Raw genomic sequence first — 57,671 nt, forward strand, 5'->3', positions numbered from 1 at the left:
TGAAAAAATTATCGTGGCAGCAAAAGAAGGAATTGTTTCTTTTGCAGAAGGTGACGAGCAGAGAATGATGCTTTCAGGATTAAGAAGATTCACGAAGTATACCAACCACCCTAATGTGGTTGCATTAACAGAAAAAGTGGCAGCTCATTTTATTGAAAAAGGAAACTATTAAAAATAGTTTGATGCAATAGAAAATCCCGAAAATAATTTCGGGATTTTTTTATTAAAATATTATGGAAGTAATAAAAAATAATATTCAATTGTCTTTTCAATATTATTTTTAACCATTTTAAAATTCAATTATTTTTTATACTTTTAACGAAAATACAAAAAAATGAAAATAACATTATTAGCAATTCTATTGTTTTCAGCATCACTTACGGCTCAGCAAAAGATCAGAAAACAATTAATTCCAAGAACAGATTCTGCCGGAATTTATAAAATTGATTCTAAAGAGATCCAGCCCCCACAAAAAGCAGATAAAAAAAATCTGTATAAAATGCCCTCTGCAAAACCCAAAGAAGGTACAGAATATTCCAGCCTAAAAGATCAAAGACAGGATAAAAATGATTACAGAATGCTGAATTCCATCTCTCCGGAAATTCCGGAAAAAGAAGAGATTGCGAAACAGGCTCCGTCATCATCAAAATAAACAAATCTTAAAATTATACACATGGGAAAATTTATTATTTCTACAAGAAAAAACGGTGAGTTTCAATTTAATTTAAAAGCCGCAAACGGACAGGTTATCCTTTCCAGCGAAGGCTACAGTTCTAAAGCCGGTTGCCAGAATGGCATTGAATCGGTAAGAAAAAACGCTCAGGACGATTCTAAATTTGAAAGGCTTACCGCAAAAGACGGACGTTCTTATTTTAATCTTAAAGCAACAAACGGGCAGATTATCGGAAGCAGCCAGATGTATGAATCTGATAACGGCATGGAAAAAGGCATCGAATCCGTAAAAAACAATGCGCCAAACGCATCTGTGGAAGAAGAGCTTGATTAAAAAAGATATCATAAAATAATTTTTGTAAAATGTCTCAGAATGTTGAGGCATTTTTTATTTTTGTACTCTACTTTACATAAGATGACAAAAGAAGAAATGCTCCACAGAGCAATAAAAATAGCCGATAAGGCACATAAAGGACAAACCGATAAATATCATGCACCTTATATTGCACACGTAATGCGGGTAATGGAATACGGAAAAACACTGGACGAAAAAATTGTAGGGGTTTTGCACGACGTTGTGGAGGATCATCCTCAGGAATTCAGCCTTGATTATCTGAGAGATCAGGGATTTCCCGAGTATATTATTTTTGCGATAAGCTGTCTCACAAAATTCGATCCCAACGAAGAATATGATGATTTTGTACGAAGAACAGAACGTTCTCCTCTTGCGGTTGCCGTAAAACTGAATGATCTGCGTGATAATATGGATCTTAGAAGGGTAAACAGAGAACTTACTTCCAAAGACATTAAGAGATTTAATAAATACCTGAAAGCCTATCATTATCTGATCGAGAAATACTAGAAAATTATAAAAAAACACATAATGACTAATAACCTGCCTCCTATTTCATCGGCTTACCGTTCTAAGCTGATTTCTGCTGTTATATCAATATCCGTATTCTTTATTGTTTATTTTATCCTGATTCTCATATCGTTGCTGCTGATTTTCCTGCTGGGTTATGGAGCAATAAATCTTGTAACATTTCACCCCAGCTATTTTACTGCTATTATTGCTTTGGGGATGATAAGTATCGGGCTTATTGTTTTTTATTTTTTAATAAAATTTATCTTCATCAGGAAAAATTACAGCACAAAACATTTAATTGAAGTAGATAGAAAAGCTCAGCCGGAACTGTTTGCCATTATTGATGAAATTATTCTGGAAACAAAAGTAAGCAGACCGGGAAAAGTTTTTTTGTCGCCGGAAGTAAACGCAAGTGTAAGCTACAATTCTCTTTTCTGGAGTATGTTTTTGCCTGTTAAAAAGAATCTTACCATCGGGATCGGGCTGGTAAATTCTTTAACTGTAGGCGAACTTAAAAGCGTTTTAGCGCATGAATTCGGACATTTCTCACAGCGAAGCATGAAAATCGGAGGATATGTAAATCAGGCAGAAAAAATTATTTTTGATACGGTTTACAACAATAAAGATTTTGAAAATTCGATCAGACACGGATCAGGACAATGGGCATTTCAGCTTGCCGGATTAATTTCTGTAGCTTTCATTAATGTCTTTCAGTTTATTTTAAAGATCTTTTCAGATTTTCTTTTTAAAAACAATGCTTCATTGCGAAGAGAAATGGAGTTTCATGCGGATGCAGTGGCGACTTACGTTACTAATCCGAAAGAGCAGACTTCATCTTTATTAAGGCTGGATTTAAGCAATGCGGCGTTCAACAGTTCTTTTATGTTTTATGCAGAGAGCGGGAATAAATATCTGCCTGAAAATTTATTTGAAAACCAAAGCTTACTGATGAAGATTTTTGGTGAAAGAAACAATCATTTATTTGAGCATGATCTTCCGAAAATTGATCTTGAAGATATTACCCGATATAATAAGACAAAAGTAAAAATTGAAGATCAATGGTCTTTTCATCCCGAAACGGACAAAAGAGTTGAAATGATCCGGAAAAATCAGACAAAAAACAATCCTGAAAATAACGATCTTGCAAAAAATATAATCCGCGGATATACGGAAATATGCAGGATTCTGACAAGCAAATATTTAACGCTGTACAATATTAAAAATGCGGGTGAAGTTATTGGTAATAATGATCAGTTCCTTCAGCTTTACAATGAAAAATATCCTTACAAACTGATAAATTCTGCATTCAACGGATATTATGAAAGTCACAATCCTGTTTTGGAAAACATTGATGAACTTATAAAAGATACTGAATTGGTAGAAAAAGAGGACTTCTTCAGCGATCAGTATGTTTCTCTGGTTTATGAAAAGGCGGGAACAGAAAGTGATTTGTATACTTTGAATTATCTTGCTGAAAATCCTAAAGCTGTTAAAACCTTTACCTACACGGGAAAGCTATACAAATCCAGAGAAGCAAGACTTCTGGTTCCTAAAATTAAAGAAGAATCCGAAGATCTGAATAAGCAGTTGTTAGAAAATGACATTCGTATTTTCAGATACTTTTACAGCATTGCTGATAATCATGAAAAGGAAATTTTAGCAGCTAAATACAGAAAATTTGCTTTGCTGGATAAAGAGTTTGATATTTTCCAGAATTCCATTAACAATTTTACGCCTCATCTGGAATTTATGATGGTTACTTTGCCGTTGGAGGAAATCCGTAAGCACAGAGCTGTTTTACTAAAGAACGAAAAACCGTTTAAAGATATTTTGAAACATTTCATGGAAGAATCTGCCTACAAAGACTTTTTAACGACTGAAAATAAGCAGCTTCTTAAAGATTTCATCAGTTCCGAATATATTTATTTCAATCATGACAAATACATTCAGAAAGAAGTGGATGTTTTATTTTCTTTAATTAACGAATATCAGGCAATAATCAATAAAATTTACATTGATTTTAAAGAAGAGCTTATTGAATATCAGAAAAGACTGGAAAAAGTACATTAATCCGCTCCGGGATAATCAAATGTTTTAACTGGATGTTTGGTTCCGTCGATATTAATGTTTAAAGCAACATACAGGAAATGAAAATTCTGGTTTGAAGAAGCATTGAATTCTCTCTGCCAAAGATACCCTGCAGCAACTCCCACACTATTATCGATCTGATAACCACCGCCAACATACACTCTATTTCTTGCGAAAGTCGGTTTTGCAGGACTCACAAAGAAAACCTCATCGTATGCATTGGCAAAAACAGTTCCTTTTTTTACTTCTTTTGCATTAAGGGGAACACTTACATTCAGACGGTAACGATAACGCATTCTTTCGGAATTTTTATCCGCCTGAGGTTCGTGAAACCATGATTTTTCTGCACGGAATCTGTTTTCGAACTTTACAACCCCTTTTTTAACATCGATTACATCCTGTAACCACACACGGAACTCTTCTTTGTTGATAGAATGGTCTTTATAGGTTGCATATCTTCCCATTCCGATGAAAGGCTTATGATTTTTGGTAAGATTATACCCCAATCCTCCTTTTATTTCGTAGTAATCGGAGTATGTAAATTCTTGAATTCCTCTTGACTGACCTTCCAGATAAAGAAAAAATTTAGGATGAAATTTGTAAGTGATGGTGACTGCATTGAAGCTGGAAATATGTTCCTGTGCTTTAAGAAATGTAACACCTAAAAGTAAACTCAAACTCACAAACAGTTTCATCTAGTAAAATTTTTGCAAATGTAAATGAATTAACAATTTCGTAATATTAACTTTCATTCATCATTAATTAACATTTACTTAATATTAATATTGTAAGAAAAACCAATATGGAACCATCTTTGCGGCATTTGTACACCGAAAGTTTCTGTATATGAAGTATTTGTTAAATTATTAATTAAAACATACACGGAAAAATCTTTTTTGGCAAAACTCAGTTTTTCATCAAGAAGATTATAGCTTCCATTGTTCAGTCTTTCATTATAACGGTAAACCAATTCATTGGTAAAGTTTTTCAGGAATTTTGTTTCCAGCTTTGCAATAAACTGATGTTTTAAATTATCCAGAACATATCTTGCCACAAAATTACCAGACTGATTCGCTTTGTTATCCAGATACGTGTAACCGACTGTATATTTCAGCCATTCATTTAATCTGTGATTCAATTCCGCTTCAATTCCTTTTAAGGTGGTATCTCCTATGTTCTGTGCATACCAGACTGCATCATTCGGCTTAATTTTAGTCCAGTCGATTGCATTTCCGGAATCCCGAAGGAATCCGCTCACTTTTGCCAGAATATTTTTTGTCTGATACTGATATCCCAATTCTGCGTAAACCGCACTTTCAGGTTTCAGATTCGGATTTCCAACCTCTGTTTTGCTTACATAATACAAATCTGTGAAAGTAGGAACCCTGTGAACTTTTGCAATATTCCCGTAAATTTTATTGTTGGGGTTAAAGCTAAATCCTACATCCAGACCGGGATAAAAAAAGTTTCCTTCTTTGGAATAATTTGCCCAGGAAATTCCGGGACTGATGTTTAATTTTTTGTCGAGTAAAGAAAAATGGTGTTCAAAGAAAACCTGCGATACAAAACGATTTCTTTCTCCCAGATTGTTGCTTACCAGAAATTCTTTCCTTAATTCTACTCCTATTCCTGTTGTTCCCAATCCCCATTCGTAAGTAGAATTTACTTCTCCTCCTACATTATTTCCGATGTGCATATTACGGTAAATTTCAGGTTTCTGCCTGTTGAAAAGATACATATCCTGCCCTCTTCTCCAGTACACATTTGAGCTGAGTTTTAACTTTCCGAATCTTTGCTGATGGGCTAAACTTACAATTGAAGCCTGCGTTTCTTCATACTGTTCGGTAGCCGCTTTTGAAGCATAAAAACCATTTGCTCCGAATTTCTTCTCAGAAAAACCAGCCTGAAGTCTGATATCACCTTCTTTTATATTCAGTTTACTCTGATAAAATACATTTCTGATCTCATAATCTGTATTATACATATAGCCTTCTGAACCTGCAGAATTAGCCTGTAAAGAATTGGAAAATTTTTCATTTCCAAGCTGTGCGTTCAGACCAAAACCGTAAGTTTTATAATCTCCTCCTTCTGCGCTTATCTTTACTCTTTTTCCCGGATTTGTTTTTGTAATCACATTAATTACTCCGGCATAGGCATTCTGCCCGAATCGTCTTGCTGCAGGACCTTTGATTACTTCAATTCTTTCGACATCATCAAGATCAACAGGAAGATTCATGGAGTTATGTCCGGTCTGCGAATCATTCATCCTGATTCCGTTAAGAAGCAGCAGAACCTGTTCAAAAGAGCTTCCTCTAAAGCCGATATCACTCTGCACACCATTCGCTCCTCTCCTTCTGATATCCATTCCCGGAACCTGCTGAAGAATTTCATCGATGCTTTTTGCAGGAGAATTAATGATGTCTTCTCTTGTAATGATCGTGATATTCTGATTGGCTGTTTTGTAAGGTGTTGAAATAAGTTTTCCCTGAACCTCAATGGTCTCAATATCGGTTGATTTTTCCTGTGCGTGCGTAAAGCAGAATGTTCCTACAAGAAAAACAGGAAGTATTTTTTTAATCATAATCAGTTTTATTCTCAGTTAGTTTCGTCAGCGCAAAAGTACTGGAGATCATGAAGAATGACAAATGATAGTTGTCATAAAAAAAGATGCGACAGTAATATCGCATCCCGGGAAGTAATTTCGTTATCTTTTTCTCATTAAATGTGTAATAAGATGTCTGAATAATTTTCTCATTTCTATATTACATATTTATGACTGCAATTTTAACAAATTTTAAAATAAAAAGCAATACCACAAACTTAAAAAAACTTATCTTTCAGAAATTTAATCTCTTATTTTTTATTTTTAAAAATATTTTTTATCGTATTATCAAAGTCTGATACTAAAGATACATCTTCAGCTTTTATAAACTGTAACTTTTTAACAAGGATAATACGGCTGACATCAATTTTCAAATCGGGATGATTCTTTTTAATATCCGCTACATCAAAGTATTCTTCCTCCTTAAAAAAAATACTTTTTATTTTTTTTTGTTTTAATAGTTCAGGTAACATATTTCAAGTGTTAAAATAGTCATTATTTATGTTTTTCTGAAAGAAAACTTATTTTTATCAGCATTTTTTTGCATCTAAAAAAAGAAACCAATCCCCATCAGAACATATATAAATCACAAATTTATGATTTAAATATAAGACTTAATATGGCATTCCGTAAAATTACCCGAAAACAATGATTCGTATACAAAATAATTAATAATAATTGTTTTTTTATTTAATAAGATCCTCGTATTTGGTTCTAACCGTGCATTTTTTGAGCAGATATGTAAATCTTTCGTTGCTGGATATATATCTCAAGTTGAACTTATAAATAAATTCATTTACATATTTTTGAAGATGCTTCTTAGATACAAAATTATAAATTCCAGAGACAGAATTTTTAAGAATTTTCCAGCACCCTTCAATCGTATTGGTATGTATAGATTTATCTTCAGAATTAACATATTCTTTTTTGGAATGATCAACGACCAAATGAAAATAAGATGTACCCAATCCTTTATATCCGCACCATTCATCACTTATTAAGCGGGTATTTTCGGAAATTACATATTGATAGATAAACGGCTGAATACTGGCTTTTTTGGTATCGTTTACAACGTATGCATTCATTTTACCACCTCTTTGCAGCATTCCTACAACAGGAACTTTATCCGGAAAATTACGGTTTTTAGAATATTCTACTTTTTTATGACGGTGCCTGTTTCTGTTCTTGCCGCCAATAAATGTTTCGTCACATTCCACATCTCCTGCAAGTTCATTATTATTTTCAATGCCGAAACATTCACGTATACGGTGCGACAGAAACCAAGCTGTTTTCTGCGTTACTCCGATATCCTTTGCAAGCTGAACAGAACTGATTCCTTTTTTTCCGGATGTGAGGAGCCATATCGCCAGAAACCATTTCTGCAGGCTGATTTTAGTATTCTCAAACATGGAACCGGTTTTAACGTTAAAATATTTTCCGGTGTTCCTGCATTTGTAGCGATTTTTACTGCATTTATACACTTTAGAAGCAGAGTCGAACGGACTTTCAACAATTCCGCCCCATCTCATTTGTTCAAGATACTCAATGCAGACCTGCTCGGAAGAGAAAGTCTGTATTAACTCCAGTATAGAATTAAAATTTGTGTTAATCATGGTATTGCAATATTAGCAATTATTTAAACGAACAGTTTTCAAGCATATTATTAAATTTTAGTTAAAGTTTCTATATTTTTCTAAAAACAGGCAGCATACTCCTGAAAATAGCTGAGCATACATTCAAATACAAAAGGCTGTGGTGTAGGATTGTACATACTTACCTTTCTTCATCCGTTTTTCAAAGAAGTGAGAATTAAAATTAATTAAGAATTATAATACTCTTCAGAATATACAATATTAAAATTCACACTGTGTAGAATTGTAAATAGTCGCCATATAGTACATTCAATCCGATTAAAAATTCGTAATTTTGTTAGTCTTAATTTTACTATGGCTTATACAACAGATATAGATATTAAAAAACAGATTTTCGTTAAGAATGCACACCTTAACAATCTGAAACACATAGATGTTCTTATCCCGAAAAATAAACTGATCGTTATTACAGGAGTTTCCGGAAGCGGAAAATCTTCACTGGCTTTTGATACGATTTATGCGGAAGGACAGAGAAGGTATGTAGAGAGTTTAAGCTCTTATGCACGTCAGTTTTTAGGAAAACTCGAGAAACCTAAAGTTGACGATATTAAAGGGTTGGCTCCTTCCATTGCCATCCAGCAAAAAGTAATTTCTTCCAATCCCCGATCTACAGTAGGAACTTCTACCGAGATTTATGATTATATGAAACTTCTTTTCGCGAGAATCGGGAAAACGTATTCGCCGGTTTCGGGTGAAGAAGTGAAAAAGGATTCAGTTTCTGATGTGGTGGATTTCATTAAATCTTCAAAAAAAGAAACTTCGTTTCTATTAACGGCTCCTTACGATTACGATGCCGAGAATTTTAGCGAAAATTTAAATGTTCTGAAATTAGCAGGTTTTACAAGACTTGAAATTAATGGGAATGTTGCAGGAATCGAAGATCTGGAAAGTTTTGGTTTTACCCCAGAAAAGGGAATGGAAATTAATCTGGTCATCGATCGTTTTACTTATGAAGAAGATGAAAGCTTTTTACAGCGTTTGGCAGACTCTATTCAGATGGCTTTTTATGAAGGTAGGGGATATTGTTCGTTAAAAAATGTAGATACCGGAAAAGTAAAAGAATTTTCAAACAAATTTGAACTGGACGGAATCGAGTTTTTAGAACCGAATGTCCATTTTTTCAGCTTTAATAATCCTTACGGAGCCTGTCCCACTTGTGAAGGATACGGAAAAGTGATCGGAATTGATGAAGATTTAGTTATTCCCAACAAAACACTATCCGTTTTTGAAGATGCGGTTGCTTCATGGAAAGGCGAAAGCATGAGCGAATGGAAAAAGGATTTCATTAAAAAAGCAAAAGATTTCCCGATTCATAAGCCATATCATCAATTAACCAAAGACCAGAAAAAATACCTTTGGAAAGGAGACGGAAAAAGCATGTTCCCATCGATTGACAATTTCTTCAAAATGCTTGAGGAAAATCTGTATAAAATTCAGTACCGTGTCATGCTTTCACGTTATCGCGGAAAGACTCTTTGTCCGGCTTGCGAAGGCTTGAGATTGCGTGAAGAAACGAGCTGGGTGAAAATCGACGGACATAATATCCAATCAATGATCGAACTTCCTTTGGATGAACTTTTTCCTTTAATTAAAAGCTTAAAATTATCTGATCACGATCAGGAAGTTGCCAAAAGATTATTATACGAAATTACAACCCGACTGGAGTTTTTACTGAAAGTCGGTTTAGGATATTTAACCTTAAACAGAACCTCCAACACGCTTTCCGGCGGAGAAAGTCAGAGAATAAATCTAGCAACAAGTCTGGGAAGTTCTTTGGTGGGTTCCATTTATATTCTGGATGAACCTTCAATCGGACTGCATTCAAGAGATACAGAAAACCTGATTGAAGTTTTGCAGAATCTCCGTGATCTTGGCAACACCGTAATTGTTGTGGAACATGATGAAGACGTAATGAAAGCGGCAGATTATATTATTGATATTGGTCCTGAAGCCGGTTATCTTGGCGGAGAATTGGTTTTTGCCGGGGATTACAAAGAATTGAAAGATGCAGATACATTAACTTCAAAATATCTTACCGGAAGACTGGAAATTGAAGTTCCCAAAAAGCGGAGAAAAGGTAAAGAATGGATTCATATAAAGGGAGCAAGACAAAATAATTTAAAAAATATTGATGTAGATGTTCCTTTGGAAAATCTTGTTGTAATTTCGGGAGTTTCAGGAAGCGGGAAATCGACTTTAATGAAGGAAATTCTTACCAATGATATCCAGATTCAGCTTGGAATGGGCGGTAAAAAAGGAGATTATGACGCTGTGGATTTTCCGAAAAAACTGATCCAGCATATTGAACTGATTGACCAGAATCCTATCGGAAAGTCTTCAAGATCCAATCCTGTAACGTATCTTAAAGCCTATGACGACATCAGAGATCTTTTCGCTAAGCAGAAAGTTGCCAAAATGATGGGTTATAAACCTAAACATTTTTCCTTTAACGTAGATGGCGGAAGATGCGATGAATGTAAAGGAGAAGGCGTTATCAACGTTTCCATGCAGTTTATGGCAGATATTGAACTGGAGTGTGAAGTTTGCAAAGGAACCCGTTTCAAAAGTGAAATTCTGGAAGTAAAGTACGACGAGAAAAATATTTCAGACATTCTTCACATGACTGTGGATGAAGCACTTGAATTTTTCAAAGATAATAAAGAAGAAAAAATCGCTACCAAATTAAAACCATTACAGGACGTAGGTTTAGGATACCTGCAGCTTGGACAGAGCTCTTCTACCCTTTCCGGTGGTGAAGCACAGCGTGTAAAACTGGCATCATTCCTTGTAAAAGGTGTAACCACAGATAAGACGTTATTTATTTTTGATGAACCTTCAACAGGGCTGCATTTCCATGATATTCAGAAATTGCTGAAGTCTTTACAGGCTTTAATTGATCTGGGGCATTCTGTGATTGTAATTGAACATCAACCTGATATCATTAAATCTGCAGATTACATTATTGATATCGGTCCGGAAGCAGGAAAACATGGCGGTGAAGTTGTTTTTACAGGAACACCGGAAGAACTGGCAAAAAATAAAAAATCTCATACAGCAAAGTATATTAAAGAAAAGCTGGAGAATTAAAATAAAACAGAGAGCTTTTTACTCTCTGTTTTTTTATTTGAAGATATTTAAGCTCTCACATTCAATTAAGAAAATTATCAGATCATAAACTGTGTTAAACCTTATACTCCTTAATTAAAATCTTATTGATCAGATTTATATATTATACAAAAACGGACTCTGCTTACAAAAAGTCTGATCATCCATCTGAGAAATTAAAAATTTTGCCAGATCTGTTGCGGAAATTGTTTCACCTTTACAATCCTGAAGATTGGTTTCTGTAACAAAACTTTCATCAGTCAGATTAATTAAAGGAAGCCTTACCAATGTCCAGTTCAGATTGCTTTCATTCAAAAGCTCATATTCTTTTTGCTTATCGGTAGTTGTTTCAGGATAATTTTGATACATCCAGTCGGTCGCCATTTTTACCTTTTCATTTTTGTGATCAAATGGTGTATTTACATTAAGTCCTGTTGTAACGATATAACGCTTGATTCCGTAGGAATTCATTGCTTTAATTATATTACCTGTTGCGTCGCTGAAAATTGATTTTTCGCCGACTGATTGTCCTAATGTACTTATCACTACATCACAATCTTTAATTAAATGATGAACAGCTTCAGAATTTCTGACGTCACCTTTCACAATATTAATCAAAGGATTTTTAAGAGTAAAATTCTCAGGATTCCTTAATAACATTCTGATGGGATATTGTTTATTTAAAAGACTTTGAACAAGAAATTTTCCCGATTTTCCTGTTCCGCCGATAACGGCTATTGTATTTGTATTCATGATATTCTCTTTATAATGCAAAAGCAAAATTGTTAATGTACAATTGCTTTTTAGGTTTAAAAAAACGATTTATGGGTTCAAGGATTTTGAACCATAGGATTTTCAGGCTTTAATATTATCCTGAAATATTGGGCGTTATTTATAAAGAGATTTTGATGAGATAAAGATAGGAATTTTCAATGATGAGAAGATATTTAATGCAAAAAAGTAACAAAGATCTGATCTTCTGTATCAAAAAAATAAAATGCACGGTGAAGGATATATCAACAAAAAGAAGACCATAAATCCGCTTTTGGAGATTATTTAACAAAAAAATAATATCACAAATTTATCCATCAAAAAATATAAATTTTAACATTTAGTGTATTGTCTGGCAAACATTTTATTCCTACATTTACTATGAAATACAACTGAAGTGGAAACATATTTTGCTTTTTTCAATTCTGAAATCGCAATTAAATTTATAAAAATTTAAGCACAGCATCGTCGGCTGTGCTTTTTTATTGTTGTCTAATTAAAAAAATGAGATGTATTTATCTACTGGATCTGCTCCTAAAGAGCAGATTCTTTTACATTATAATCGCAATAAAAATCCGGAAATTCAATGAACTTCCGGATGTTAAAAAAAACTTGCTAAATATTAATGAAATTAATTATGATTTAAGGGTCCACATAGAACCGTTTTTGGTGGTCAGTTTTTCTAGTATTCCTTTCTCTGAAAGCTCGTTTAACAGTCTTTCGCTTTCCTTTCTGGGAGTTCCCGATAATTCTGAAAATTCCCTTGCAGAAAGCGAATTATACTTTTCAAAAAGATTCTCCCAGTTTTTAGAGTACTCAGATTTTTTGGTGTCCGAATTCACTCGCAGAACAGCCGTTTCATAGAATGCGTAAGGTTTAGAACCGTACACAATTTCTCTTTTTCCTGCATCATTGGTAAAAAACATCGTAGGAAAACCGCGAACTCCCATCTCTCTTGCCAGCTTCAGATCTTCCTGAAAAAGCTCTTTTGCTCTTCCTTCAAAGTCTTTTTTCAGCTGATCTGTATTTAATCCTGCTTTTTTTGCTGCGGTTACCATATGCTCCCATTTTGCAATATTTTTTTTCTTCAAAAATACCATTTCACGAAGCTCTCTCAGGAAATCAAGTGCTTTTTCTCTGTCCTGCATCTGCGCAGCTTTAAAAGCGATAGAAGGAGGATAAGAAGAGTCAAGCGGATCCTGCAGCCAGATATCGCCGTCGATAGGCATATCATAATAAAGACTTACTTCATCCCAGTGATGCGCAACATCAGAAGGTTTGCTGATTCCTCCGCTGTTATAGCTCCAGTCCGGAAGAAGCCCTCCCATTCTGTATTCTATATCTATGTTATCTCCGTATTCCAGTTTTAATTTTCTCAGCTGAGGCTCAATTCCCCAGCATGAAGAGCAGATTGGGTCTGTAAAATAAATAACTTTTACAGGTTTTTCGTCAGTCATTACATCAATATTCCCAATTTCAAACTTTTCTCCGGGAACTTCACAAACTCCTGTCGCAGGATCGCATAATAGAGGATTTGTAGATCTGTTTTCCATTTTTTTACTTTTATCATTCTGTCCGTTACAACTGCTTAAAGCTGCGGTGAGGAACATAAATGTTAGTATTTTATTGTTTATCATTTTTGCGATGATAAATATTTTATAATTTTTTAATATTACCACAAATCTAATATATAATCATCATACTCTGGTAATGGATTTCCTTTTAGAAACTGGTTTCCTCGAGGAAACTACCTTTCTGTTTTTTTATTATCTTTACAGCACTATAATTTATTTTGAAATCATGAAAAAAGAAGCTAACCTGAACATCACTCCTATCTGTAAAAACCGTATGAACGCAATCAAAGATTCAATGGAAATTTTATCTGGAAAATGGAAATTTCATATTCTCGGAACTTTAATGCAGAGCGAAAAAATGCGTTTTATGGATCTTTTAAGAGAAATTGACGGTATTGCAGCCAAAATGCTTTCAAAAGAACTTCAGGACATGGAAATCAACCATCTCATCAAACGTACTGTTCTGGACACAAAACCTGTAACTGTAGAATATGAAATAACCGAATATGGGAAAACCATTGAGCCGATTATTGATGAAATTGCCAAATGGGGAATTGAGTACAGGAAATCTTTATATCAAAAAACCGACAAATAGTTTCTGCCGGTTGAAAAAACAAAAATTGATATGGATATGATTGATATGTGTTTTAATGCTTTGATTTTTTATTAAAACAAATTTATATTTATTTAGACTTAATAAAAATAATATTTGAATGACATTTGTCACTTTAAAGAAAATCTTGCAAATTAAAGTTAAATAGGAACTTGTTAAACTAATTTTAAATTTAACCGCAAAAGATATAAAAGACTTTATTGGGTTTATTTAAAGTATTTCAAAAGTCTGCAAAGTGAAAAATCTTTGATTTTTTTTAACTTATGTACTCTTTTTTCATTTAAGTATTAAACTTAGAAACTAAAGTGTTTAAATCTTTGCTTATTTTGTGGTAAAAAGTTTAAACAAATTTTAGGTGTTTTAGTCGTTGAAAATTAAAATATTTTAACTTCGGGAAAGCTGATCTAATTTTTTAAGCAATGTCGGAATTCTGAAATTTCCGTGCATCTGTTCGACTTTTCGTTTAATTTCATCTACATCTGCTCCTTTTGCAGTCAGAAATAAGGGAGTCTTACTTTCTCCGCGATAAACTGCTCTTCTTCGTGAATCCGGACTGTTAAAACCGTTCTTTGCAATTCCGACCACCGTAAATTTTTGGTCTAAAGCTTCGTAAAGATGTCCTCCAAGCCCTATTTTCCCTTCTTCATCTAAAGTTACATAACCATCAATAATGATAATATCATCTTCTTTAAGGTCTATTTGATGTAAAAGACTGAGAATACAGGGTAATTCTCTTTTATAAAAGGCTCCGCTTTCGTATTCTGAGGTAATTGCTGTTTTCTCAGTGAAAACTGCTGTTTCATGTTCAGCATCCCAATCCTGAAAAGCTAAACAAACTGTATGGGCGTAGTCATCGTAATAATACGTATCGAAAGCGTAAATCATTCTTCGTCTTGTCGTTGATTATTGTTTTTAAATAATGGTAAAATTTTCTCTTTACTCCAATTGATTAGAAAAATTCTCCGAAATGCCACAAAACTCCGCAAGGATCATAAACAAAACATTCTTTGCCCCAATCCATCGTTCTCACAGGAACTATTTTTACTTTTTCGTATTTCTCCGGAAGATTTAAACTGATAAGTTCCTGATAAAATTCGTCTGTATTTTCAACTTCCACAAAAAGCATGGTATTATCAATCCAGTCTTTTACATAGGCATCCTGAAGATAAAAAGCAGTCTCATTCCATTTAAACAGAGACATTTTAGCATTCAGAATCACTTCTTCAAAACCCAGATCACGGTAAAAACGCCTGCTGGTTTCAAAGTTTTCAGAGCCTATAAAAGGACGCATTGATTTTATATTCTGTTTCATATTATCTGTTTTTCCAGTAATTATAAGTCATTTCAAATTTTATTTCATTCTTTCTGTGAACTCCGTTTTCTGTCCATCCGGATTTTCTGTAGAATATCTCAGCTCTTGTATTTGGAGAAGTGCTCAGCCAGATTTTCTCATTCGTCTGAACAAAATACCAATTCAGCAAGGTGTCGTGAAGTTTTCTGCCGATTCCTTGATTCTCAAATTCCGGATGAACAAAAAGCGCCCAGATACTTTTTTCTTTCATATCTACAATTCCGAATCCCACAATTCTGTCATTATCTTCACAAACCCAGCCCTTCCCCCTGTTAAAGAGAAAATCCTCACAATCCTGATCTGTCACAAGATTGGGATCAGATAACATGTTTTCTTTAACCGAATTTCTTACGATCTGGATCTGTGGAATATCTTTCCACTCAGCTTCACGGATTTTCATGCAAATTTTAATTTAACTAAAAAGGCAAACCGCTGATCTGCTAATTTGCCTTTTATATTGTATTTTTTAATTCAATTATTTCTTATCAACAACGATTCTGTCTGGTCTGTTGGCGATTTCCCAAGCGGTTGTGAAAACTAACTGGGTTCTTTTAGCCAGCAGATTGTAGTCGATTTTCTCTACATCATCCGTTGGTTTGTGGTAATCTTCGTGGATGCCGTCAAAGAAAAATGCTACCGGAACATTATTTTTAGCAAAATTATAGTGATCTGATCTGTAATACAGTCTTTCCGTATCATTCGGATCATCATACTTATAATTCAGCTCAAGATTGTTGGTCTTTTTGTTTGCCGCTTCATTAATTACTTTTAACTGAGAACTCAGCATTTCAGATCCAATGACATATACATACTGTTTTCCTCTGTTTTCAGGATCATCACGACCGATCATATCGATATTTAAATCTACAACCGTATTGACCAGAGGAAAAACAGGATTATCCGTATAAAATTCAGAACCAAATAAACCATGCTCCTCTCCCGTTACGTGAAGGAATAAAATGGATCTTTTCGGACCGTTTCCTGCTTTTTTAGCTGCCTGAAAAGCTTTTGCAATCTCCATTACCGCAACCGTTCCGCTTCCGTCGTCGTCTGCTCCGTTGTAAACCACTCCGTTTCTCGTTCCCACGTGATCGTAATGACCGGAGATCACCACAATTTCTTCTGGTTTTTCAGATCCTTCGATAAAGGCTAAAATATTTTCGGAATCAGGAAGATTTCCGCCACCTCTTTTCTTCATAAAATCTGCCGGAACCTTTTGATAGTAAGATCCTAAAGCTTTGGGATAAGAAATTCCCAAGCCTTTATAGTAATTCACCATGTATTCTCCTGCTCTTTTCTGTCCCGGACTTCCCGTATCTCTTCCCTCCATTTCATCGGAAGCAATAACGTATAAGTTTTTCTTTAGATCTTCTGCCTTAATTTCCTTATACGCAGCCAAAAAAGCTTTATCACCTTTTGCGACAGACGAAGATTGGGTTCCTCCTGCATCGGCTGCATTTTTTGCCGTTCCGCAGCTTACCAGTACAGCAAGTGAAAATAGTGGAATGAATAATTTTCTCATTATGGAATAATTTGCCTAAAAATAACAAAAAATATTTAATCTTTTACGGATTGCTATTTTTCTTATATTTGAAATAAATGCAAAAAGTATGGAGAATATCTACGGATTCAATCAATACTCTTTTTTTACCGAAATGTCTGAACTGGCTGTTAAAAACAACAGCTTTGATCTTTCTTTGGGCTTACCGGATTTTGATATCGACCACCGTTTGAGGGAGTACCTGAAAGAAGCTGCTGATCTCAATATTCATCATTATGAACCACTTGCAGGAAATCCTCTGTTGATAGAAAATGTAATTCGTTTTAATTTCAACAGAAAAAACAGCATAAGATTGCAACAAAATGAAGTAACAATCGTTCCCTGTGCAACCTTTGCTTTATATACTTCCCTTAAATCTATTCTGAATCAGGGAGATGAAGTTATTGTCATTCAGCCATCCTATTATACGTATGGCCCATCCATTTTCCTGAATGGAGGAACTCCTGTTTATTATGATATTGACAATGATTTTTTGATAAATTGGGAAAAACTGCAAAATTGTATTTCTGAAAAAACAAAAGCCATCATTGTAAATTCTCCACAAAATCCAACCGGAAAAATATGGTCTGAAAGCGACTGGAATCAATTATACAGCATTATTAAACATCAGGAAATTTATCTGATTTCGGAAGAGATTTACGATACGTATTGTTTTGACGGAAAGGAACATTACAGTTCGTTTCTTCATCCTGAACTCAAAAAAAGAACCTTCTGCATTTTTTCTTTTGGAAAAATGTTTCATTCTACCGGATGGAAAGTCGGCTATCTTTTGGCACCTGAAGAATTAACGGCGAAATTCCGTTGTCATCAACAGTATATTTCCTACAGTGCAAACGCGCCCTGTCAGTACGCAATAGCCAAATATCTGGAAGTATTTGATTCTTCACAGAACCAGATTTTAATGCAAAAAAAACGCGATCTTTTTAATGAACTGATTCAAGAAACACGTTTCATTGTGGAACAAAAAGCAGAAGGTGCCGTTTTTCAAATCGTGAATTTCAGAAGCGTTTCGAAAACAATGACGGATGTAGAATTCTCAAAATGGCTGACCATCGAAAAGAAAGTATCATGTCTGCCTTTATCTGCTTTCTACAATTCCAGAAAGAATTCAGATTATGTACGATTCAGTTTTGCTAAGAATGATGATCTGATTATTGATGCGCTTGAGTATTTAAAAAAGCATCTTTAAAATTACTGTAAGCGTAAAGATCTTCACCTTTTTTAGATTTCTCCTTTGTCGAAATGACAGCATGAAATATTTTGTTTCGTTGATTGAGCAGATTTCTTGGCAAGAAAATTTAAATGATATTTAAAACAAAAGCACCGCATGATGCAGTGCTTTCAATATTCAAAGTTGATTTTTACAGAGACAAAACTCTTACATCAATTCTTCTGTTTTTTGCCATACATTCGTCCGTATCGTTGGCTGCGCAAACAGGATGCTGAGAACCGTATCCTTCTGCTTCCACCCTGTCTCCTGAAATTCCCAGTTCAAGCAGTTTCAGTTTTGCGGTCTGAGCTCTCAGATTGGAAAGTTTCTGATTGCTTTCTTCATTTCCTGAATTATCGGTGTAGCCTCCCAATTTGATCTTTAAAGTTGGATAAGCATTCATAATTTCAACTAAATTTAATAACTGAACTTCCGAACCTGCTTTTAAATCACTGGAACCTGTCTCAAAGTAAAGATTTTCTATCGTAAACCATTTATTCGGATCCAAAACTCCCTGATCTTTATTCTTAACTGAATTAACCATTTGGTACAACTGGCTTCCTTCTCCTATTTTTATTTTCTTTCCGCCTTTTAGTTCTATTTCCTGAATATTTCCTGTGTCATAAACAAAATCTCCGCTTTCATTAACATAGCCTTTTATTTCCTGCGGAACAACGGCTGTTGATCCTGTCTGATTAGTTAATGAAACTGCTGAAACTCCTGTTAAAGCTTCAATTTTAGCTTTTCTGTTAGCCTCAATTTTATCTTTATGCATTACTGCCAATGTAGGAGCAATTACGAGAGAAACAATAGACATCAGTTTGATCAGAATATTCATTGAAGGTCCTGAAGTATCTTTGAACGGATCTCCTACCGTATCTCCCGTTACAGAAGCTTTATGAGGTTCAGAACCTTTATAATACGTCTGTCCATTGATATCCACTCCTTTTTCGAAAGATTTCTTTGCATTGTCCCAAGCTCCGCCTGCATTATTCTGGAACATTCCCATTAAAACACCGCTTACTGTAGCTCCGGCAAGAAAACCTCCCAGAACTTCAGGTCCGAAAATAAATCCGATGAGCAAAGGGGAAACGATGGCAATAGCTCCCGGAAGCATCATTTTTCTGATGGAGGCATCGGTGGATATGGCCACACATTTTTCATATTCAGGCTGTGCTTTTCCTTCTAAAATTCCCGGAATTTCGCGGAACTGTCTTCTTACTTCTTCTACCATTGCCATTGCAGCCTGTCCCACTGCGGTAATTGCCAATGATGAAAAGATAAACGGAATCATTCCGCCGACAAATAATCCGGCAAGAACATCGGCTCTGTAAATATCAATTCCGTCAATTCCTGCAATTCCAACAAAAGCCGCGAATAAAGCTAAAGCCGTTAAAGCAGCAGAAGCGATTGCAAAACCTTTTCCTGTGGCTGCCGTTGTATTGCCTACTGCATCAAGGATATCCGTTCTCTCACGAACTTCTTTGGGAAGTTCACTCATTTCGGCAATTCCTCCTGCGTTATCTGCAATAGGTCCGAAAGCGTCAATAGCCAGCTGCATGGCCGTTGTTGCCATCATTCCGGCTGCTGCGATGGCTACACCATATAATCCTGCGCAAAGATATGATCCGTAAATTCCGCCTGCCAAAACAATAATCGGAAGCAGTGTAGATTCCATTCCTACAGAAAGACCTCCGATAATATTGGTGGCATGACCTGTCGAAGATTGTCTGACGATGCTCGAAACCGGTCTCTTTCCCATTGCCGTGTAATATTCTGTAATGATACTCATTAAAGTACCTACAACCAATCCTACCATAATTGCCCCAAAAACGCCCATTTTAGAGAATTCATGTCCTCGGAGAACCATTTTGTCGGGCAAGATATAATTTACCAAAAAATAAGCAGCTACCGCCGTAATCACAATACTTCCCCAGTTTCCCAGGTTTAAAGCATTCTGCACACTTGAGGTGGAAGATCCTTCACTATCATTAATACGGACAAACAGGGTTCCTATTATTGAAAAAATAATTCCTGTTCCCGCTATAAGCATGGGAAGAAGTATCGGGGCAAAACCGCCGAAAGAATCCTGAGAAATGGTTTCTCTTCCCAAAACCATAGTTGCCAGTACCGTTGCCACGTAAGAGCCAAACAAATCAGCTCCCATTCCTGCAACGTCACCTACGTTATCTCCTACGTTATCTGCAATGGTTGCGGGATTTCGGGGATCATCCTCCGGAATTCCGGCTTCAACTTTTCCCACTAAATCGGCTCCCACATCCGCTGCTTTTGTGTAGATTCCTCCTCCTACTCTTGCAAAAAGCGCTATAGACTCAGCTCCCAGAGAAAATCCTGTAAGAATTTCAATCGTTCTTTCCATTTCGTGGGAATCTACGGTCGCATCCGGTGCAAAAATCTGTTTAATAATTAAGAACAATGCTCCCAATCCTAAAACCGCTAATCCAGCGACTCCCATTCCCATTACGGAACCTCCAGTAAAAGAAACTTTTAAAGCCTTTGAAAGAGATGTTTTCGCAGCCTGTGCTGTTCTTACATTGGATTTTGTGGCGATTTTCATTCCGATAAAACCTGCCGATGCGGAAAATATAGCTCCAACTATAAAGGCAATCCCGATACTCCAGTGGGAGTTGGCATTACTCATCCCCATCACCGCTAAAAGAATCGCTACCACAACTACGAAATAGGTTAAAATCCTGTACTCGGCTTTTAGAAAAGCCATCGCACCGTCAGCAATATGTCCGCTGATAATTTTCATTTTTTCATTTCCGGCATCCTGCTTACTTACCCAGTTACTTTGGATGAAAGTATACAGTAAGGCAATGACACCAAAAATTGGTACTAACACAAATAGATCCATAGTTTAATATTTTTTTGGTAATAGATTATTAAATATAACGAATAATTTCTATGGATTATGTTAAAATATTTATAAGTATTTCAAAATTAGCAGTTAAACGATTAAACGGATTGAATTTATTATGTTTAAATTTTGAATAACTGTTATGTAAATTGAGTTATTAATTTTTTAATGCAATCTGCGGAAAATCAATGGCATTTCATTCAGTCAATGATGACAAATATATTTGATAGACAAAATTAAAAGGACTTTTGAGGGATTTTTATCATTCATAAATGTTACAGCTGAAAACCTCATAGGTTTTTAAAACCTATGAGGTTTGGTTTGTATGATATTAAAAGTAATAATGATTAGCCCTGATTGAAACGACATCCTTTTTTGTTGCGGGCGGAGAGAAGCGGAGCTCGTAACAAAAAAGATACAGTGAAAAGCAGGAAACAGCTCCTAAAAAATTAAAATTTATTACTGATAATATTTCTGTTCATTAAAAACTGATAATATTTCTGTTCTTTATTGTTGTCGAAAGGTGTGATTTCTGAATTTCCAATAAAAATAGAAAACGATCAAAAAGAAAAAGGATAAACGAAACCGTCTATCCTTTACTTTTATCTGAAATTTGAGAATTTTATCCTCCGTATTTGTTTGAATAATCGTCCTGAGAAGCTTTGATTACCTTTTTAGCATGTTCTGCTCCGTAAACTTCCTGAATTCTGCATTTTGCAGGCTCATCCGGTAAGTTCTTGTAAGTAAGGAAGTAGTGCATTAATCGTTTCACTTCTGCTTCCGGCAATTCTGAAATATCTCTGAAATGTCCGAATGCGTGATCGCCGATCATTACGGCAACAATTTTATCATCTGCTTCTCCTCCGTCGATCATTTTGAAACCTCCGATTGGAATAGCTTCCATTAACAAACCTCCTGCGTGAATGTTGTGAGAGCTTAAAACACAGATGTCAAGCGGATCGTGATCTCCCATCGTAACATCTGTAGCACCTCTTTCAACCGCTAAGTTCATTACTGCAGTGTCACAATATGTTCTTGGAACAAAACCGTATAATGCCGGGATAATATTTGAGAATTTCTGAGGCCGGTCTACCTTTAAAAATCCTGTTTCTTTATCTACTTCGTATTTAATAGTGTCTGAAGGAACGATCTCCACGAAAACATTGACAACATTTGGCGCATCTTCTCCTGCAGAAATTCCGTGCCATGGATGTGCTTTAAAATTTGGAATCATTATTTAAAATTTATTTTTTTAGTTAAGCTATTATTAAAATTTCTTTTCTTAAATCTTCAATGGTCATAGAAATATAATCTTCTCCTTCCATATAATTCATCAGAAAAATGGTTTTGAACTCATCAAGGCTTGCATTACCGTTGATTCCTTCGTAAGTTCTGTGAAGAAGTTCTATAACTGCGTTTTTTGACTCGACAATATTTTTCCACGAATTTTTAGTGATGTACAATTGCTGGGAAGCGTTGTAATCGAATTCTTCATTGATCGCTTTTTCGGTAAGAAAAATAAATTCATGGACTGCAAGACCTTTATCGAACCTCTGGATAAGATTGGACGGTTTTAATCTTTCCATAAATAGCGTCATTCTTTCGTAAGACTGGGTTTTATTTTCGGAATTGGACTTTACGGAAAGTAATCTGATTTCCTGCTCTTTAAGTTTAATATAAGTAAATACAAACTGTCTCAGCAAAACCAGAAAAGGTATTGCAATAATCAATGCGAAAGCATAGGGTAAATATCCTGAAAAACTTGTCATAATTTGAGGTAGCAAAATTAGTAATTATTTGGCTATTTTTCTATAGTATCAGCTAATATTTGTTTTTTCGAATTCTGATACGCAATTAACGACAAAATTATAATTAAGTAAAACCCAACCATCATTCTGTTTACTAATGTCGGAAACATTATGAAACGTAATGAAACAGTAAGATAAACAGCAACATACAGACCTAAAAAAATTAAACTTTTTCTGTTTTTACTAATGATTAATCTATAATCTAAAATAATAATGATAAAAATTAGCAGTAACGGGAAGTAAGATGTATTCCATTCAAACAGTATTTTTCCTTTCACACAGTTTAAATATTCACGAAAATTAAATACATCGGGATTTGAGATCGGATACAACTGAACTTTTGTAAACTGGTTCATAAACAAAACAGACCACGGGATCTGGTTAAAATATTGTATGATTGCGAAAGTTAATGTAAAATAGCCAACTGAAAATAAAATTTCTTTTGATTGAAATTTAAAATCCTTTCTGAAAAAGTATAATAGTACAGATAGAAATGTATAAAAAATAAAATATTCAGGCCTTGTAAGAATACATAAAATTCCAAATATTGAAGAAACAAAAAGATTTCTTTTCATTAATACAAAATAAAAACTAAGTAATAAAAGTAATGTAGAAAAGCCATCCGGAGTAGCATGTCTTGAGGTATCTAAGAGAGGTTTGAATAATGAAATCAAAATGGTTAAAATAAAAGCCTGATAATTATTTTTAAGTATTTTTATTAAAAAAATAAAAATCAGGATTACGATTAAGACATAGGAAATAATAGTGATAAGAAAAGTAGATGTTGAAGCCGAAAATCCAAATTTAAAAAAGACTGAGTTTATTAAATTGTAAAACGGTTTTACTGTAAATAACTGAAGTTCTTCCTCATACATTTTTGGATTTTCAGATAAATTCTTATAATAACTGTTATCTCCGATCGCTTCCTCTTTCCTTTCCATATTTACCTTACCTACATCCGGATCTTTTTCTTTAAGTTCACTATAAACTTTTTTATGGATCTCTTCAATTTTCATATCAGGGAAATTAGCTTTATATACTAATCCCATGTAAGCTTCAATATCTGAATTGTAATATTGATGTGTATAGAGATAATATGTCATTAAACATAAATAAAGTGATAGTAGAAATTTAATGATTTTATTATTTTTAATTAACATTTTAAGTATTGTTTGGTAATTTAATTTTTATAGATTTACAAAGCTATAACAAAATAAAAAATAATCTTTTAATCATGAAAAAAACAATTATCTTAATTGCCCTTGCAATTAATGCAATCTCTACAGCTCAATCTTGGAATTTAAATGGCAACTCTGGAACAGTACCCGGAACAAACTACATTGGAACTTCTGATAATCAAGACCTTGTACTAAAAACCAATAATCAAGAAAGATTAAGAGTGAACTCTAGCGGAAATATTGGACTAGCCGGAGCTCCCGCAAACGATATTGCTCTAAAAGTATCGGGACGAACCCAAGTTCTAACTAATATTCTAAGCGACACCTTTTATGTAGGAAACGAAGGAGCTAATCATGACAATGGAAATTCTCTTGTTTTTCTTCGATACACACAATATCAGCCAAATAATCCAGGAATCATTGACGTAGCAGGATGGGGAACTTCTGCAGCATATGGATGGATTATGTCATTAAGAGCAAACGGTAAACTTTTTTTGGGCACTAATCCAAATAACTCTTGTACAGATTGTAATGATTACCGTCTTTTTGTAAAAGATGGAATTAGAACCGAAAAAGTAAAAGTAGATATAGCTTCATCAAATGGATGGGCAGATTATGTTTTTGATGACAGTTATAAATTAATGGATTTAAACAGTTTGGAAAATTATATTAAAACCAATAAACATCTTCCAGAAGTTCCATCAACTGATGAAGCAATAAAAAATGGTATTGAATTAAAAGAAATGAACATTCTTTTGTTAAAAAAAGTAGAAGAATTAACGCTTTATGTAATACAACAGCAAAAGGAGATTCAAAAACTTAAAAATACTGTTAAAAATGATGAAAAATAAAGTACTTCCAATATTATTATTTGCAACATCGTTTTTATTTGGACAGAATAAACTTTATTATGTTGAAATTCCTGATGAAAACAATGTTCCAAAAATAACAACAATTGATGGAAAAACCGTTATATCACATAATGATATACAAGTAAGAGATATCTTTTCCAAACATGGAGTCATCAATTTAGAGAAGGCTTTCCCTACATCAAAAATGCCTTACCTAAGGACCATCTATTTATTAGAAACTAAAAGTGCAGGTTTAATTAGTGACTTAAATAAGTATAAACAATATTTTCCTTACACTGAAGAAACTTATAAAGGAGAAACCTTACTTTATACACCCAATGACTATGATTTGATAGATCCTGTTTATCATCATAGAAATTTTGATTTGATTAATCTTAGAACAGCATGGGATTATAGTACTGGTGATCCAAATTTTAATATTGGGATTTCTGATAGCGGAATTAATACTACTCATGAAGACTTACAAGGAAAAGTAACAATGCTTACAAATGTAAGCGATTGGCATGGAACTTCGGTTGCAGGAATTGCCGCGGCAGCTACAGATAACAATATTGGTATGGCTGGAATTGGCTTTAATTCAAAAGTATTATTTAAATATATGTATGATGGGGCAATGATGAATACTTTGCTTGTTTTATCACAAAATGGCGCAAGAGTAGTAAATGCTAGTTGGTATAATTCATGCAGTTATAGTTCAATAGATCAGCTTGTTATTGACGAAGTTCATCAGAACGGAACAGTTATCGTTGTTGCTGCTGGAAATGGTGGAACTTGTGGAGGTCCGGATAATTATGTTTATCCTGCAAGTTATAATCATGTAATAAGTGTTTCATCAGTGGGTTTTGCAAAAGTTGGAAATGTTGCCTGCTGTGGATCTGGTGCAGGACTTCCTTTCAATTGGGAAGATCGTGTTGGAATTGGTCCAGGTGTAAATAATGATAGACATCAGACAAATGATATGGTAGATTTGAGAGCTCCAGGTTATGATGTGGTTTCGCTATTCGATCCAAATTACAATAATCAAGGAACAAAATATACCCATATTTACGGAACATCAATTGCAGCACCACAAGTTTCGGGAGTTGTTAGTTTAATGTTAACTGCAAATAGTTGTTTAAATACTGAAGAGGTTGAAACAATCTTAAAACTTACTTCAGCCCGACTAGATAACATTCAGGAGAATCAACCCTATCTAGGAAAACTTGGTGCAGGAAGAATTGATGCCGGTGAAGCTACAAAAATTGCATGGCAAATGAATCCTGCAAATGGAGGTGAAGTATTAATAAAGAATAGAAACTTTGAAAAATGGGACTTTGAACTTACAAATTCTCCCGAATCTATAAGAATTCAAAATGAAAGTTTTACACAAAATGCCAATGTTAAATTTAAAGCCAAGAAAAGCATTATTTTAGATACAAATACAGTTCTAGAGCCAGGAAATGGAAAAAGTCATTATTTTTACATAGAAAATCAAAATACTTGTTTTAATTTTAATCCTAACCAAAATAAATCTTTAGATACCGGAAAAATAGCTAAAAACAGCTCTTCAAAAATAGTTGAAATTAAGAATGAAGATATTACGCTCTATCCAATTCCTGCTAAAGACAATCTATTTATTAAAACAACTATAGAATTAAAAAATAGTACAATTAAAATATTTGATATAAGTAACAGATTAGTGCTTGAAAACAAAATCTCTATCATAAACACTGCATTAGTAGATATTTCAAACTTATTAAAAGGTACTTATTTTATTGAGATTACTAATGAGAATTCTAAGTTAAAATATTTCAAAAAATTCGTTAAGGAATAAAAATATAATTTTATAAACAGAAAGATCGCTTCTTGAATTTGAAGCGATTTTTTTACTGCCTGAAAAAACTCTTTATAACTTGCTTTTTTGAGTTAAAGATAACAGGATAGCTCTTCAATTCCGGACGAAAACCTCTGAAAAACTCTTCAATAGCGGGAATATCACTTCCTTCAAAATCAAAGATTTTAGTCTGTATATTCTTACGAATTACATTGTCTATAATAAATGAAGACCCTGATAATTTAATATGATCTTTATCATTAAAAGTACCCAGCAAAGCAATCGTTTTATCGTCACTATAGACGGCTATAAGATTGATAATCGCAGTACCATAAAAAAAAGCTTTTAATTTTAAATAACCTGCTTTTTCCAGGTCTGTAAAAATCTGCAGAAAGCTATTTTTATCCTTTTCATTTTTCGCACCAATCAGATTTCTTGAAATAAATTCCCAAGCATTAAATATAGAAACATCTCTCACTTCAGATTTTTGTAAAACATCATCATCAAGCCTTAATTTTCTCTTTCTCTTAGGAGAGTATTTCTGTCTTACAATTTCATAATTATCCGGATAAATAAGGAAATTTTTTCTCCTTTTTAATAATTTACTAAAGGTATTTTTATCATTAAAACCATAATACCAGATATTATATTTTCTTTCTAAAAAACTTAAAAAAAGATCGTTAATTTTAACATCATCGATATTCGAAAAAACACCTAATTGCTGACAAAGTTTAGGATTAATTACAATTTTAAATCCTAATTTTTTTACAAAAGGAACAGGCATTACTGCTTCATAGTCATTATAAACAAGCAATTCCCACTGCTTTCCAGAAGTAATATCCAAAAAATCCTTGGTAGCGGAATATTTCCGTTGTACAGCATTCTCAAGACACTTAGAATATTTCTCAAAATCTATTTCATTATATTTCAATCTTCTAATCATAATAATCCTTCATCTGAGAAACTGAAATACGAATTTTGGGTAATAATCAAATGATCCAGGAGCTGAATATTCAATGTTTTTCCCGCTTCTGTTATTTTTTTGGTAATATCGATATCTTCCCTGCTTGGCTTTAAGTTTCCCGAAGGATGATTGTGCGCAATGATAATTCCTGTTGAAAAATGGTCTAATGCCGTTTTAAACAAGACGCGTATATCCACAATCGATTGATTAATTCCTCCTTGTGTAAGCTGGGCAAGATGAATGACTCTGTTGCTCTGATTCAGAAAAATTGCCCAAAATGCCTCTGTCCGAAGATCCGACAAATGATTTCTGAAAATCTGATATGCTCCATCACTTCCTGAAATCACGGGTTTTTCAGGGATTTCCTGACTTGCTCTTCTTCTTCCGATCTCCAAAGCAGTAATAATGGAAATAGCTTTTACCTCTCCCACTCCCTTAAATTTCATTAAATCTTTTAAAGACAGAAGACTTAACTGATGCCAGTTGTTATTAACAGAGGCTAAAATTTTTCTTGCCAGTTCAATTGCCGTTTCATCCCTGCTTCCGCTTCCCATGATGATGGCAAGCAGTTCAGAATCAGAAAGCGAACTTTTACCTTTCCGTAAAAATTTTTCTCTCGGTCTGTCGTCTTCAGCAAGGAGTTTAATGCGCATTTTGTTAGTTTAAATAAAATTAGTAAAAAGCATATAAAATAATCGCTTCCTTTGAGCCGTCAATAAACTTAGAAGTTTCGTTGAATGCATTTTTAGAAAGCATGGGACATCCAAAACTTAAACAGGCAGGATTTGCAGATTCTTTGTCGGGAATACAATAATAAGAATGCAATACAATTGCTCTGGCTCTTGCATTGCTGTTCGTTTCGTCCAGACCATTTAATCGATAGGCTTTTCCAAATTTTCCGGAATAACTTTCCTTGATTTCGTATTTTCCTAAAGAAGATTGGTGAGAACCATCAACATTGCTAAATTTCAACGCAGAAGAATTTTTAACAACAGATCCGTCGCCGTGAGCAACAATTGCTTTCTGCAGGATTTTATTGTTCTTCAGGTCGTAAACGAAATAACGGTACTTTCCTGAATGAATTTTAAAATTGATAAAAACAGCAAGGTTCTGATTGTAATTTTTTCCTTTAATAAAATTCTTTAGTTCTAAAATTCTGGATTTTGGCAATATTTCGGTATTACTTGAAGCCTGAGAATCAAATTTGGTACATGAAATAAAGAAAAGAAATAAAAAAATAAAGGGTTTCATCATTTGCGGAAGTTTTATTCGATAATCATTCCGTCTTTCATTACCAGTTTCCGGTCTGTAATTTCCGCTAAATTCGGGTTATGCGTAACGATCACAAAAGTCTGGTTGTATTTATCTCTAAGATCAAAAAACAACCTGTGAAGATCATCTGCATTTTTCGAATCTAAATTTCCGGTAGGTTCATCTGCAAAAATGATTTTCGGCGAGTTGATTAAAGCTCTTGCCACCGCTACTCTTTGCGCTTCACCACCTGAAAGCTGGTTGGGTTTGTGGTGCAGTCGCTGTTCAATCTTTAAATCTTCAAACAGAGCATATGCCTTTTCTATAGCTTCTTTTTCATTGGCTCCTGCTATTTTTGTCGGTAATAAAACGTTTTCTAAAGCTGTAAACTCCGGCAACAACTGATGGAACTGAAATACAAAACCAATATTCTGGTTTCTGAATTTAGAAAGCTGCTTATCATTCATATTGATAAAAGATTCTCCGGCAATTTCAATTTCCGTATCAAACTTATTGGAAGTCGTTGGCTGATCCAGTGTTCCCAGAATCTGCAAAAGTGTAGATTTTCCGGCTCCGGATTCTCCCACAATTGAAACCACCTCTCCTGTTTTGATGTGAATATCAACTCCTTTCAGTACTTCTAAATTCCCATAAAATTTATGGATATTCCTTGCTTTAATCATGATTCAAAAATAGTGAATTGATTTAAATCTGAAAAGCAATAAAAATATAATTTACAGCGACTATCCATTTTCCAGTCGATATTTTTTCTCAATTTTATTGGCAAGCCAGCTCACGTAAAATAACTGAAAACTATGATAAATCATTACAGGAAGCAGAAACAGCACTTTCTGATCTTCCGGAATCCCCAAAACCATGACAAAAAGGCTTCCATGAACAAGGGATTTCTTTGATCCGCAGAAGGTAGCTGTGATGGTATCTTCTCTTTTAAAATGAAGCCTTCCGGAAATTAATTTTAAAATTCCGTATACCGAGAAAAATAAAGTGATAACACTGACAGCAATAATCAGGAATACTGAAGAAGGAACTGAGACAAATACATTTTGTGAAAACGCTTCCGAGAAACTTTCGTAGACAATGAGTAAAATGATCATTTTATCAAATTCCGCAATAATTTTCGCATACTTTGTCACCCAGTTTTTCAATAACGGATTTAAAATTAACCCTAAAATGATCGGCAGTAAAACTTTAAGCAACAATTGCTGAATAATTTCTGCGTTATTAATATTTTCCTGATCCGGTTGTATAAAAAAGCTCATCAGTAAAGGAGTCATGACAATTCCGATGATTCCTGAAATAGAGGCATTGAAAATAGCCGAAGTTACATTTCCTTTTGCAATAGAAACCATTACAACGGACGAAGATACGGTAGAAGGCAGACTTGCCAGGAAAAATATGGAAAGCCACGTCACAAAAAATTCGGTATCTTTTACAAAGCCATAAAACAAAAATGCAAGCAGCGGAAAAATAATAAATGTTCCCGCCTGAACCAAAAGGTGAAGTTTCCAGTTGGAAATATCTTTAATAATTTCTTTAATATTCAGTTTTAATCCATAAAGAAGAAAGATCGCTGCAATTCCCCAATCGATAAACATAGATAAGTTAAAATACTGACTGTATTCGCTTCTGAAAGGAATGAGTTTACCTGCTGCAACCATTACGATCAGCAATAAAAGAAAAATATTTTGTTTGTCTAATTTTAGTGTAATTAACTTCATTTTTAAAAACCTGCAAGGATCATTCTAAAATTTATTTATACAAATTAAAATCACCTTAAAATTAAAAAAGGTTTACCGAATTTGTTCCGGTAAACCTTTTTAAGTTGTATATCTAAACAGAAAATTACAGTAACAATGTTAAAGGACTTTCCAGATATGTTTTTAAAGTCTGTAAGAACTGTGCTCCTGTAGCACCGTCTACGACTCTGTGATCGCAAGCCAATGAAAGCTTCATGATGTTTCCAACTACGATTTGTCCGTTTTTCACAACAGGTTTCTCGATGATGGCTCCTACAGAAAGGATTGCCGAGTTTGGCTGATTGATGATGCTTGTAAATGTTTCGATTCCGAACATTCCCAGGTTTGAAATAGAGAAGGTAGAACCTTCCATTTCGTTCGCTTTAAGACCTTTGTTTTTCGCTCTTGAAGCCATATCTTTTACCGCAGCAGAAATCTGCGTGTAGTTCATCTGGTCTGTATTCTTAAGAACAGGAACTACCAATCCGTCCGGAATTGCAACCGCTACCCCAATATTGATGTTTCCTCTGTGAATGATCTTATCTCCTGCCCAGCTTGAATTTACCTGCGGATGTTTTCTTAAAGCAACAGCAGTCGCCTTAATAATCATATCATTGAAAGAAATTTTGGTATCCGGTAAAGAATTGATCTCTTTTCTTGCCTCGATCGCTTTATCCATGTTGATTTCCACCATCAGGTAATAGTGAGGCGCAGAGAATTTACTTTCGGAAAGACGTTTTGCAATTACGTTTCTTACCTGTGAGTTTGGAGTTTCTGTATCTTCACCCTGTACGAAGCTTAATGCAACCTGAGCCGCCGCAGGACTTGCAGAAGAAGCTGAAGCCGCTGGTTTAGCCGCAGAAGGCTGATAATTTTCAATATCTTTTTTAACGATTCTTCCGTTTTCTCCGGAACCCTGAATACTGTTGATATCAACTCCTTTATCCTGAGCCATTTTCTTCGCTAAAGGAGAAATGGCAACTCTGTCTGTAGAGGAATGATCCACAGCCGGAGCCGATTTTTCTTCTGCTTTAGCCTCAGTTTTTTGTTCAGCCGGTTTTTCTGATGATGAAGCAGCCGCTTTTGGAGCTCCAACTCCTGAAACATCTGTTCCTTCAGGTCCGATAATTGCCAAAACGGAATCTACCGGAGCAGCACCTCCTTCTTCAACACCCTGCTTCAACAATACTCCGTTGAACTCAGATTCGAAATCCTGAACGGCTTTATCTGTCTCGATTTCAGCAAGAAGATCACCTTCTTTTACGGTATCGCCAACATTTTTGTGCCATTTCGCAACTTTACCTTCCGTCATTGTGTCCGAAAGTCTTGGCATGGTAATTACTTCCACACCTGCAGGAATTTCCGCAGAAGTTTGTTCCACACTGGTAGAACTGTTTTCAGTTTTAGATTCTTCTTCTGTTTTTTTCTCTTCAGAACCGCCCTGAGCCGGAGCAGCTGCACCGCCTGTAAGTCCTGAAATATCTTCTCCTTCATTACCGATAATTGCCAGAACAGAATCTACCGCTGCTGCATTACCTTCTTCCACTCCGATATATAAAAGAGTTCCTTCCATTTCAGATTCAAAATCCTGAACCGCTTTATCTGTTTCAATTTCAGCTAAGATATCGCCTTCCTTTACTTTATCACCTACTTTTTTATGCCATTTTGCCACTTTTCCTTCCGTCATTGTATCGGAAAGACGTGGCATTGTAATTACTTCTGCCATAATTTTTTATAATTTGAAAATTTGGGATTTTATGAATTTGAAAATTAAAAAAGAAATGGTAATAAATCATTTTCAAATTTTCAAACTTTCAAACCGATTTATTATCTTTTAGTTTTCTAATTTGTCTAAGAACGGATAGTCTTCCTGAGCATATACATACTCGTAGATCTTCTCTGCATCAGGATAAGGAGAATTTTCCATAAATTCTATGCACTCTTCCACGAAATCTCTGGATTTGTTATCCATCGCTTCCAATTCCTCTTCTGTTGCCCAGCTGTTAGCCAAAATTCTCTGCTTAATCAACTCGATAGGATCATCATTTTTGTGAAGCGCAACTTCATCTTTAGATCTGTATGGTTCTGCATCAGACATAGAGTGTCCTCTGTAACGGTATGTTCTTGCTTCAATAAAAGTAGGTCCGTCTCCTCTTCTTGCTCTTTCAATTGCTTCATAAGCCGCTTCAGCCACTTTTTCAGGGTCCATTGCATCTACTGCAAGGCAAGGCATTTCGTAACCTAATCCTAATTTATAAATATCTTCGTGGTTTGCTGTTCTTTTAACAGAAGTTCCCATCGCATACTGATTATTTTCTACAACGAAAATTACCGGAAGCTTCCAGTTCATCGCCATGTTAAACGTTTCATGTAATGAACCCTGTCTAGCCGCTCCATCTCCGAAGAAACAGATATTCACCGCTTTTCTGTCGAAGTATTTGTCTGCAAAAGCAATACCTGCTCCCAAAGGAATCTGACCACCTACAATACCGTGACCACCGTAAAATCTGTGCTCTTTGCTGAAAATGTGCATAGATCCGCCCATTCCTCCGGAAGTACCTGTAGCTTTACCACAAAGTTCCGCCATGATTCTTTTAGGATCCACTCCCATAGCCATTGGATGGATATGGCATCTGTAAGCAGTGATCATACTATCTTTAGTTAAATCCATTGCATGCGTAAAACCTGCAGGGATTGCTTCCTGACCGTTATACAAATGTAAAAAACCTCTGATTTTTTGTTTTAGATAAAGAGAACGGCATTTGTCTTCAAACCTTCTCCACATTGTCATATCTTCATACCACTTCAGGTATACCTCTTTAGAAAATTCTTTCATGTGTTGAGCTCTTGCTTATTTATTATGAAATAGTTGAGCAAAATTATAAAAAAAACTTCATTTTTATTGTATACATACCAATTGTTTTTTTGCTTATAGTATTATATTTACATCATCAAACGTTAACATGGAAGAAAAACAGCCTTCATTATTACATAAAATATCAAGAGTTATTTCAGATTTTTTTAATCCTCTGTTGTCTTTATTTATATTTTTCGTCTACATGAGTTTTCTGAAATACACTCTTAAAGAATCCATTCTATCATTCCTTCCTATATTAATAATAGTTATTGCTCCCGTCATTATCTGGCTGATCTGGAATGTAAAAACGGGCAGATATACCAATATGGATGTTTCCAACAGAGTTCAGAGGAAAACCTTATACATTTTTATTGGAATTTGTGTGGTTTCCTATATAGCTTATCATTATTTCAGAAACGGGCAGATCGATTTTGTTATGCTTTTTATTCTGATATTGCTTTTCGCACTGCAGATCAGCAACTATTTCATAAAAAGCTCGATGCATACAGCATTTAATATATTTGTAGCCGCTTTATTTTTTGCACTGAATACCACAATGGGAATCATTTGGTTAGGCATTGCAACACTCGTAGGAATTACACGAATTATCCTGAAAAGACACACTCCAAAAGAGGTGTTTATGGGAGCCGGAATTGCTTTTATAGTATCTTTTCTTTACCTTTATTGCCATATTCAGTTTCAACAATAAGAATTTATATGAAAATCAATCATCTTACATCTGCGGAAGAAAATTTAATGAAGCTGTTCTGGAAGCTGGAATCATTTTATTTAAAGGATATTATGGAACAGCATCCTGAACCTAAACCCCATCAGAACACCGTTTCCACTTACCTTAAAATATTAGTTGAAAAAGGATACCTTTCTACAGAGAAAGAAGGAAGAATCTTTAAATATACCGCAATTGTACCATTGGAAGAATACCGCAAATTTTTATTGAGAGAACTTTCGCATAATTTTTTTGATAATTCGGGCAGGGAGATTTTAAATCTTTTGCTTCACGAAAATTTAATTTCTCAGGAAACTTTAAAAGAGTTCAATCCTTCGGCTGAGACCAAACCTTTAAAAGTAAAAGAAGAGTTTGAATATGCCAATGAAATTTTAAATCCTAAAAAGGACAAAAAGAAAGGCAAGGAAAAAGACAAAGAGAAGAAAAAGAAAAAAAAGAAGGAAAAAGAATAATTCCTTTAAAAAAGATCATAAAAAAAGCGGTTCCCTAAAGAACCGCTATATTTTTTACCAACGTTTTCCACCGCCGTTTCCGCCACGATCTCCTCCGCCGTAGCCACCGCCACCGCTTCTGTTACCGCCGCCGTAGCCACCGCCACCTCTGTTGTTACCTCCGTAACCTCCGCCTCTGTTACCTCCACCGTTGTTGCTGAAAGTTCTTCTTGGCTTCTCTTCTCTTGGCTTAGCTTCTGAAACATTAAGAGTTTTTCCGTTGAAATCCTTCTGATTAAGAGCGTCAATAGCTTGTTGTCCTTCTGCGTCCTCCATTTCGATAAATCCGAAACCTCTGGAACGACCAGTTTCTTTATCTGTAATAATTTTTACAGAAGAAACTTCTCCAAATTCTGAAAATAAATCCTGCAACTCATAATCTTTAGTTGCGTAGTTGATGTTTGAAACAAAAATGTTCATCTTGATTAATAAAATTAAAATAAGTTAAAAATGATTTGGTTTATAAAAGAAAAACAACATAAAGAATGAACAAATATTGATTCCAGATATAATACGGGTGCAAGATACGATTATTAATTTCATATCAAAGCTTTTTTTGAAATTATTTTAATAAAATTTTCAATCAAAATATTATTTCGTTAAAAAGTATTAATTCATCATGAAATATTTATGAATAATCATTAAAGAGAACAACATTAATAAAATTATTGTAAATTGTGATGTATCCATTATGGATAAAGTAAAATTCCTGTTGCCTGAAAACAGCCATTTTTAACCGACAAAATGAATATGAAACAGCATACAACCAATTACAAGAACACCTTCATTGAAGTTGCAGAAGACAGCCTGATTTCTGAAGCAAAAATCCCTCCTGAGAAAAAAGAAAAAACAATGGCTAATCTTCAGTACGAAATAATACTGAAGAATCCTTATAAATACAAGTCGGATGATATTATTTTTGAATGCTATTCCATTAAAAATGACATTACAGAGCGTGAAAAACCCGCAGAAAGACAAAACTTTTTCACCAAAGGTCGGCCTTGTCTCAGATGTTCCCCGTTAGCCAAAACCTATGGTTTCGGTATCCATCACAATAACGAAGGAAAAGTCGCAGTCTATCCTTTAGAAAGTGAATATTATCAAAAATTTTTAAAAGATGATACTGTTACAAAAGTGAAAGCGATGCGTTCCAAAAGAAAATAATTGAGAATATAAATATCTTTCTTCGGAATCCTGAATGCAAATCTTTTGAAAAAGCCGGTTTTAAAAGCTAAATTTGTGCAGTAAAATTTCAGATATGAACTACCACACAAGAAAATGGGTAAAACCCGAAGACCTTAATCCCAATCAGTCTCTTTTCGGAGGAAGATTGTTGCAGTGGATCGATGAAGAAGCTGCATTATATGCTGTTATTCAGCTCGAAAACAAAAAAGTAGTTACCAAATTCATCTCAGAAATCAACTTTGTAAGTTCTGCCAAACAAGGCGACATTATCGAAATCGGCATCGAAGTTTCTGCGTTTGGTTCCACATCTCTTACTTTAAGATGCGATGTCCGAAATAAAATGACGCATCAGACGATTATCACGGTAGATAAAATCGTTATGGTAAATCTCGACGAAAACGGAAATCCTGCCCCGCACGGAAAAACAAAAGTGGAATTTGTGAAAGACAGATTGAACAACCAGAACTCCTTATGAAGATTTTCATAAAAAATATGGTCTGCGGAAGATGTATTTCTGCTGTAGAATCGATTTTTACAGAGATGAATATCTCTTTGAAATCCATTGCACTCGGAGAAGCGGAAACACAAAAGGATATTTCCGGCGATGATCTGGAGAAACTTGAGGAACTTCTTCAGAAAACAGGTTTTGAAAGAATTAAAGACTCTGCCCATCAGTTAATTGAGAAAATTAAAAATTTAATTATCGTAAAAATCAGCGAACTGGATATTGATGAAAATTTCCTTTTGTCTGAATTTTTGATCTCCAAACTGCATAAAGATTACAGCGTCCTTTCCAAAACTTTTTCTCACAACGAAAACATCACGCTAGAACAGTTTTTCATTCTTCAAAAAATCGAAAAAGTGAAGGAACTTCTTCTCTATAACGAATTTACGCTGACCGAAATTTCCGGAAAACTGGGGTATAAAAGTGTTCAGCATTTATCTTCCCAGTTCCGGAACAGTACAGGCTTCACTCCTACTGAGTTCAAAAAATTAAAAGTCCATAATAGAAAACCGTTAGACCAGATTTAAGTTGGAGGCTTTGAGAATTAGAGAGTTTTTTGGGGTTTAAAATCATGTGGATTCTCACTTCTACACTAGAACTCTAATACACTCTAACCCAAGCAACAGAATTCTGTAAACATTATCCTTAAATTTATAACAGGCTTCCGATTGCTTTTTGGAAATTTGTATCATAAATCAGAAGGATCATGCAAAAACAATATACAATTCTCGGAATGACCTGTTCCGGATGCCAGAAAAAAATTTCTGACAAGCTGAACAGTTTAGAAAAAATAAAAGCTGATATTAATCTCGAAAATAATACAGCAACCATTACTTCCGACAAAGAATTTGAAATCAATACTTTAAATAAAGCACTCGAAGAAATCGGCAACTACAAACTGGAAGATCCGGACAATCCTGAAAAAGCGTTCATTAAACCACAAGAAAGAGTTTCTCCGTCTTCGGTTTACTATTGCCCAATGGAATGTGAAGGTGATAAAGTTTATTTTCAGCAGGGTAAAAGATGTCCTGTCTGCAATATGTATCTGGTTCCTATTGAGGAAAAGCACGCAAAAGATCCGAATTTTAAACCTGCTTATTCCCAAACAAATCTACCTGAAAATTTCAAAGACAATATCGGAAAATACTACTGTCCGATGTTCTGCGAAAGCGATAAAATTTATCCTGAAAAGGGAGACTGCCCTGTCTGCAACATGCATCTCGAAGAAATTACAGAAGACTTGGTAAAGAATTCAGCCGCTCATTCGCACCATCATGTCCACGATCATTCCCATCATCACGAAGCACCGGAAGTAACCGATGCAATGGCAGGAAAATACTATTGTCCGATGTATTGTGAAGGCGATAAAGTCTACGACAGCAATGTTGGATGTCCCGTTTGCGGAATGGATCTCGTAAAATATCCTGAGAAAAAAGCGGCAAAATACACCTGTCCGATGCATCCTGAAATCATTCGTAACGAACCGGGAGACTGCCCGATCTGCGGAATGGATCTCGTAAGAATGCCCGACAAAAATGAGGAAGAAGATGAAACCTACAATATATTAAAAAAGAAATTCATCATTTCACTGGCTTTTACCATTCCTGTTTTCATTCTTTCGATGGGCGGAATGTTTTTTGATTTTCCTTTTTCTCATGAAGCTCAAGGGATTTTTGAGTTGATTTTAACGCTTCCCGTTTTGTTCTATTCAGGATGGTTTTTGATGAAACGAGGCTGGATTTCGTTTAAAACATGGAACTTAAATATGTTTAGTTTAATTGTTTTAGGCGTCTTTGCAGCATTTATTTTCAGCATTGTCGCCTTGGTTTTCCCTGATATCATTCCGCATGAAATTCGTGGCAGCCATCACGAAACTCCATTATATTTCGAAGCGGTCTGTGTTATTTTAACGCTGGTTATTTTAGGACAGTTGATGGAAGCTGCAGCGCACAAAAAAACAGGAAATGCCATCCGGGAACTGATGAACTTGTCTCCCGATGAAGCCAATCTTATCGTTAACGGAGAAGAGAAAAAAGTACTGCTTTCACAGGTTAAAATCGGAGATTTATTAAAAGTAAAACCCGGTGAGAAAATTCCGGTAGACGGAAAAATAACGGAAGGAAGTTCTGTAGTTGATGAAAGTATGATTACCGGAGAGCCGATTCCTGTTGAGAAAAATGTCCATGATAAAGTTTCTTCCGGAACCATCAACGGAAATCATGTTTTTATTATGAAGGCGGAAAAAGTCGGCGACGAAACCCTGCTTTCCCAAATTATCAAGATGGTTAACGAAGCGAGCCGAAGTAAAGCCCCGATTCAGAAACTCACGGATAAAGTTTCTAAGATATTTGTTCCGACGGTCATTTTCATTGCGGTTTTAACGTTTGTTTTATGGCAGTTTTTCGGTCCGGAAGGTCAGAAAACTCTGTTTGCTTTTGTGAATGCGGTTGCTGTTTTAATTGTAGCCTGTCCGTGCGCATTAGGCTTGGCAACACCAATGTCTCTGATGGTAGGAATTGGAAAAGGCGCAAAAAACGGTATTTTAATTAAAAATGCAGAGGCTCTTGAACAGATGAATAAGGTAAATGTGCTGATTACCGATAAAACAGGAACTTTAACTGAAGGAAAACCATCCGTAGAACATATTGAAACAATCAACAATGATCAAAATTCAATTCTGAAATTAGCCTATTCATTAAATCAGAATTCGGAACACCCGCTTTCAAATGCCGTGATTAAAAAGGCAAAAGCTGAAAGTATAACTCCTGAAAAAGTAGATAATTTCGAAAATATTTCAGGAAAAGGAATCAAAGGAAACATCAACGGAAAAACGGTTTTCCTTGGAAACGAAAGTCTTTTAATCTCACATCAGGTTTCTCTTCCTCAAAATATAAAACAAAAGGCGGAAGAAATTCAGTCAAAAGCGCACACCATTTCTTATGTTGCTCAGGAAAACGAAGTTTTAGGATTCATCAGTTTTACCGATAAAATTAAAGAAAGCTCTAAAAAAGCAGTTCAGCAGTTATTAAATGAAGGAATTGACATTATTATGATGACCGGAGACAATGAAAATACCGCAAAAGCCGTTGCGGAAGAATTGGGTATCCGACATTTTAAAGCAAACTGTCTTCCTGGAGATAAATTAAATGAAGTAAAAAAACTTCAGAAACAAGGAAAAATTGTCGCGATGACCGGCGACGGAATCAACGACTCTCCCGCTTTAGCTCAGGCAAACATCGGAATTGCGATGGGAACAGGAACTGATGTTGCCATAGAAAGTGCAGAAATTACTTTGCTTAAAGGTGATATTTTAGGCGTTGCAAAAGCAAAACTGTTAAGTGAAAAATTACTGAAAAATATTAAAGAGAATCTGTTTTTCGCTTTTATATACAATGTTTTGGGCGTTCCCGTTGCGGCAGGATTATTGTATCCGTTTTTTGGAATCCTGTTATCTCCGATGATTGCAGCCGCGGCGATGAGTTTTAGTTCTCTTTCAGTTATTCTGAACTCTCTGCGACTGAATTCGGTGGATTTGGATATTGAATAAATTTTTCCCGCAGATTTGGAGACTAAAATCACTGATTATCAACAAAAAAGATCACAATAACTTTTAAAAATCCTTGATTTTTATTCTTTTGAGAGTTTTAAAAATTTTGATAATCGCTGTATGAATGTCTTTTGCACCTTTTGCGGTTAATTCTGAATTTGTTTAAAACAGGCTTATTAATAAACGTAAATAATAACAGTAAAATTATCTCCCAAATCTGCGAAAGCAAAAAGTAACAATATGAAAAAAGAAAATTTATATATCGGCTGTTCCGGATTTTACAATAACGACTGGAAAGGATCATTGTATCCGGAAGATTCGAAAAGCAAAGACTTTCTAATCCTTTATTCAAAGGAGTTTAACTGTGTGGAAATTAATTCTACTTTTTACAGAAAACCTACTGCAAAAACGTTGTTGAAATGGTATGACGAAACGCCCGGTGATTTTAAGTTTTTTATTAAAATTCCGAAAACCATTTCCCATGAAAAGCGACTGAAAGACTGTAAAGAAGAAATTGCGGAATTCTGTCATCATATTGAATCTCATCTGAAGGAAAAACTGTCCGGATTTCTGTATCAGTTTCCTCCATCTTTTAAAAATACTCAGGAAAATATTGATTTAATTCTTAACAATCTTCATTTCAATTATCTGAATGTCATCGAATTTCGTCACGAATCTTGGTGGAATGAAGAAGTTTTTAAAATTTTGAAGCAAAACAAGGTCATTTTTTCAGGTGTCAGTTTCCCCGGAAATTTGCCGGAAGATGTTATCATCAATAATCCTGAAATTTTATATTATCGGCTTCACGGAAAACCTGTGCTTTACAAATCCGAATACAGCAATGAATTTATTGAAAATTTAGCTGAAAAAATTAGAAATTCACAACATAAACCTTTTATCTTTTTCAATAATACATGGGGAAATGCTGCTATTAAAAATTCACTGTATTTAAAGAAAATTCTGGACTAAAAGTATTTTATTAAAATAAACTTAAAAAGTCAAAAATAAGTGAAATTTGGCGTAATTTTTGTTAAGAATTATTTGGAAAAATTAACAATTTTTAACAACAAAATTCCATTAAATTTTATGACAAAAACTTTTGCGGAAAAGTCTAGAAACAAGACTTTTCTCGGGATGTTTGCATTGGTGAGTGCAACTTCAATCTTATTCAACAGCTGTAATCAAAAAAAAGACAAGAAAGAATCTGAAAAACTGATTCCGAAAAACCATCCCGTCGCAAAAATTGTCCCCAAACTTGATGATGAAAATGTTCCCACAGATAAAAGAGTAATTTATCTGACCTTTGATGACGGTCCCAATCACGGAACCGAAAATCTCCTTAAAATTTTACACAAAAGAAATATCTGCGCCACTGCATTTCTTGTAGGCAAACACGCTTACGGAAGCAAAAAGCAACAGGAAGATCTGGAACTGCTAAGAAAAGATCATTTAATAGAACTTGCGAATCACAGTTTCACGCACGCGCACAACAAATACACCGATTTTTATAAAAATCCGGCGGGTGTTGTTGAAGATTTTAATGCGGCAAAAGACAGTCTGAAACTGTATGATAAAATTGCGAGAACTCCGGGAAGAAACATCTGGAGACTGAATAACATTACCGTGACCGATCTGAAAAGTTCAACGAAAGCCGCAGATAAGCTAAAACAGGCAGGTTACAAAGTAATCGGTTGGGATCTTGAGTGGAAGCCGACCAATAAAATGGCATTAAAGGGAAAACATGAAGAAATGCTGAAAAAAGTAGACAGTATTTTCTTTAATGACCTTGAAAAAACTTCAAGACATCTGGTTTTTCTTACGCATGACCAATATTTAACCGATGCAGATTCCATAAATGAGCTCGATCTTTTTATTGAAAAGCTCCAGAAAAGCAACCGTTTTGTTTTCAGAAAAATCTCAGAATATCCGAAGATTAATGAGGTTTTGAATTAAATTTAATCATCCTGGTCCGATAAACATTGAAACACAATTATAAGGTCGCTCCTCCGGAGCTTCCATTCTAAGAATAACTATTTTCTATGAACAGGTTGCTCCTAATGGAGCTGCATTTAATCCCATCGGGATTTACTGTTAGTAGAAAAAAGACACCATCAAAAAAAAGCTCCAGAGGAGCGAACTGTCGATTTGTGCGATAAACATTGAGATCATAAATTTGTTTATACGTTTTATCGGACAATATTGAAATTTAATATATTGTATGTCTGTCATTCTGATCGAAACGAAGTGGAGTGAAGAATCTTTAACAATAAAACTTAGATTCTTCCTTCGTCAGAATGACAGACATTCTATTTTAGACTCAAAAAAATCTCAAGTCTAAAAATTTCAATATTCATTAGCTTTTCCTCTTTAAAATTCGGAAATTTGCCATTATGAGTATTCAGGAAAATTACAATCATATTAAAAGCCAGCTTCCTTCTGATGTACAGTTGGTTGCGGTTTCAAAAACACATCCTGTTTCGGCGATTCAGGAAGTTTATGATTTGGGACAGAGAGTTTTTGGTGAAAATAAAGTGCAGGAAGTCACAGAAAAGTACCCTCTCCTTCCCAAAGATATTCAGTGGCATCTGATCGGGCATCTTCAGACAAATAAAGTAAAATATATTGCTGAATTTGTAGATACGATTCAAAGTGTAGATTCTGAAAAGCTGATCCGTGAGATCAATAAAGAAGCGGTAAAACACAACCGGATTATTAAAGTATTGCTTCAGGTGAAAATTGCAGAGGAAGAAAGTAAATTTGGACTCGATATCAATGAGTCCAAAGATTTGTTTGAACAATACCTAAAAGGAGAATTTCAGAATGTTGAAATTACCGGATTGATGGGAATGGCAACTTTCACGGACGATAAAGATCAGGTAAAAAAGGAATTTTTAAACCTGAAAAGTCTTTTTGATGAATTAAATCAATTAAAAAAGCTCGAAACATTATCAATGGGAATGAGTGACGATTTTCCGATCGCCATTGAATGTGGTGCCAATTCCGTAAGAGTGGGATCTGCGATTTTCGGGAGAAGAGATTATTCTCAATAAATATTTTAAAGCCATATACTCTAGAGGAACTATTTTAAAATAATCCTAATTAAATAATAAACTAAACCATGACAGACAAACAAAAAGAAAAACTCGAGAGAATTTTTGAAATTATAAAAGACGAACTCGAACCAGAAACAGAATATTATAGTTATCAGACTTACAGATCCAGACAATCATTCTATAAAATTACAGACGGAAGAACAGATAATCAGGTTCCAAAGGTTATTCACTGGAAAAATGAAGAAGAAAATTTAGAGGGAACCGACCTGAATATTTTAGATGTACTTTATGACAGTGACGAAGATCCGCAATACAGCGAAATCAATTTCTTCACACTTTCCAAAGATAAGGGTTTTACAAAACAGCCTGTTGATGCCCAACTGATCGTTGAAATTATGCGACTTGAACTTTTCAGTCACATTAAGCCCGGTTCAGGAAGGCTTGAGGAAAGTTTTATCAAGATTATTCCTGACCCCCAATCTGATAGACTGAACTTGGACATTTTCACTAAAATATATGATTCAGATGGCGAAATCAGGGAATATGAATATGCTCAAGTTGATAAATTTGTTGACTGTCTGTATCACGAGGCTGATAAAAAGCTAAAAATGATCTATACCTCCGCTTCCGAAACGGCTGTCGATATACAAACAATTCCTGAAATTCAGGGATTGACAAAATTATATGCGCCAGTTGAAGATTTATCTCTAAATTCTTCAGATATTCAAAGAATTTACGAGTTTTTAGAATCTTGGAGTGATTCCAAAATAGCTAAAGCTCTTGAGGTAATCAATGAAAATCCTGATGTAAAAGCAGATATTGAAAAACGTTATCTCAATCTTATCAAATTACGTGCAGGAGATAATGCAGGTCTGGAATCTTTTGCAAAAGCAGGTCTTACGCGAAAAGAATTTAATCTGCTAAATGGAAAACAAATTGATAAAAATTTCATTTCGTTATCTTATTTCAGTAAAGAGGAATGTAAGCTTATCGTTGATTTTATTGGTAGTCTTGTGCTGAATTACCTTAACATTAATCAATTTAAAAATAAGGCAGAATCTGCCGAAACAGAATCAGATCTAGTAGAAATATATTCGACAGCAGCTGACATGGTGAAAAAAGGCATTCTTGAAGAAGCTAAAAAAAATCCAGACGGATGGTTCAGTAAGCTTAGTGTAAAATTCGCCAATCTTAAAGTGGAAGATGTAATGTTTGAAAAAACGGATTTTAGCATTCCTGATTCGGATCAGCTAAAAGCATTTATATTTTACCTTGGAATTAATAACCGAAGAGAAGTTTACTTTGACGTTTTTCAGTCTTACTGTAAAGAACTTAGCGAGTTTTTTTGGTTCCTTCCTTCTGTACCCAAATCTTCCTGGGGAGATACGGAACTTGCACTGCCCAAATACACCTTAAAATTTCAGCGCACTGTAATTTATAAACTTGGAGACGGTAAACGCTGGAGAAACAAAAGTTTTCCTGAAAAATCATCAAAATAAACTTTTATACAATAAAGATATGAGCAAAGCACAAAAATGGGCAGAATCTTATTTCCAACGTTTAGAAAAAATTATTGAAGAATTAAAAGAGCATTCATTAATCAATCACCTTAATTATTTTCAATTTACAGGTGTATCCGATGAGGAGCTTATAAAAATAGAATCGCAAATCACAGAACTTCTAAGATTAAATGCGGAAGATTATGGAAAAACCGCACCTTCATCCTTTGAATTTGATGAATATATGAAAGCCTTTTACAGAATCAGTAACGGACTACACATTTCCTGGGACTCTCATATTCTGGAATCATCATTAACCACTAATGAAATACTTGTATCTGCACCAAAAGAGAAATTGGCTGTTGCTAAAGATGAATTATTACAGGCAGAAGGCTTCTTATCTTTACTTTCTTTAAATTCTTTAGTCTCTTATAATGACGTAAATATTTATGGTGATCCGACAGATTCACGTTTCGGACAGGAAATAAGAAACAAAGGTGGTCATTTTACTTATCTGGACTTTTATTATTTTTATAATGATACTTGTATCATTCTTAATGATAAGGATGATTCGGGTTTATTATATCATGGAGATGATTACAGTGCCCATTATAATCCCAATAACGTATCCGATTTTGTGATTTATATGGAGTATCTTTTGGTAGCGCGCTTTTCAGTCTTTTTGCGTCATACGGCTTTTCTCGACATTAATATCATTAAAGAAATGCGTACTAATCATTATGAAAATCTTATTAACAAGATTCATTCTGAAAATAAATACACAAGCATTGATAACATTTTGAAATATCATATGCTTAATGAACAAATGCTTGAGAGCTATGGAGATCTAAATTATTTACAATCAAAACCAAATGAAATTTATGAGAAAATTGAAGATCTTTTGGGAATAGTATTGGAAGACGAATTGTAATTGCAAAATAATAAGTAACAAAAAATCAAAAATAAAATGTCTTTTAAATGATGGGTTTAAATAATTTTCTATCTTTCAAAGTCAAAAACATATTCTAGACGATTAGGTATAGTTTTTGCTAATAATTCAATCAAAAAAATCTAAATTTGCAACTATGCAAAAAATCCTTATTGTAGAAGACGAAAAAGCAATCTCAGGAGTACTCCACAGTATTCTTTCTGACGAACTAACCGACTATGAATTTGTAATCGCCGAAGACGGACTTGAAGGCTATAAACAGGTAGAAAAAGAAGATTTCGCACTGGTGATTTCCGATATCAAAATGCCTAAACTTTCAGGTACTGAACTTTTAAAGCAAAGTTTAGCGCTGAAACCGGAATCCACTTTTATTATGATTTCCGGACATGCGGATATCGATTCTGCGGTTTCATGCCTTAGAGACGGTGCTTACGATTTCATTTCTAAGCCAATCGACATCAACAGACTGATTACGAGCGTAAAAAATGCTTTAGTTAAAGAAACACTGAAAAAAGAAAATAAAAATCTTCAGACAGAAAATAAAACGCTAAAGAAAAAGGTAAATAAAAAATACCAGATGATCGGCGAATCGGCAGGCTTGAAGAAAATCCAGGATATGATCGAAAAGGTTGCTGTTTCTGATGCAAGGGTTTTAATTACAGGACCAAACGGAGCCGGAAAAGAGCTGGTTGCACATGCAATTCATAATCAAAGTGACAGAGCAAGAGGTCCGATGGTAGAAGTTAACTGTGCGGCGATTCCTTCTGAACTGATTGAATCTGAATTATTTGGTCACGTAAAAGGATCTTTTACAGGGGCTATTAAGGATAAGCAGGGGAAATTTGAGCAGGCAAACGGAGGAACAATATTCTTAGATGAGATCGGAGATATGAGCTTAATTGCTCAGGCAAAAGTGTTGAGAGCATTACAGGAAAGCAAAGTTTCGCCTGTAGGAAGCGATAAGGAGATTAAGGTGGATGTAAGAGTTCTTGCTGCAACCAATAAAAATATGCAGAAGGAAATCGAGGCGGGAAGATTTAGGGAAGATCTTTACCACAGACTTTCTGTGATTGAAATCTACGTTCCGCCATTGGATGAAAGAAAAGAAGACATCAGATTACTGGTTGAGCATTTCTCCGGAATGATTGCTGATGAACATGGTACTGCTGTAAAAAAATTCGATGATAAGGCGATTGAAGCTTTAAAAGCGCTTTCATGGACCGGAAATATCAGAGAATTGAGAAACGTTGTGGAAAGATTGATTATTTTAGGAGGAAACACGGTTTCTGCCGAAGACGTTGCAAGTTTTGTAAGGAAATAATGTAATGATTATTTTAAATAAATTATGAAAATTGCAGTATCATTTGTTACTGCAATTTTTTTTGAATAAAAACTATATGAATTATAAACAATTATGAACTTTTTGAATAAAAACTATACGAAAGAATGCCTCACGCTGGCTCTTCCTGTGATGTTGACGCAGGTTGGACAGGTTTCGGTGAATCTTTTTGATAATATTATTGTAGGAAATCTTCTGGGAGCCGATGCTCTGGCTTCAGTTTCATTGGGAAATGCTGTGTTTTTCTCAATGTTTGTATTGGCTTTGGGATTTTCTTTTGCGATTCCGCCTTTGGTTTCGGAAGCGCATTCGAAGCATGACCACAAAACGATCAATTCCGTTTTCAGTCATGGTTTTGTCATCAATATGACGGTGGGAATTTTGCTAATGGGGATTTTACTTTTGGGAATGCCCTTGCTTTACAAATCCGGACAGCCTGAGAAGATCATTCCGGATACGGTTGATTTTTTAACGATTATGGCAATCAGCATTGTTCCTTTTATGGCTTTTCAGACGTTAAGAGAAGTTTCGGAAGGGCTTTCTTACACGATTGGAGTTACTAAAGCGACTATTATTGCCAATGTCATTAATATTGTTTTAAACTATGTCTTCATTAAAGGGCTTTGGATTTTTCCTGAAATGGGGGTAAAAGGTTCTGCCCTCGCAAGTTTAATTGCAAGAATTTTCATGGTGGTTTTCCTGTATTTTGTGCTCTCCAATGAGAATAAAACGAAACAGTACATCAAAGATTTTTCGTTAAAAGTTGAAGTTTTTTCAAAGAAAATGTTTGAAAAGATGATAAGACTCGGTTTTCCGACGGCTTTACAAATGTTTTTTGAAGTGACTGCTTTTGCGGGAGCCGCTTTTATCTGCGGTCTGATTTCGGCGCACGATATTGCTTCTCATCAGATTGCTTTAAGTATGGCTTCTTTTACTTTTAATTTATGTATTGGATTCAGTGTGGCTTCAACGGTTATGATCGGGAGAAAACTAGGAGAACAGAATTTCGTTGAATTAAGAAAGGTAGGAATCAACAATCTGAAAATTGCCTTTATCTTCATGTGCATCTGCGGAATTGTTTTTGTTCTCGGACGCAACATTCTTCCGACATTTTTCACCAAAAAAGAGGAAGTTGAAGTGATTGCTTTAGCATCTAAATTAATGATAATTGCCGCATTATTCCAGCTTTCGGATGGAATTCAGGTGACAGCTTTGGGAATGCTGAGAGGATTGCAGGATGTTAAAATTCCTTCTATCTATACATTTATTGCGTATTGGGTTATCACAATTCCTTTAGGATATTTCCTTTGTGTAACAATGAAAATGGGTGCTTTCGGAATGTGGATCGCTTTAGGTTTGGGATTAACGGTTTCCGCTGTAATGCTGGTCAAACGGTTTTTGAATATGTCTGCAAAAAGAATTAAGCAGAATTTGTAACAGGAAAGCGATCTTTTGGGATCGCTTTTTTATTTTTTTCTACGCCTTAATTTATCGCATAATTGGGGTCAAGATGTAAAGATTGCAAATCAAAATCGGCTTCAACGAAAGTTTAGTATAAGTTTTGGCTAAAGCCAATTTTCTTTCTTACGGATTAAAATGGTCTAAAGCCCATTCCTATTGATATTTTTGCGGTTCTTATATTAAAATCATTTTATTTTAAATCTCTTATAAGCTTAATCAACTCATTAAAGCGGTTAGTTTGTCATTCCGTAGGAATCTCAGTTTATTTTTTAGAAATTGTTTAAAAATTATTGTCTAGATTCCTACGGAATGACAAAGAGTGAAGTCATGTATTTAGTTGTATTCTGTAACGATTCTAGCCCCGATTGAACGGTATGTTTGAGCTCTTTTGAGTTTTCGGCGGCAGCTTCGCTGCCGCCGAAAACTCAAAAAGCGAGTAGTGAAAGCGGGAAACAGCTTCTAAAAAATTAAGCATTTTTGCTTCGAATGAAAGCTATCCTACTCTTTTTCCCAAAATCACCAAAGTTCTTTCAACGCCATCCAAAACTGCTACATCCGGAAAAACGCCCCAATCTTCAAAACCAAAGTGTCGGAATAATTTCAGGCTGGGTTCATTATGTAAAAAGATGAATCCCAATAGTGTTTTTACTTCAAATTTTGGTGCGTTATCAATGCAGTATTGCAGTACTTTTTTTCCGTAGCCTTTTCCGCGCGAGCTTTCATCCATGTAAATGCTGAGTTCCACCGTTCCGTTGTACGCAGGTCTTCCGTAGAATGATGAAAAACTAACCCAGCCTAAGACTTCGTTCTGTTCATTTTCAATGATCCAGAGTGGTCTTTTTTCAGGATTGTGGTCATGAAACCATTCGATTCTGCTCTCTACAGAAATATTTTCCGTATCGGCGGTCACCATTCTCGAAGGAATGGTTGAGTTGTAAATTTCTACAATTTTGGGCAAATCTTTCAGTTCAGCATTTCTGAATCTCAGTTCTTCCATTGATTTCAGCATATTTCTGCAAAGATAAAAGAAGCGTTTAAATCTGTTGAATTTATTCTTCAGAATTATTCTCCTGAAGCTCTTCCAAAGCTCGGTTCAGGCTTTCTACGGTAGTTCCGAGATAAGTTGCCATATCTTCTTTTGAAATTTCCATTTCTCTGGATTTTACTTCCAACAGTTGTGAAAGTGTATGTTCTGTCTTGTGAAGCTGCTGATAAGAAGCGCGGCTTGAAGTATTGAAAATGCGCTCTGCAAAAACATCCAACAATAAATTATTGAGGGTAAGGTCTTTTTTGATCAATGCCTGAAAATAAGGAATCGACATCGAATAAACGGTAACTTCCGTAATCGCTTCAATGCTGCAGATACAGGGAACGTTTTTGATGACTTCGATTTCACCGATGATCTCTCCTTTTCCCATAAATTCCACAATATATTCTTTCCCGTTTTCTTCCACAAAATAGCATTTGGTAATGCCGCTTTTAACGAGCATGATCTTTGTGGAGATCTGATTTTGAACTAATATTTTATCGCCTTTTTCAAAAGATTCTAAAACAATATTCCCTTTATGTTCTTCACTTCTGTACAATCCTTCAAGGTAGTCTAAAAATGTCTGATTGGTTCGTAACATATCTTTTTCGGAATCAATGTCCCTTGTTTTTTATTTTTTACTGAATTTTGCGGGCTGAAAATTACAAAAACTAAAGTAAACAGAATATGAATAATTTTTGAAAAAAGTATATTATTTAGAACAGAAATCAATATATCGTTTAATCATTTCGGAATGGTACTTTTCTTCAAAATACATCAATTTCTGATAGTAAGGACGCTTAATTTCTGAATAAAAATTATTTTCAGCCAACAGTTCAACCAAAGCTTCTGATGATGAAGGATTATTGAGAATCTCTTGTTCAAATCTTACCAATAAGGAAATCAATCTCCGTTTCTGTCCAAAGTGCTTTATTTTCCGGAAATACCATTTTATCAGGCTTTTCATCGGCTTTTATGACACTGTCGTTTCTTTCTTGCCTCCATCTGGTACGATCGATTTCAATTTTTTCTCTAAAAGTCAGTCTGTATAATTCATCTGCAAGAAAAGAATAGCTCCGAAGTACAAAGCTGGGATAAACAATAAACTAATTAATGTTTTCCTAGTTTGATAATTCTAATATTCTATCCGCTATTTAAGTCCGAATCTACAAAACCTGAGATACTTTTTGATATATTCTGAAGAATATTTTTTATCAAAATAGGCAATCTTTCCATAATAAGGAACTTTCTTATTTTCATGTAGATAACGAAAACAAATTAATTCAATCAACTTTTTAGAAGCATCATGATTATTTAAAGTGGTTTGTTCTAATCTATATGCTAATGAATCGACATCTTTTTTAGTCCAGATTGTTTTTGTATTTAACATATCAACTAAACCTAAATATTCAGGGCTATTTTGCTTTCCGCTAGTAATCATACTATCTTTCCATTTTTTCTCCCATTGCATTGCATCTATTGTTTGTTTTTCGGAAATTACATTTATATACAATTCATAATCTAATCTAGAAACACCACCTACGCAACCTTTCAAAGTTTGTACAGAATCCTTACTTTTAAGATAATATTCAAATATTTTTTCGATAGATTTAGATTTTCGGTTGAAAAGAATATTTGCGGCATAATATTTAGCTACAGGATTTCCATTGAAAGCAATATATTCCACTTCTTTATCGTTTGCAATTTCATCCAGTTTCTTATGAAGTTTATACAATTCACTTTCAGTTCCTTCCATTCCTGTATGAGAAGACTCGGCTTTTTCACCCTTTGATATTTGCTGATAAAGATTTTTTACTTCTGGCGATAATTGTGCAAAATGTAAAATCGGGAAAATTATTAATAAGATTATTAGCTTCATTTATTTATAGTTTTAAGTTTATGACTAGTCCTGAAAAAGGTTAACTAGTTTTATATCACAAATATACTTAAATCAGAGTAGGAATTTTCCTATTCTGATTTTGTTTTTTATAGGTTTTTAATTTCACATTATTTTTCATGTGTACTTGGTTTGGAATATTATAATGTAAAGAAAAATGCGGTCTTAAATTGTTATAGCAATAAATTGCTTGTTCAAGCTGTTGGGAAAGATTTTTAAAATTTTCAAAAGTATCAATCAATCCAAATTCATGTTTCAGAATACCATTCACTCTCTCTGCTATAGCATTTTCATAAGGATCCGAATTTTCGGTCATACTGATAAGCATATCACTTTTCTTGAGTGTTTCAGTATATTCTTTACTGCAATACTGCAACCCTCTGTCTGAATGATGAATGAGTGAATGCTTGTACAGTCGATTCTGTATGGCTTGCTTTAATGCTTTCAACGTAGAGTTGGTCTGTAAATTATCACTCAATTCGTATCCTACAATTTTCTTAGAATAGGCATCGGTAATCAGATGAAGATAATAATTCTTCTCTTTGGTCTTGAGATAAGTAATATCTGCAACCCAAACTTTCTCCGAACATTTCAATTCTTTTCCTTTGATAATATTGGGATATTTTTTCATCCAATGTCTGGAATTGGTTGTTTTAAAATAGCTGTGCCTTCTGGGAATTAAAAGATAATTTGATCTCAAAATGCTAAACAACTGATCCCTTCCTACATGAATTTCTTCCTTTTCAAAATCATTCTTAAGTAAAACATAAAGTTTTCTAGTACCTATTTTAGGCATCTTTTTACGAATTGATACAACAAATTCTATAACTCTTGTTTCATGATCTGTAGAAACAGGCTGTTTTTGTCTCTTGTAATAAGCTTGCTTACTGTAGCCAAACAATCGGCAGATATTCTCTGTTGAAAGAGTCGTATTTACCTTTATTTCCTGGATTGATTGGAACCAGACTTTTTTACAATCTCAACCTTAAGCTCACGCTCTGCAATTTCTATAAATTTCCTGAACACTTTGATTTCTTCTTCCTTTTTGGCCAATGCTGCTTCAAGCTCTTTAATCTTCTGTTTCTGTGGATCTTTCATGGGTCTGCCTTTACTTAATTGTTTTTCATAAGTAAAGTTACCATATTTCATTAACCATCTGGGAATGCAGGAATTACCCCTGATATTATAGCGGGTTTGTAATTGTGATTTTGTATATAATCCCCGCTCATATTCGGAGACAACTTGTCTTTTAAATGCTTCACTGTATTCTTGAACAGGGGCGGATACTTTTTTTAATCTCATTAGGATGACTGGTTTTTTGGTATTTAGTAGTCAACCTTTTTCAGGACAAGACAGAAAAAGAAAAACCCGTCCAAAATTGAACGAGTTTTTATGTAAATTATTATTTTTTCAAACATTTCTCCAGAAACTGATCCTGTTCCCAAAGCAAATGAAGAATATTCTCTTTCGCTGCATATCCGTGAGCTTCTTTAGGCAGAAGAACCATTTTTACAGGGGCTCCGAGATTTTTAAGCGCCTGAAAATATCTTTCCGTCTGTAAAGTGAACGTTCCGGGATTGTTGTCTGCATCTCCATGAACCAATAAAAGCGGCGTTTTCATCTTATCTGCATTCATGAAAGGTGACATGGTGTTATAGATTTCCGGAACATCCCAGTAATTTCTCTGTTCGCTCTGAAAACCAAAAGGCGTCAAAGTTCTGTTATACGCTCCACTTCTTGCAATTCCGCATGCGAAAAGCTTGGAATGGGTTAAAAGATTTGCCGTCATAAAAGCGCCGTAAGAATGTCCTCCAACTGCTACTTTCGTTCTGTCGATATAGCCTAATTGATCTACCGCATTAATTGCTGCTTCTGCATTGGCTACCAATTGAGGAATAAATGTATCATTCGGTTCTGTTTTTCCTTCTCCGATGATCGGGAATGCAGCATCATCCAAAACAGCATATCCTTTCGTTGTCCAATACACGAAAGAACCATAGTAAGGGAAAGTGAAATCGTTTGGATTCTGCGTATTCTGTCCTGCCGTGTTTTTATCTTTATATTCTGTAGGATAAGCCCAGATCAACAATGGTAATTTTTCAGTTTTTGCCTTTCTGTCGTAATTGGCAGGAAGATAAAGTGTTCCGGTAAGTGTAACGCCGTCGTTTCTTTTATACGTAATTACTTCTTTGTATACATCTTTAATGCTTTCAAAAGGATTCGCGAAATTGGTTACCGCTTCTGTCTTACTGGATTTAATGCTCTTTTTAAAATAGTTCGGGTACTGACTGGAAGACTGCTGAATCGTAAGAACTTCTCCTTTGGCAGGATTTAAAATATCAATAATTTCTTCCTTGGAATTTTTAAGATTGGAAGTATACAGTCTTTTCTTTTTCATGGTTTTCACATCCATCTCATCAATGAAAGGATGCTGTCCGTCTTTTGTAAATCCGGCTCCGATGAGGTAAGACTTTCCTCCTTTCATGTCTACAACGTATCTTCCGTACTGGTTTTTTGTGGTATTGAAATTTCCGGGATCGCTGTACACATCCTGATAATTTCTGTCATCAATCACTTTAGATTCTCCGTTATTTAAATCAACCAGAAAAGATTTTGTATTTCTTGTATCGTACCACCCTTCGGAAACAATGGCGTAATGATCATTCGTCCAGCTTACATCAGAATATCTCTGCTTTGTTTTAAAGAAAGATTTCGGAGCATTGCTGAAAGGTGCTTCCCATGTAAAAATTTCATCTCTGAATTCGGCATTTTTATATTGATCTCCTCCGTCCAGAGCTTCTGCATATACCAAAGTTGCAGGCATATCGCTTCTCCATCCCATATCTCTTTTTCCGGTTCTTACGGAAGAGAATCCTTTTGGCATGATTTCGTTCAGAGGTGTCTCGTTTACAACTTTCACCACATTTCCGTTCATATCATACACCGTGGTTGTCATCGGAAATCTGCTTAGAGGGACAATGTAAGAAAACGGTTTTTTAATGGTAGTTGCCATCAGATAATTTCCGTCCGGCGAAAAGCTTAATCCGGAATACATATCCTGATCTTTTACTTTCTTTAAAGTTCCATTCAGATCAACATTATAAATTTCTGAAGCGGTTAAAACCTCAAAATTCTTTTCGTCCTGCGGATTTTTCAGAAGATCCTGATACGTTCTGTTCTGCGAAACTTTTCCGTCTGCCGTAGAAACAATGGGACCAGTCGGAAGATCTTTACTTGAATCGATTAAAGCAGGTCTGTTTTGCGGAAGGGTTTTAATTAATAAATTCTGAGAATCTTTGTACCAGATATAAGGACTTCCCAAATTTGCATTTAAATTGTCTGAAGTTATTTTTTTTGCGGTAGCGGTTTCAAGGTCTACAATCCAAAGTTCTACTCCTTTATTGGTAGTATTCGTAAAAGCCAGTTTTTTTTCGTCGGGAGAAAATGAAGTATTGGCGATTTTTGGATTGGAAGGTAAATTTTTAACCTGAACTTCCGTTTTATCGTTCATTTTTCTCACTTTCAGGTTATTCGCATACGTTGCCGAACTTGAAATATTGGTTACCGGATTTATTCTTAATCCTCCAAGTTTCATTTCCTGCTGACTTAAATCTTCCAGTGTTTTGTACGTAGGGCGATACGTGAAAACAATCCAGTCTTTTTTACTGTTCATTAAAACACTTGGCGGTCTTTCATAATCAGCCAGTTTCAGGATTTCCGGAGACGGCTTTTGGTAGGTAATATTTTCCTGCGCTTCATAGAAATTGAGGAACGCAAGAAGGCATATGGTCAGTTTTATCTTCATAATAATTTCAATTTCCACGAAATTAATCAAAATTAGAGAATATACAATTCTATATTAAAACACTTTTATGGGATTTAATAAAATAATGTTATCTTTAGTATTCATCAAATTCAGAATTATTATGAAAAAATTAAAAAAAATCTTTATTAATCATACCGCTTTTTAACGCAGAGAATCGCTAAGATTATTTTACATACCACCTGTTTTTAAGTTCGCAAAGGCGTTTCACTCAGCAAAAAACTCAAAGATTTTCAGTTATGTTAAATAACGGACAATCATAAAAAAATTAGAATGAAATAAACTCTATAAAATGATCGGCGGAAATACAAGCGCTGCATGAAAATCGATGAAACGAGTGAACTTCCTAAATGGAGCTGCATCCCGTCCAACCTTCCCTGCAATACTTAGAAACAAAAAGAGCGGTTGAAACAACTGCTCTTTTTAATCTATATTATAAAAATAATTACCAATCGTTGGCTCTTTTCCTTTTCTCAATCATGTAATCGACTGAAAATTTTCCGACTCCGAAAACCATCAGTAAGAGATACACGGAAAGATAGATAAGACTCATTTCCCGCTTTTCAAAAGGATCTGCTCCATGAACGACGAAACCCGCAATAATCATGGTAAACATCAGAAATCCTAATGAAATTCTTGAAAATAATCCTAAAATAAGGAGAATTGAACAGGCAAATTCTGCGAAAACCGTTAGACCTAAAGTGATCTGCGATCCTAATCCTAAAAAATCAAAAAAATCCGACTTACCTTCTAAAAGCATCTGAAGCTTCGGAAAACCGTGAGAGAGCATGGCAAAACCAATAAAAATCCGCACGATTAGCAGCGCAACATCTTTTAAAACAGAATCTGAATTTGTTGTGTTCGAGTAGCTCATTAAAAGCAATTTACATTTAAAAATAGTGAAAATTCTCTTAATAGAACGGCTTTTAGGTAGTTTTTAGTCTATCTGTACCCAAAATTTTTCAAATCTCTGTCGTTTTTTCTCCAGTCTTTTTTTACTTTAACAAAGAGATTAAGGTGAATTTTTTTATTGAAGAATTTTTCAAGATCCAGTCTGGATTCTGTTCCGACTTTTTTAATTGCTTCTCCTTTATGTCCGATGATAATTCCTTTCTGGGTATCTCTTTCCACATAAATAATAGAATCGATGAAAATAATTCCTTCCTTTTCCTTGAACTGTTCCGTAACCACTTCCACAGAATACGGAATTTCTTTTTCGTAATTCAAAAGGATTTTCTCACGGATTGCTTCATTTACAAAGAATCTTTCGGGCTTATCTGTATACTGATCTTTATCGTAATAAGGCGGATTTTCCGGTAGTAAAGATTTAAGCTTTGGTAAAATAATTTCTGTATTAAAAGCATTTAATGCAGAAATAGGCAGGATTTCCGCTTTCGGGATTCTCTCATGCCATGTTTCTACCAGTTTTTCCAGACCTTCCTGATTGGTCTGGTCTACTTTATTCAGCAAAAGCAAAACAGGCACAGGAATTTTGTTCAGCTTATCAATCAGAAATTCCGAAGGTTCAGCTTTGTCGGTAACATCCACAATGAAAAGGAAAACATCGGCATCCTGCAAAGAATCCTTTACAAAATCCATCATTTTTTCCTGTAAACCGTATTTCGGATCCAGAACTCCGGGAGTGTCTGAAAATACGATCTGTAAGTCTTCTTCATTATAAATTCCGAAAATTCTGTGGCGTGTTGTCTGAGCCTTCTGGGTTACAATCGCCAGTTTCTCCCCCATCAGTTGGTTCAACAAGGTAGATTTTCCGGCATTGGGCTTTCCGACTATATTTACAAATCCTGCTTTGTGCATAAAAATTATATTAGGATTTGCAAAGTTACTAAACTTAATCGGTCTTTGGAATTAATTGGAAACTTTTACCGATAAAAAAAGACTTTTCCGGTCTGAAAAAGTCTTTAATTTTTATTAGAATTTTGATTCTTTAAATTTTTGAAATTCGGAATAACTGTAATCCGGACACGCACCTGATTTTGAAGTGATAAATGCTCCTAAAGCAATTCCTTCCTTTATAATTTCTTCAGGCTCCTGATTCTGAATTCTTTTGGAAATAAAACCGGCAAGAAAAGAATCGCCGCTTCCCACTGTATCTGCAATGGTGATGGGAACGGCAGGAAAACTATAATTTTGATCTCCTACAAAATAACCCGCGCCTTTGCTTCCTTTGGTTAAAATAATTTCATTAACCTTAAATTCTTTCTGAATGAATAGAACACTTTCTTCTTCGTTTGTATATTCTTCACCCATAAATTCAAGGATCTGCTTCATTTCCGCTTTGTTCATCTTTACAATATCGGCTTTATTCAACAATATTTTAATGAATTCAAAATCGATGAAAGGCGGTCTGAAATTTACATCAAAAATTTTCAGCTTTGCCAATTCAAGCAGTTGAAGCAAGGTTTCTCTGGTCTTTTCATTTCTGGCAGATAGACTTCCGAAGACAAAAGCTTCCGCATTGGCAACCAAATCTTGGTGTTCCGGAAGAAAATCTATAAAATCCCATGCTACATTTTCAACGATTTCGTAGCTCGCTTCATTGTGTTCATCAATTTTAGCGATCACCGTACTCGTAGGATGAACTTCATCTACCTGAATAAAATCTGTGGTAATTCCCCAACTTTTAATTTTATCGGTTAATTTTTCTCCCAGTTCATCCTTTCCTGTTTTGCTCAGCATTT

The 57,671-nt window shown here is 34.8% G+C and carries 54 protein-coding genes (2 of these 54 only partly in view); 23 read left to right on the forward strand and 31 right to left on the reverse strand.

Annotated features, from left to right (window positions below):
• The 5 genes from AC52CF_RS10300 to AC52CF_RS10320 all read left to right on the forward strand — a co-directional run.
• On the forward strand, nucleotides 1-172 hold the final stretch of the coding sequence (locus AC52CF_RS10300) for an acyl-CoA dehydrogenase FadE (RefSeq protein ID WP_375181923.1). The gene continues 1,607 nt to the left of window position 1, outside the view; 172 of the gene's 1,779 nt are visible here — the last part of the coding sequence; the start codon falls outside the window, past its left edge; the stop codon is at nucleotides 170-172.
• Between the two features lie 162 nt (nucleotides 173-334).
• Entirely contained in the window at nucleotides 335-652 is a 318-nt protein-coding gene (locus tag AC52CF_RS10305) for a hypothetical protein (RefSeq protein WP_375181924.1), read from the forward strand.
• A gap of 21 nt (nucleotides 653-673) precedes the next feature.
• A complete protein-coding gene (locus AC52CF_RS10310) occupies nucleotides 674-1,006 on the forward strand; it encodes a YegP family protein (protein WP_214589681.1) in 333 nt (110 codons plus the stop codon).
• 81 nt (nucleotides 1,007-1,087) lie between these two features.
• On the forward strand, nucleotides 1,088-1,534 hold the full coding sequence (locus AC52CF_RS10315) for a phosphohydrolase (protein WP_235130864.1): 447 nt from the start codon (nucleotides 1,088-1,090) through the stop codon (nucleotides 1,532-1,534).
• A 21-nt stretch (nucleotides 1,535-1,555) separates the two neighbouring features.
• The gene (locus tag AC52CF_RS10320; RefSeq protein ID WP_496518151.1) at nucleotides 1,556-3,607 is read left to right on the forward strand and encodes a M48 family metallopeptidase; all 2,052 of its coding nucleotides are present in this window, start codon (nucleotides 1,556-1,558) and stop codon (nucleotides 3,605-3,607) included.
• On the opposite strand, the gene AC52CF_RS10325 is transcribed toward AC52CF_RS10320, so the two are convergent.
• The 4 genes from AC52CF_RS10325 to AC52CF_RS10340 form a co-directional block, all read right to left on the reverse strand.
• Complete coding sequence (locus AC52CF_RS10325) at nucleotides 3,604-4,320, reverse strand: DUF2490 domain-containing protein (protein ID WP_496518152.1); 717 nt, start codon at nucleotides 4,318-4,320, stop codon at nucleotides 3,604-3,606. The two genes, AC52CF_RS10320 and AC52CF_RS10325, sit on opposite strands and share 4 nt — an antisense overlap.
• A 74-nt stretch (nucleotides 4,321-4,394) precedes the next feature.
• Complete coding sequence (locus AC52CF_RS10330; protein WP_496518153.1) at nucleotides 4,395-6,206, reverse strand: TonB-dependent receptor plug domain-containing protein; 1,812 nt, start codon at nucleotides 6,204-6,206, stop codon at nucleotides 4,395-4,397.
• A 272-nt stretch (nucleotides 6,207-6,478) separates the two neighbouring features.
• A complete protein-coding gene (locus AC52CF_RS10335; protein ID WP_214589676.1) occupies nucleotides 6,479-6,700 on the reverse strand; it encodes a hypothetical protein in 222 nt (73 codons plus the stop codon).
• A 213-nt stretch (nucleotides 6,701-6,913) separates the two neighbouring features.
• Entirely contained in the window at nucleotides 6,914-7,840 is a 927-nt protein-coding gene (locus AC52CF_RS10340) for an IS1595 family transposase (protein WP_496518154.1), read from the reverse strand.
• A 333-nt stretch (nucleotides 7,841-8,173) separates the two neighbouring features.
• Between AC52CF_RS10340 and uvrA the strand changes: the two genes are divergently transcribed.
• Nucleotides 8,174-10,966 (forward strand): excinuclease ABC subunit UvrA, encoded by a 2,793-nt coding sequence (gene uvrA, locus AC52CF_RS10345; RefSeq protein ID WP_496518155.1) that lies wholly within the window; start codon nucleotides 8,174-8,176, stop codon nucleotides 10,964-10,966.
• A 135-nt stretch (nucleotides 10,967-11,101) separates the two neighbouring features.
• Here the strand turns inward: uvrA and AC52CF_RS10350 are convergent, their stop codons facing one another.
• Together AC52CF_RS10350 and AC52CF_RS10355 are read right to left on the reverse strand one after the other, a co-directional pair.
• Nucleotides 11,102-11,737 carry an NAD(P)-dependent oxidoreductase gene (locus tag AC52CF_RS10350; protein WP_496518156.1) on the reverse strand — a complete coding sequence of 212 codons (636 nt, stop codon included), beginning with the start codon at nucleotides 11,735-11,737 and terminating at the stop codon, nucleotides 11,102-11,104.
• Between the two features lie 653 nt (nucleotides 11,738-12,390).
• A complete protein-coding gene (locus AC52CF_RS10355) occupies nucleotides 12,391-13,308 on the reverse strand; it encodes a ClpXP adapter SpxH family protein (RefSeq protein WP_496518214.1) in 918 nt (305 codons plus the stop codon).
• Between the two features lie 247 nt (nucleotides 13,309-13,555).
• Between AC52CF_RS10355 and AC52CF_RS10360 the strand changes: the two genes are divergently transcribed.
• Nucleotides 13,556-13,924: a winged helix-turn-helix transcriptional regulator gene (locus tag AC52CF_RS10360; protein WP_076390327.1), complete on the forward strand. Its 369-nt coding sequence runs from the start codon at nucleotides 13,556-13,558 to the stop codon at nucleotides 13,922-13,924.
• A 402-nt stretch (nucleotides 13,925-14,326) separates the two neighbouring features.
• On the opposite strand, the gene AC52CF_RS10365 is transcribed toward AC52CF_RS10360, so the two are convergent.
• The 4 genes from AC52CF_RS10365 to AC52CF_RS10380 all read right to left on the reverse strand — a co-directional run bounded on the left by AC52CF_RS10365 (nucleotide 14,327) and on the right by AC52CF_RS10380 (nucleotide 16,815).
• A complete protein-coding gene (locus AC52CF_RS10365; protein ID WP_496518157.1) occupies nucleotides 14,327-14,827 on the reverse strand; it encodes an endonuclease V in 501 nt (166 codons plus the stop codon).
• Between the two features lie 64 nt (nucleotides 14,828-14,891).
• Nucleotides 14,892-15,254 (reverse strand): VOC family protein, encoded by a 363-nt coding sequence (locus tag AC52CF_RS10370; protein ID WP_496518158.1) that lies wholly within the window; start codon nucleotides 15,252-15,254, stop codon nucleotides 14,892-14,894.
• A 1-nt stretch (nucleotide 15,255) separates the two neighbouring features.
• On the reverse strand, nucleotides 15,256-15,693 hold the full coding sequence (locus AC52CF_RS10375; protein ID WP_496518159.1) for a GNAT family N-acetyltransferase: 438 nt from the start codon (nucleotides 15,691-15,693) through the stop codon (nucleotides 15,256-15,258).
• Nucleotides 15,694-15,768: 75 nt separating this feature from the next.
• The gene (locus tag AC52CF_RS10380; protein WP_496518160.1) at nucleotides 15,769-16,815 is read right to left on the reverse strand and encodes a M28 family metallopeptidase; all 1,047 of its coding nucleotides are present in this window, start codon (nucleotides 16,813-16,815) and stop codon (nucleotides 15,769-15,771) included.
• Nucleotides 16,816-16,903: 88 nt separating this feature from the next.
• On the opposite strand from AC52CF_RS10380, the gene AC52CF_RS10385 reads away from it, so the two are divergent.
• Complete coding sequence (locus AC52CF_RS10385) at nucleotides 16,904-18,043, forward strand: aminotransferase class I/II-fold pyridoxal phosphate-dependent enzyme (protein ID WP_496518161.1); 1,140 nt, start codon at nucleotides 16,904-16,906, stop codon at nucleotides 18,041-18,043.
• Nucleotides 18,044-18,215: 172 nt separating this feature from the next.
• Here AC52CF_RS10385 and AC52CF_RS10390 read toward each other — a convergent pair whose 3' ends face one another.
• The 4 genes from AC52CF_RS10390 to AC52CF_RS10405 form a co-directional block, all read right to left on the reverse strand.
• Nucleotides 18,216-20,942 carry a sodium-translocating pyrophosphatase gene (locus tag AC52CF_RS10390; RefSeq protein WP_496518162.1) on the reverse strand — a complete coding sequence of 909 codons (2,727 nt, stop codon included), beginning with the start codon at nucleotides 20,940-20,942 and terminating at the stop codon, nucleotides 18,216-18,218.
• A gap of 625 nt (nucleotides 20,943-21,567) precedes the next feature.
• A complete protein-coding gene (locus AC52CF_RS10395; RefSeq protein WP_214589666.1) occupies nucleotides 21,568-22,179 on the reverse strand; it encodes an inorganic pyrophosphatase in 612 nt (203 codons plus the stop codon).
• A gap of 22 nt (nucleotides 22,180-22,201) precedes the next feature.
• Nucleotides 22,202-22,714 carry a DUF7935 family protein gene (locus AC52CF_RS10400; RefSeq protein WP_214589665.1) on the reverse strand — a complete coding sequence of 171 codons (513 nt, stop codon included), beginning with the start codon at nucleotides 22,712-22,714 and terminating at the stop codon, nucleotides 22,202-22,204.
• A 32-nt stretch (nucleotides 22,715-22,746) separates the two neighbouring features.
• A complete protein-coding gene (locus AC52CF_RS10405) occupies nucleotides 22,747-23,856 on the reverse strand; it encodes a hypothetical protein (RefSeq protein ID WP_336733983.1) in 1,110 nt (369 codons plus the stop codon).
• Nucleotides 23,857-23,987: 131 nt separating this feature from the next.
• Here AC52CF_RS10405 and AC52CF_RS10410 point away from each other — a divergent pair, with 131 nt between their 5' ends.
• Nucleotides 23,988-24,782, forward strand: a complete 795-nt coding sequence (locus tag AC52CF_RS10410) for a hypothetical protein (RefSeq protein WP_235130881.1) — start codon at nucleotides 23,988-23,990, stop codon at nucleotides 24,780-24,782.
• Nucleotides 24,769-26,616: a S8 family peptidase gene (locus AC52CF_RS10415; protein WP_496518163.1), complete on the forward strand. Its 1,848-nt coding sequence runs from the start codon at nucleotides 24,769-24,771 to the stop codon at nucleotides 26,614-26,616. Before AC52CF_RS10410 ends, AC52CF_RS10415 begins: the two co-directional genes overlap by 14 nt.
• A gap of 52 nt (nucleotides 26,617-26,668) precedes the next feature.
• On the opposite strand, the gene AC52CF_RS10420 is transcribed toward AC52CF_RS10415, so the two are convergent.
• From AC52CF_RS10420 to pdhA, 7 genes are all read right to left on the reverse strand, one after another.
• Nucleotides 26,669-27,559: a hypothetical protein gene (locus AC52CF_RS10420; protein WP_496518164.1), complete on the reverse strand. Its 891-nt coding sequence runs from the start codon at nucleotides 27,557-27,559 to the stop codon at nucleotides 26,669-26,671.
• A complete protein-coding gene (radC, locus tag AC52CF_RS10425) occupies nucleotides 27,556-28,233 on the reverse strand; it encodes a RadC family protein (protein WP_214589660.1) in 678 nt (225 codons plus the stop codon). Before radC ends, AC52CF_RS10420 begins: the two co-directional genes overlap by 4 nt.
• 19 nt (nucleotides 28,234-28,252) lie before the next feature.
• Complete coding sequence (locus tag AC52CF_RS10430) at nucleotides 28,253-28,834, reverse strand: murein L,D-transpeptidase catalytic domain-containing protein (RefSeq protein ID WP_336733203.1); 582 nt, start codon at nucleotides 28,832-28,834, stop codon at nucleotides 28,253-28,255.
• A gap of 11 nt (nucleotides 28,835-28,845) precedes the next feature.
• On the reverse strand, nucleotides 28,846-29,514 hold the full coding sequence (locus tag AC52CF_RS10435) for an ABC transporter ATP-binding protein (protein WP_087709976.1): 669 nt from the start codon (nucleotides 29,512-29,514) through the stop codon (nucleotides 28,846-28,848).
• A gap of 60 nt (nucleotides 29,515-29,574) precedes the next feature.
• Nucleotides 29,575-30,570: a bile acid:sodium symporter gene (locus tag AC52CF_RS10440; protein WP_496518165.1), complete on the reverse strand. Its 996-nt coding sequence runs from the start codon at nucleotides 30,568-30,570 to the stop codon at nucleotides 29,575-29,577.
• A gap of 124 nt (nucleotides 30,571-30,694) precedes the next feature.
• On the reverse strand, nucleotides 30,695-32,314 hold the full coding sequence (locus tag AC52CF_RS10445) for a dihydrolipoyl dehydrogenase family protein (protein ID WP_496518166.1): 1,620 nt from the start codon (nucleotides 32,312-32,314) through the stop codon (nucleotides 30,695-30,697).
• 108 nt (nucleotides 32,315-32,422) lie between these two features.
• Nucleotides 32,423-33,424, reverse strand: a complete 1,002-nt coding sequence (pdhA, locus tag AC52CF_RS10450; RefSeq protein ID WP_076390342.1) for a pyruvate dehydrogenase (acetyl-transferring) E1 component subunit alpha — start codon at nucleotides 33,422-33,424, stop codon at nucleotides 32,423-32,425.
• Between the two features lie 127 nt (nucleotides 33,425-33,551).
• Here pdhA and AC52CF_RS10455 point away from each other — a divergent pair, with 127 nt between their 5' ends.
• Complete coding sequence (locus AC52CF_RS10455; RefSeq protein ID WP_214589655.1) at nucleotides 33,552-34,154, forward strand: phosphatase PAP2 family protein; 603 nt, start codon at nucleotides 33,552-33,554, stop codon at nucleotides 34,152-34,154.
• Nucleotides 34,155-34,162: 8 nt separating this feature from the next.
• Nucleotides 34,163-34,645: a BlaI/MecI/CopY family transcriptional regulator gene (locus tag AC52CF_RS10460; protein ID WP_214589654.1), complete on the forward strand. Its 483-nt coding sequence runs from the start codon at nucleotides 34,163-34,165 to the stop codon at nucleotides 34,643-34,645.
• A 54-nt stretch (nucleotides 34,646-34,699) separates the two neighbouring features.
• Here AC52CF_RS10460 and rbp read toward each other — a convergent pair whose 3' ends face one another.
• The gene (gene rbp / locus AC52CF_RS10465) at nucleotides 34,700-35,104 is read right to left on the reverse strand and encodes an RNA-binding regulator (RefSeq protein WP_214589653.1); all 405 of its coding nucleotides are present in this window, start codon (nucleotides 35,102-35,104) and stop codon (nucleotides 34,700-34,702) included.
• A gap of 330 nt (nucleotides 35,105-35,434) precedes the next feature.
• Here rbp and AC52CF_RS10470 point away from each other — a divergent pair, with 330 nt between their 5' ends.
• The 11 genes from AC52CF_RS10470 (at nucleotide 35,435) to AC52CF_RS10520 (ending at nucleotide 48,198) form a co-directional block, all read left to right on the forward strand.
• The gene (locus tag AC52CF_RS10470; protein WP_496518167.1) at nucleotides 35,435-35,848 is read left to right on the forward strand and encodes a DUF6157 family protein; all 414 of its coding nucleotides are present in this window, start codon (nucleotides 35,435-35,437) and stop codon (nucleotides 35,846-35,848) included.
• Nucleotides 35,849-35,942: 94 nt separating this feature from the next.
• Nucleotides 35,943-36,344, forward strand: coding sequence for an acyl-CoA thioesterase (locus AC52CF_RS10475; RefSeq protein ID WP_214589651.1), 402 nt, complete (start codon nucleotides 35,943-35,945; stop codon nucleotides 36,342-36,344).
• A complete protein-coding gene (locus AC52CF_RS10480) occupies nucleotides 36,341-36,901 on the forward strand; it encodes a helix-turn-helix domain-containing protein (protein ID WP_214589650.1) in 561 nt (186 codons plus the stop codon). The genes AC52CF_RS10475 and AC52CF_RS10480 overlap by 4 nt, the downstream gene beginning before the upstream one ends.
• A 179-nt stretch (nucleotides 36,902-37,080) precedes the next feature.
• Entirely contained in the window at nucleotides 37,081-39,921 is a 2,841-nt protein-coding gene (locus tag AC52CF_RS10485) for a heavy metal translocating P-type ATPase (RefSeq protein WP_214589649.1), read from the forward strand.
• A gap of 240 nt (nucleotides 39,922-40,161) precedes the next feature.
• Nucleotides 40,162-40,890, forward strand: a complete 729-nt coding sequence (locus AC52CF_RS10490; protein ID WP_214589648.1) for a DUF72 domain-containing protein — start codon at nucleotides 40,162-40,164, stop codon at nucleotides 40,888-40,890.
• 117 nt (nucleotides 40,891-41,007) lie between these two features.
• Nucleotides 41,008-41,874, forward strand: a complete 867-nt coding sequence (locus AC52CF_RS10495; RefSeq protein ID WP_214589647.1) for a polysaccharide deacetylase family protein — start codon at nucleotides 41,008-41,010, stop codon at nucleotides 41,872-41,874.
• A gap of 437 nt (nucleotides 41,875-42,311) precedes the next feature.
• Nucleotides 42,312-42,971, forward strand: a complete 660-nt coding sequence (locus AC52CF_RS10500; protein ID WP_214589646.1) for a YggS family pyridoxal phosphate-dependent enzyme — start codon at nucleotides 42,312-42,314, stop codon at nucleotides 42,969-42,971.
• A gap of 68 nt (nucleotides 42,972-43,039) precedes the next feature.
• Nucleotides 43,040-44,473, forward strand: coding sequence for a hypothetical protein (locus tag AC52CF_RS10505; RefSeq protein WP_496518168.1), 1,434 nt, complete (start codon nucleotides 43,040-43,042; stop codon nucleotides 44,471-44,473).
• Between the two features lie 19 nt (nucleotides 44,474-44,492).
• On the forward strand, nucleotides 44,493-45,404 hold the full coding sequence (locus AC52CF_RS10510) for a hypothetical protein (protein ID WP_214589644.1): 912 nt from the start codon (nucleotides 44,493-44,495) through the stop codon (nucleotides 45,402-45,404).
• 154 nt (nucleotides 45,405-45,558) lie between these two features.
• On the forward strand, nucleotides 45,559-46,743 hold the full coding sequence (locus AC52CF_RS10515) for a sigma-54-dependent transcriptional regulator (RefSeq protein ID WP_496518169.1): 1,185 nt from the start codon (nucleotides 45,559-45,561) through the stop codon (nucleotides 46,741-46,743).
• 93 nt (nucleotides 46,744-46,836) lie between these two features.
• A complete protein-coding gene (locus AC52CF_RS10520; protein ID WP_214589642.1) occupies nucleotides 46,837-48,198 on the forward strand; it encodes an MATE family efflux transporter in 1,362 nt (453 codons plus the stop codon).
• Nucleotides 48,199-48,715: 517 nt separating this feature from the next.
• Here AC52CF_RS10520 and AC52CF_RS10525 read toward each other — a convergent pair.
• The 9 genes from AC52CF_RS10525 to AC52CF_RS10565 form a co-directional block, all read right to left on the reverse strand.
• On the reverse strand, nucleotides 48,716-49,219 hold the full coding sequence (locus tag AC52CF_RS10525; protein ID WP_214589641.1) for a GNAT family N-acetyltransferase: 504 nt from the start codon (nucleotides 49,217-49,219) through the stop codon (nucleotides 48,716-48,718).
• Nucleotides 49,220-49,271: 52 nt separating this feature from the next.
• Nucleotides 49,272-49,850 (reverse strand): Crp/Fnr family transcriptional regulator, encoded by a 579-nt coding sequence (locus AC52CF_RS10530; protein WP_214589640.1) that lies wholly within the window; start codon nucleotides 49,848-49,850, stop codon nucleotides 49,272-49,274.
• Nucleotides 49,851-49,961: 111 nt separating this feature from the next.
• Nucleotides 49,962-50,216, reverse strand: coding sequence for a hypothetical protein (locus tag AC52CF_RS10535; protein WP_214589639.1), 255 nt, complete (start codon nucleotides 50,214-50,216; stop codon nucleotides 49,962-49,964).
• Nucleotides 50,217-50,399: 183 nt separating this feature from the next.
• Nucleotides 50,400-51,128, reverse strand: a complete 729-nt coding sequence (locus AC52CF_RS10540; RefSeq protein WP_214589638.1) for a hypothetical protein — start codon at nucleotides 51,126-51,128, stop codon at nucleotides 50,400-50,402.
• 67 nt (nucleotides 51,129-51,195) lie between these two features.
• Nucleotides 51,196-52,448 (reverse strand): IS3 family transposase gene (locus AC52CF_RS10545; RefSeq protein WP_496518067.1). Its coding sequence is split into 2 segments (ribosomal slippage): nucleotides 51,196-52,121 and nucleotides 52,121-52,448, totalling 1,254 coding nucleotides; the frame shifts between segments, so codons are not numbered across the junction.
• Nucleotides 52,449-52,548: 100 nt separating this feature from the next.
• The gene (locus AC52CF_RS10550) at nucleotides 52,549-54,951 is read right to left on the reverse strand and encodes an alpha/beta hydrolase family protein (RefSeq protein ID WP_214589636.1); all 2,403 of its coding nucleotides are present in this window, start codon (nucleotides 54,949-54,951) and stop codon (nucleotides 52,549-52,551) included.
• A gap of 463 nt (nucleotides 54,952-55,414) precedes the next feature.
• Nucleotides 55,415-55,843 carry a DoxX family protein gene (locus tag AC52CF_RS10555; RefSeq protein WP_496518170.1) on the reverse strand — a complete coding sequence of 143 codons (429 nt, stop codon included), beginning with the start codon at nucleotides 55,841-55,843 and terminating at the stop codon, nucleotides 55,415-55,417.
• A 68-nt stretch (nucleotides 55,844-55,911) separates the two neighbouring features.
• On the reverse strand, nucleotides 55,912-56,787 hold the full coding sequence (era, locus tag AC52CF_RS10560) for a GTPase Era (protein WP_087709940.1): 876 nt from the start codon (nucleotides 56,785-56,787) through the stop codon (nucleotides 55,912-55,914).
• 114 nt (nucleotides 56,788-56,901) lie between these two features.
• A protein-coding gene (locus tag AC52CF_RS10565) for a carbohydrate kinase family protein (RefSeq protein WP_496518171.1) crosses the window boundary here: on the reverse strand, nucleotides 56,902-57,671 show its 3' portion. Its footprint extends 148 nt past the window's final position; only the last 770 of its 918 coding nucleotides appear in the window; its start codon lies beyond the right edge, outside the window — the gene reads right to left on this strand; its stop codon occupies nucleotides 56,902-56,904.

It is taken from the genome of Chryseobacterium sp. 2P, assembly GCF_059579425.1.

Bases quoted from the DNA above. Each gene is read 5' to 3' on its own strand.
- AC52CF_RS10500 (WP_214589646.1), top strand. From the start codon at position 42,312: ATGAGTATTCAGGAAAATTACAATCATATTAAAAGCCAGCTTCCTTCT.
- AC52CF_RS10535 (WP_214589639.1), bottom strand. From the start codon at position 50,216: ATGAAAAGCCTGATAAAATGGTATTTCCGGAAAATAAAGCACTTTGGA.
- AC52CF_RS10460 (WP_214589654.1), top strand. From the start codon at position 34,163: ATGAAAATCAATCATCTTACATCTGCGGAAGAAAATTTAATGAAGCTG.
- AC52CF_RS10385 (WP_496518161.1), top strand. From the start codon at position 16,904: ATGGAGAATATCTACGGATTCAATCAATACTCTTTTTTTACCGAAATG.
- AC52CF_RS10555 (WP_496518170.1), bottom strand. From the start codon at position 55,843: ATGAGCTACTCGAACACAACAAATTCAGATTCTGTTTTAAAAGATGTT.
- AC52CF_RS10350 (WP_496518156.1), bottom strand. From the start codon at position 11,737: ATGAATACAAATACAATAGCCGTTATCGGCGGAACAGGAAAATCGGGA.
- AC52CF_RS10365 (WP_496518157.1), bottom strand. From the start codon at position 14,827: ATGATTTACGCTTTCGATACGTATTATTACGATGACTACGCCCATACA.
- AC52CF_RS10390 (WP_496518162.1), bottom strand. From the start codon at position 20,942: ATGGATCTATTTGTGTTAGTACCAATTTTTGGTGTCATTGCCTTACTG.
- AC52CF_RS10455 (WP_214589655.1), top strand. From the start codon at position 33,552: ATGGAAGAAAAACAGCCTTCATTATTACATAAAATATCAAGAGTTATT.
- AC52CF_RS10550 (WP_214589636.1), bottom strand. From the start codon at position 54,951: ATGAAGATAAAACTGACCATATGCCTTCTTGCGTTCCTCAATTTCTAT.
- era (WP_087709940.1), bottom strand. From the start codon at position 56,787: ATGCACAAAGCAGGATTTGTAAATATAGTCGGAAAGCCCAATGCCGGA.
- AC52CF_RS10315 (WP_235130864.1), top strand. From the start codon at position 1,088: ATGACAAAAGAAGAAATGCTCCACAGAGCAATAAAAATAGCCGATAAG.
- radC (WP_214589660.1), bottom strand. From the start codon at position 28,233: ATGCGCATTAAACTCCTTGCTGAAGACGACAGACCGAGAGAAAAATTT.
- AC52CF_RS10470 (WP_496518167.1), top strand. From the start codon at position 35,435: ATGAAACAGCATACAACCAATTACAAGAACACCTTCATTGAAGTTGCA.
- AC52CF_RS10320 (WP_496518151.1), top strand. From the start codon at position 1,556: ATGACTAATAACCTGCCTCCTATTTCATCGGCTTACCGTTCTAAGCTG.
- uvrA (WP_496518155.1), top strand. From the start codon at position 8,174: ATGGCTTATACAACAGATATAGATATTAAAAAACAGATTTTCGTTAAG.
- AC52CF_RS10410 (WP_235130881.1), top strand. From the start codon at position 23,988: ATGAAAAAAACAATTATCTTAATTGCCCTTGCAATTAATGCAATCTCT.
- AC52CF_RS10400 (WP_214589665.1), bottom strand. From the start codon at position 22,714: ATGACAAGTTTTTCAGGATATTTACCCTATGCTTTCGCATTGATTATT.
- rbp (WP_214589653.1), bottom strand. From the start codon at position 35,104: ATGAACATTTTTGTTTCAAACATCAACTACGCAACTAAAGATTATGAG.
- AC52CF_RS10480 (WP_214589650.1), top strand. From the start codon at position 36,341: ATGAAGATTTTCATAAAAAATATGGTCTGCGGAAGATGTATTTCTGCT.
- AC52CF_RS10505 (WP_496518168.1), top strand. From the start codon at position 43,040: ATGACAGACAAACAAAAAGAAAAACTCGAGAGAATTTTTGAAATTATA.
- AC52CF_RS10435 (WP_087709976.1), bottom strand. From the start codon at position 29,514: ATGATTAAAGCAAGGAATATCCATAAATTTTATGGGAATTTAGAAGTA.
- AC52CF_RS10405 (WP_336733983.1), bottom strand. From the start codon at position 23,856: ATGACATATTATCTCTATACACATCAATATTACAATTCAGATATTGAA.
- AC52CF_RS10485 (WP_214589649.1), top strand. From the start codon at position 37,081: ATGCAAAAACAATATACAATTCTCGGAATGACCTGTTCCGGATGCCAG.
- AC52CF_RS10325 (WP_496518152.1), bottom strand. From the start codon at position 4,320: ATGAAACTGTTTGTGAGTTTGAGTTTACTTTTAGGTGTTACATTTCTT.
- AC52CF_RS10420 (WP_496518164.1), bottom strand. From the start codon at position 27,559: ATGATTAGAAGATTGAAATATAATGAAATAGATTTTGAGAAATATTCT.
- AC52CF_RS10355 (WP_496518214.1), bottom strand. From the start codon at position 13,308: ATGGAAAACAGATCTACAAATCCTCTATTATGCGATCCTGCGACAGGA.
- AC52CF_RS10440 (WP_496518165.1), bottom strand. From the start codon at position 30,570: ATGAAGTTAATTACACTAAAATTAGACAAACAAAATATTTTTCTTTTA.
- AC52CF_RS10430 (WP_336733203.1), bottom strand. From the start codon at position 28,834: ATGATGAAACCCTTTATTTTTTTATTTCTTTTCTTTATTTCATGTACC.
- AC52CF_RS10415 (WP_496518163.1), top strand. From the start codon at position 24,769: ATGATGAAAAATAAAGTACTTCCAATATTATTATTTGCAACATCGTTT.
- AC52CF_RS10395 (WP_214589666.1), bottom strand. From the start codon at position 22,179: ATGATTCCAAATTTTAAAGCACATCCATGGCACGGAATTTCTGCAGGA.
- AC52CF_RS10360 (WP_076390327.1), top strand. From the start codon at position 13,556: ATGAAAAAAGAAGCTAACCTGAACATCACTCCTATCTGTAAAAACCGT.
- AC52CF_RS10445 (WP_496518166.1), bottom strand. From the start codon at position 32,314: ATGGCAGAAGTAATTACAATGCCACGTCTTTCCGATACAATGACGGAA.
- AC52CF_RS10495 (WP_214589647.1), top strand. From the start codon at position 41,008: ATGACAAAAACTTTTGCGGAAAAGTCTAGAAACAAGACTTTTCTCGGG.
- pdhA (WP_076390342.1), bottom strand. From the start codon at position 33,424: ATGAAAGAATTTTCTAAAGAGGTATACCTGAAGTGGTATGAAGATATG.
- AC52CF_RS10375 (WP_496518159.1), bottom strand. From the start codon at position 15,693: ATGAAAATCCGTGAAGCTGAGTGGAAAGATATTCCACAGATCCAGATC.
- AC52CF_RS10520 (WP_214589642.1), top strand. From the start codon at position 46,837: ATGAACTTTTTGAATAAAAACTATACGAAAGAATGCCTCACGCTGGCT.
- AC52CF_RS10510 (WP_214589644.1), top strand. From the start codon at position 44,493: ATGAGCAAAGCACAAAAATGGGCAGAATCTTATTTCCAACGTTTAGAA.
- AC52CF_RS10540 (WP_214589638.1), bottom strand. From the start codon at position 51,128: ATGAAGCTAATAATCTTATTAATAATTTTCCCGATTTTACATTTTGCA.
- AC52CF_RS10310 (WP_214589681.1), top strand. From the start codon at position 674: ATGGGAAAATTTATTATTTCTACAAGAAAAAACGGTGAGTTTCAATTT.
- AC52CF_RS10515 (WP_496518169.1), top strand. From the start codon at position 45,559: ATGCAAAAAATCCTTATTGTAGAAGACGAAAAAGCAATCTCAGGAGTA.
- AC52CF_RS10530 (WP_214589640.1), bottom strand. From the start codon at position 49,850: ATGTTACGAACCAATCAGACATTTTTAGACTACCTTGAAGGATTGTAC.
- AC52CF_RS10525 (WP_214589641.1), bottom strand. From the start codon at position 49,219: ATGGAAGAACTGAGATTCAGAAATGCTGAACTGAAAGATTTGCCCAAA.
- AC52CF_RS10305 (WP_375181924.1), top strand. From the start codon at position 335: ATGAAAATAACATTATTAGCAATTCTATTGTTTTCAGCATCACTTACG.
- AC52CF_RS10370 (WP_496518158.1), bottom strand. From the start codon at position 15,254: ATGAAACAGAATATAAAATCAATGCGTCCTTTTATAGGCTCTGAAAAC.
- AC52CF_RS10475 (WP_214589651.1), top strand. From the start codon at position 35,943: ATGAACTACCACACAAGAAAATGGGTAAAACCCGAAGACCTTAATCCC.
- AC52CF_RS10330 (WP_496518153.1), bottom strand. From the start codon at position 6,206: ATGATTAAAAAAATACTTCCTGTTTTTCTTGTAGGAACATTCTGCTTT.
- AC52CF_RS10335 (WP_214589676.1), bottom strand. From the start codon at position 6,700: ATGTTACCTGAACTATTAAAACAAAAAAAAATAAAAAGTATTTTTTTT.
- AC52CF_RS10380 (WP_496518160.1), bottom strand. From the start codon at position 16,815: ATGAGAAAATTATTCATTCCACTATTTTCACTTGCTGTACTGGTAAGC.
- AC52CF_RS10490 (WP_214589648.1), top strand. From the start codon at position 40,162: ATGAAAAAAGAAAATTTATATATCGGCTGTTCCGGATTTTACAATAAC.
- AC52CF_RS10340 (WP_496518154.1), bottom strand. From the start codon at position 7,840: ATGATTAACACAAATTTTAATTCTATACTGGAGTTAATACAGACTTTC.